Below are 56,332 nucleotides of genomic sequence, written 5' to 3'. Positions count from 1 at the left end.
GTCGTAGGCGAGTGCGTATGTCTCGGGAAAGTGGCGGTCGATCGTGCACTCGCCACCACCGAGCTCGACCCAGACCACTCCCGCGTCGCGCAGGATGCGCAGAAGCAGCTCACGCTGCGGCCACGCGAGCCCCTCATGCCGCTTACTGCCATAGACACAGTGGTCACACGCCCAGTTGCACCCGGCGTTCACCTCGTACGACGCTCGACCGTGGCCGTACGGGGACACCTCACGGATCAGTAAGGCGGAGCCTGCCCGTCGCCCAACGAGGTCGAGCCCCCAGCGGCGACGGGCGGCAGCGGTCAGCCACTCGGGCAGCGGGCCGTCGTCAAAGGCAGTCTGCCGCAATTCCAAGTAGTGATGTCCCTTGATCTTGATGCCGCTACCGACTCCGGGCCGAAGCACCAAGTGCTCGCCAAGGAACGGAGCCACGATCAGGTCATGGTCATGCGTGGGTGCGGGCGCCTCGCTCCCCTTGCCGGGAAGCGTGGGTGCCTCGCTCCCTCCAGGCGATCCGCGCGGGGTGGTCTCCAACTCAACGGAGCTGATCGAACGCATACCTGGGTTCCTTCCTCTCCGTGGGGTGTTGCGTTCCGGGCCCCGAGCTGGGGCCCGAGACGGGAGTTCAGGCGGGGTGGCCGGTGATGTAGGCGGTGCGGTGTCCGTCGAGGGAGGCGCGGACGGCGGTGCGGACGCGGAGGAGTTGGTACGGCGGGAGGAAGTCGCCGAGGTCCTCGTAGGGGACGTACCGGTAGTCGCTCAGCTCGTCGCCCGGGAGGTGGAGAGGAGTCGCGGGGTGGAGGAAGCCTCCGTCGAAGACGAAGTTGATGCCCTCGCGGGAGGGTGGGTTGGCGGGCATGTGGTGAACGGTGAGCAGGTCGCCGGGTTCGACGCGGCGTCCGGTCTCTTCGAGGACTTCGCGGCGGAAGGCGTCGTGCAGGTCCTCGTCGGCTTGGGCACAGCCGCCGGGCAGACCCCAGGGGAGGAGGTCACCCTGGTCCTTCCGGTAGCGCTTCTCGACCAGGAGGATGTCGCCGTCGGGGTTGGTGATCAGGGCGAGGGCGCCGACGCGGCGGCCGGGCGGGTTGGTGAAGTCGTCGTCGCTGTGCATGACCTGTGCTCTTCCCTTGTGAACTGATCTGACGATGCGGGGTGTTGGCGCCGGATGTGGTGTCGGCTGACGGCTGCGTGGGTCCGGTTCCGGGGCGCGGTGCGGGGTCGCGTGCCGTTCAGCCGCCCGTGGCGGCCATGTGGCTGGTCGTGCCGGGAACCGTCGGGGTAGGGGGACTTGGGCTGCTGGGGCAGTGCGTGGGTATCCGGCCGCCGGGTGGTGGGGTGGGTGCCTGGCAGGCGGCCAGGATCAGGGCGAGGGTGAGAAGGGCGGTGACGGAGGTTAGCGCCACCACGAGAATGGGTCGGTCCAGCTCCGGCGGACACCGGTACCCGTCCTGCGGGTCGTCCGGCTGGTTGTCCGCATCTCCGGCGAGGCCCCAAGGGGCGTAGCCGGTAGTGGAGTTGGTCTTCATCACCCCGTCGTTCGTGGACGGGGGTAGAGGTTCGGGCCTGGTCTGTTCCGTGGCCCAGCTCTGTGCTCGGGGCATGGCCCACGCACCGTTCGTGTGGGGGTGGTTGAGGCCGTCGTCCGCATACGACCCGCGTCGGGACCGGGGGGCGGGGTTCAACGGGGGGCGGGGTTCAGAGATAGAGCTGTCGGCCGCAGGTGCCGCAGTGCGTCTTGCCCTCGCGGACGACGGTGGTGGGGTGGTCGCAGCGCGTCGTCCGGTGCTGATCACAGGGCCCTGCCACGACACCTCCCCGGACACCACGACGGAGCCAGCGACCGTTGCCCAACCCGCACCTCACCGGGAGGCAACCCGGCCTGGTGGTGGGACAGTTCACGTGCTGTCGCGCTCTGGTTTCGTGGGCCTGTCGGCGTCGTCGACGGCCGGAGTGACGACGGTGGTTTGGGACCGGCGCCGATCGGGGTGCGGAAGGGGGCGGTGAGTTCACGGGTACGTGCCCGCTCCAGGTCCATCAACCTCCGTAGGCAGGGCACACAGCCGAACAGGGGCATCCGACCCCACGGCATCGTCACCACCCGGAACGGCGTCACACGCACGTCATCACGACCGCAGTACAAGCCGCAGCGACCCGTGGACCACACACCGGCCCCCTCCGGGACGAACCCATCCGCCGATCCCTGCTCCGGTGCCCCGGACCTCGCGCCGGACGTAAAGGAAGTCCACACACACCACAGCCAGATGGCTACCAGCGCGCCGACCGCGACCACGTAACCGACCAGCTCCGCCCAGCCGTTCACCGCCGCCCCCACATCAGCAGCCACCCCGTCGCCCACACCCGGGCCAGCACCCGGTACACACTCACCGCTCCCGCCCCTGGTCCGCGCACTTCCGCAACACGGCGGTCAACTCCCGCGCCACCACCAGATTGCACCGCCCCAGGTCCACCACCGGACGCGGGTTCCAACCCCTGACCGAGATCGGCTCCAACCTCAGCGTCGGAAGCTTCACCCCCACCTCAGCCAACGCCTCCCGTAACTCCTCCCGCACTTCCTCCGCTTCCACGACCGGACGGACCGCTACTTGCCCGTACCTCTGCGCGCGTGTCATCTCTGTCCCTTCTCTCGTAGTCGTGTGGGAGCCCCAGGCGCCGTAAGAGCTGATTGATGCAAGCTCCTCACGTAGGAGCTGGGAGTTGGGCTGATAGCCCGCACCCCCGCCGGGACGTAGGTGGGAGAACCTTCAACAGGACGTCCCTGGCAGGGGGCGGAGCTTCAGCGGTGGCGCCCAGCTCGATGCCCCCGGGAGTTGGGTCTATAGCGGGGCTCGTCCAGCCCGAGGGAACGCAGGTTGATGTTCTGTGACGCGTGCGTGCGCCACCTCGTCGTGAGCCCGCGTGGAGCCCCTCGGCTACCCCTTCAACGAATTGCTCACCTGCGTACACGGGCACTCCTCCGCTACGCGTTTCATCGTTCGGACGCTCACCAACCCTTCCGCGTGGCAGAGTTAGCCGCAATAGAACCTGCTGGGAATCCTGCCTATGCAGGAAAATGGCACATGCCAAGGCGTGCACATGGTCTTCTGCTACGTGCACGTCGCCTGTCAGGCTGAACGCAACGGAGATGACGGCGCGCGTGAGCGTCAGAGAAGAGGGCACATGGCGGCAAGACCACAGCCGACCGCCAGGCGCATCGGACTTGGCCACGAACTGCGTCAGCTCCGTAAGAACGCGGACCTCACCATCGAGCAGGCCGTCGTAGACATGCCGTTCGACGAATCCACGCTCCAACGGGTGGAGGCTGGCTGGAAGTCCTTTCGTCAGGCTGGACATCTCCGGGACCTGTTGGGCCGCTACGGCATAGATGACGAGGACGAGATCGACCGTCTGCTGGAGATGCAGCGTGACTCGGCCAGCCGAGAGTGGTGGACAGGAGTTGGCACCACCAACCTCATGTCCGGGATGCAGCGCTTCCTCGGAGTGGAGTCAGCAGCTCGGGAGATCCGCCTCTACCACCCAACGATCGTGCCGGGCCTGCTGCAGACGGAACGCTATGCACAGGCCGTCCATGACTTGTCGAAGCCCATCGATGAGACCACGACGGAGTTCGTCAACAAGAGCGTGAACCTGCGCATGAAACGGCGGGAAGCCATCACACGCGATGGGGACCCTCAGAAGGTCTGGGCAGTGCTGTACGAGCCCGCGCTCCGCTACCGTGTCGGTGACGCAGAGGTGATGCGGGAGCAGTACCACGAACTGGCGAAGCTTGCCGTGAGGGAGAACGTGACGTTCCAAGTGCTTCCCCAGGCCGGGAACGGCTACGTTGCCTTCCATGACGTGAACATCATGATCTTGGGCGAGGGCTTGCCGACCACCGTCGAGACGGATACTGCCTGGTTCACCGTCGCGGTCTCGGACAAGCCTCGTGACGTCGGACGGTTCTCCAGGATGTTTGACGCAATGGTGGCGGAAGCCCGACCGCCCAGTGATACACCCAAGTTCCTCAACCAACTAGCGAGAGAGATCGCAGAATGAACAACCACCCTGCCACGGTCATGGCTCCCGACCTGGGGGGCGCTGACTGGGTCAAGTCCTCCTACAGCAACGGCGGCGGCAATTGCGTTGAGGCGGCTGCTCCCACCTGGGCCACGCACGGCGCTGTTGCGATTCGCGATTCCAAGCAGCCCAACGGGGCCGCGCTCCTGGTCGGCGTGCACAGCTTCGCCGCGTTCACCCACGCCCTCAAGGCGAAGTCAGCTGACCACTGATCGGTCCCCGCAGACGTAAATCGCCCCCTGTACGGCCAACAGGCCGTACAGGGGGCGTTGTTCATTGGGCGAGTTGCCAGGCGGACAGGGTGAGCGCGGCGAGGGCGACCAGCGCGGCGACGCTGGCGAGCGGCCATTGGCGGCGCTCGATGGCGTCGAGGCGGTTGCCGTGGTCGGTGAGCGTCCGGTCGGTCTGGTCATCTCTTTGGGTCAGCAGGTCGAGGCGAGCGAACCCGGAGTCGACGGCGCCACGCAACTGTTCCAGCTTGCACACCTCGTCTACGTGTCAGAGCTACCCAACGTGGCAATTCGCGTGGTGCCGTTCACCGCTGGTATGCACTCGGGTGTCACCACGGGACCGTTCGTGATCCTGCGCTTCCCAGTGAACGGGGACGGGGTTGACACGGAACCGCCTACGGTCTACGCGGACGGCTACACGGGGGGTTTGTACCTGGATAAGCCACGTGAGGTTGAGCAGTATGACGCGGCCTTCCAGGATATTTGGGAAACAGCACTCGATGAGCAGGCGTCCCGACGCCTGCTGGCGGAGGTCTCAGGGAGTTATGAGCAGGGTTGATCTGTCAGGCGCCACCTGGTTCAAGTCCAGCTACAGCAACGGCAATGGTGAGTGCGTCGAGGTGGTTCACCTCGACGACGCAGTCGCTATGCGAGACACCAAGCAGCGTGGAGCGGGGCCTGTTCTGACCAGCACTGTCGAAGGGTGGCGGACCTTCATCGCAGGTGTCGTTGACGAGACCGACAGGCGATAGGTATCGGTCGTCCCGCGTATCGAAAAGCGCCCCCTGTACGGCCAACAGGCCGTACGGGGGGCGTTGTTCAGTGGCCGGTGAGTTGCCAGGTGGACGGGCGGACAGGGTGAGCGCGGCGAGGGCGACCAGCGCGGCGACGCTGGCGAGCGGCCACTGGCGGCGCTCGACGGCGTCGAGGCGAGCGCCGTGGTCGGTGAGCGTCCGGTCGGTCTGGTCGTCCCGCTGCGTGAGTAGGTCAAGGCGGTCTGACGAGGTCGGGCCGCGATGCCGGGCGGGGATGGCGCCCGGCTGACGCGGCTCAGCCGAGAGTGTCCTTCTCGTGGTGGTGGAGGACCTTCGCCAGGGCCTTCTTCTCGCTGGCGTCACGGACGACACCGTGCGGCGACGTGGAGAAGCGCAGGCCGATTCCGGCGCTGGCGAAGGAGCCGCCGTTCCGCTCCGCACGGTCGGCCACCTTCCGCAGCTCCGCTCCGGTGATGGTGCAGCCGCCCTCGGCCTCGGCCTCCGGGCGGAGTTCGCGGAACCGCACCTCGCAGGAGCCCAGTACCGGGAGCGCGTCCCGTGGCGTGCCCAGTTCTCCGCCTCGAACGGTGACCCGCACCCTCGGACGCAGTCGAGCGTCCGGCAGGTTGTTTCGTACGGTGACCGGCACGGTCAGGGAGTGGCATCGGGGTCCGCAGACGGCCTCACCGTGCGAGGTGCGGGCCAGGTCGTTCGACAGCGGGACGTTCACCGAGATCGTCTTCCCCAGCCCGTCGACGATGGAACGCAGCTCGCGGTAGGCGCGCTTGGCCGCCGCCTTGCCCTCGGCGCGTACGGTCATCCGGGGCGGCTCGGGGCCGCCCCGGAGGGAGCCGAACGGGCCCTTCATCTCCGCGTCCCTGCCGGTGTAGCCCAGGAGTCGCCGCGGACGGTCCGGCTCCACCCAGTAGACGCCCTCATAGCCGTGGCCCGACCTGGGCTTGGCGTGGAAGCCCAGCGCGTCGCGCGGGACGCCGGAGGGCCGGGGCAGGTTCTTCGGCACCGTGCCGGACGGCGTCCACTCGGTGCTCCGCCGGGTGCTGGACTCGGTGCTCCACTCGGTACTCGTCCCACCGGGGGCGGACGAGCGGGCGGGCCGGTACTCGCGGAGTTTCTCGGCCAGTTCGCGCGGCGGGAACCACGTCAGGTCGAGACCCGCGATCTGGCCCTCGCCCTCTCCCAACCTGTCCGACGGGCCGGACCGCTCCCGGACCTCCCTCCAACGCCCCTTGTCCGCCTTCGTGTTGCCTTCCGCGCCCTTCCCGTCCCCACCCGTGGTGCGGTCGGTCCTGACCAGGGTGATGTTGTCCGGCACGTGCGCCACGGTGGTGGTGCGCCCCTTCGAGGTGACGGTGCCGACCACATCCCCCGCTGGCAGGGCCCGTACGTCGACGGAGATCCTGGTCTTCGGTTCGCCCGGTTCTCCGGCGCGCCAGGAGCCCTTCCACCGCAGCATGGACGCCCGTTGGAGCTTCTTGGCCGTCGCCGCCACGGTCACGTCTCCCTCGTCGGACTCCGAGGAACCCTTCGGCCCCGAGTCCTGCCCACCACACCCGCTCACCACGACCGCGCAGACCACCGCGCCCGCGACGAGCGCTCTTCGCGAACCCCCACCGGCCGTACCCGTGGACCGCATACGTCTCCCCCTCCGCGCGCTCACGTCACCGATACCCGGCCTACCCCTACACACCACCCAAAACGCGAGGTTCCGCTTCTCCCCGCCCAACTCGACCCGGCTACCTCGGACTTCGGGTGTTACTCCCTCTCCACACGCTCGCCCCCACCAACCGGTTCCCGAAGCGTGTATCAACGACGGGCTTCCTCACTGCGGCCAGCACCAACGGCGATGGCCCCTCCGGCGCCGGACAACTCGGGGCCGCGACGTTCGGCACCGGACGCGCCGGGGCTTCGGCTCGGACGGCCGCGCACCCGGGACGGCACCGCGGGCCGGCGAGAGTACGGCCCGCGTCCGTTCGACCGGGCGGTCGGCGGTCCGAACCACCGGGCCCACGACGGCTGTTGGGGAACGTCACAGAGACGGTGAACCGACCGGCGCCGTCACCGCAGCCCGAGCGGTCAGCGGGTGAGGGCGTCGGAGTGGCCGGACTCGACGCGTGCCCACTGGGGGATGGGGCGTCCGCCGCTCCGCAGCCGGAGTGCGTCGTCGTCCGTCCGCTGCACGTGGGGCCAGCCGGACGGCGAGTCCTCCCACAGTTCCTGCCGTCCGTACACGGTGAGGTCCATCAGCGCGTAGCTGTAGTCCATGGCCTCCACGCCACGCCGGGTCGTCCAGTAGGTCTCGAAGACCCGGTCGCCGTCCCGCAGGTAGCACACCAGGTGCATCATGCCGACGTGCCGCCCGGTCAGCAGCGTCTCCTGGGAGGGCAGCGCCGAGTACCACGGCACGTTCTCCCAGCCCATGAAGTCGCGGTAGCGACGGCTCTCCTCGTACGGGCCCTGGCAGAAGACCGCGTAGGTGATGTCCCGCGAGTGGAGGTAGGACAACTCCCGCACCTGCGAGGTGACCCAGGTGCAGCCCTCGCACTGCTCGGCCGCCGGGTGTCCGGGGTGCCACATGAAGTAGTAGGCGATGAGCTGCCGACGCCCCTCGAAGGCGTCGAGCAGGGTCACCGGCCCGTCGGGACCGGTGAGTTCGAGGTCGGCGGGCATCTCGACCACGGGCAGGCGCCGTCGGGCCGCCGCGATCGCGTCGTCCTCCCGGGTGTGCGCTTTCTCCCGCTCGTGCAGCGCCTCCAACTCCTCGTGGAACGCCGCGCGTTCAACCACGGGAGGCAGCGCCGGAGCGCGGTCCCCCGTCATCTCGTTCTCCCGCTCGGTCACAACTCCGTCCTTTCGTCTCGTCCTGCCCCGCCCGCGCCGCTCGTCACGGGTTCGGGCTGGCCTGGTCACGGTTCTCGTCATGCCGTGTCGTGGTCGGCTCGTCATGCCGTGTCGTGGCCGCCCTCCGAGGAGGGCCGTTCCGCCAGTCGTTTGAGCCGGTGGAGCCTGGTCTCCCAGGAACGGCCTATCCGGTCCAGCTCCCGGGCCAGCGCGCCGAGTCGGGCTCCCACGGCGAGGTACACCACCTCGCGCCCGCGCTGTTCGGACTCGACCAGCCCCACCTCGCGCAGGACCTCCAGGTGTTTGCCGATCGCCTGCCGACTCACCGGCAGCACCTTCGCCAGCGCGGACGCCGACATCGGACCCTCCCCGAGCCGGCTGAGGATGTCCCACCGGGTACCGTCACCCAACGCCGAGCACATGACGGGTAGTTGGGCTGACCTCGCCCCGGGGCCCCGCCCGGGCGTCCCCTCGGCCCCCCGCCCGGTCACGCGTCCGGCCGCCCGGTCCGCCCCGCGTCCGGTCCCGGGGCTGGTTCCGGCCCGGGACTCGCGACCGGTTCCGCCCCTGGTTCCGGACCCGATGAGGTCGCGCGTCCCTCAACGAACGCCTTCGCCGTCCCCAACTCGGTTCTCCAGCCCGCCACGTTGCCCTCGCGTCGCCGCAGCCACTCCGCCGGGTCGTCGGAGAGCTGGGAGAATCCGCTCTCCAGGACGCGGAGCGTGACCCCTCCCTCGTCCCGCTCCTCGATCCAGAACTCGACCAGCGTCGAGGGGGTCGACTCACCTCGGTACGGGGTCTCGAACCAGCGGAACGCGGCGTAGCGCGGCTCATCCAACTCCACGGCCTTCAGATGGAACTCGCCCCACGAGGGATGGTGGAGCACGGCCACCCCACCGTCGTCGCGCAGGTCCGGTTCCGGGTCGACGGTGCCGTCGTTGATGAACCAGCCGGGCCGCCGGACGAGTTCCCACACCCGCTCGACGGTGGCGTCGATGTCGATCTGCCGTGCTATGTGGTCGAGTTCGTCCAGTTCCCCGGCGGTGTACCTGGCGTCCGGCACGCGCTGCTCCCTCCGTAGATGTGCAACCAGAGAGTTGCACACCGGGCCACCTCTCGCAACCACCGGGTTGCGGGTGTGTCGCCGCCCACCGGGCCGCTGGGAGTCGCCACGAGAGGTCCCCGACGACCGAATCCGGTAGCGACCGGTTCCGGTGCCGACCGAATCCGGCGCCGGAACCACTCGACCCCCGGCAACCGGACTGCCGAACCAGGGAGTTACCCCCCGCTACCGCCCCCCCGGGGACGGTGCTAGGTTGCCGGGAGCGTCGCGTGCCGGTGGCAGACCGTGCCAGGCATGGAGGCGTGGGATTCGAAGGAGGACGACGATGACACCGTCGACCCCTTCGCCCTCACATGGCTGAGGGCGAGAAGAGCAGGCTGATCGCCTGGAGTAACGAACTGCGCGCCGTGCACGACCGGTTGCGCCACGCGCTGGTGATCGCGGAGGAAGCGGTCGCCTCCGGTGAGTCCGCCGAAGCCGCGACGCGTGACCTGCTGCTGTTCTGCCACGGGTTCTGCACCGCGTTGACCGAGCATCACGAGGGCGAGGACCGGGAGTTGTTCCCCGCCATCGCGGAGGCGCACCCGGAACTGCGGGACACGCTGCGGCATCTGGAACAGGACCACTCGATGATCGCGCACCTGATCGCCGGGATGCGTTCGGCGCTCTCCTCCTCGGCCCCGCCGGGAGATCTGGCGCGGCACCTGGAGGGCATCGGCGCGATCATGGAGAGCCACTTCCGTTACGAGGAACGCGCGTTGCTGACGGTCCTGGAGACGCTCGCGCTCGACGCCGACCCGAAACGCGTACTGGGACCCCTGTGACCACCCCCTCCGCGAGGCTCCGCGACCAGCGGGCTCCTACGCGCTCGCCGCCCGTGCCGGCCCGCCCGCGCTCGCCGACCCGTACTCGCCAGCGCACTCGTCGACGTACTCCCCGCCCGTAGACGTCGGCGGGCCGCGCGGGTACGTCGAACTCGGCGCTGTTCGGCGCTCGTTCGGCGGACCCCGCGCGGCCCGGGAATCGTGGTGGCGGGGGTGGTGGGAAGAGGTGGCGGCGGTGGCTGGTGCCGGTCGGCTTCACCGTCCCGCCGTGCTGGTGGCGATGCGGGTACCCGTTGCCGGACCGGGTTGTTCGGGCGCACGCTGCCTGAGGCGGCGGCTGGTCAGGGCGGGGGGAGGAGGCCGCCGAGGAGGGCGTTGAAGGTCTCGGGCTTTTCCAGGTAGGGGGAGTGCCCGGCGTCGGGGATCTCGTGGATGCCGAGGTCGGCGACATGGCTGAACGCTTCTCGCAGGGCTGCCGGTGGGAAGATCGGGTCGCGTTCTCCGACGATGAGCCCTACCGGCAGGTGCGCCAGATGGTCGGTGGGTATCGGGGTGGCGCTCAGGTCGGCGACCGCGCTGGTGTAGGTCGCGGGGAGGGCTCGGGACCAGAGGTGCAGCGCGGCCGCCCCGGCGGGTTCCTGTTCGATCCAGGTGGGGTCGAAGGCCAGTGAGCTGTAGAACGCGCCGGTGGCCGCGCTCGCCGCGCTGTCGTTGCGGAACCGCTCCAGGCGGGCGGCGATGTCGTCGGTGACGACACCGGCGCTGGTGTCGCACAGGATGACTCCGGCGAACCGGTCCGGGCGGTCCCGCACCGCCAGGGAGGTTCCCCAGCCAGCCATCGACTGGGCGACCATCCACGCCCGGTCGACGCCGCACGCGTCCAGCACCGCGAGCAGGTCCTGCCCGGCCTGGTGGGGGGACGCGGCCTGGCGGGGGTCGCGGGAGTTGCCGAAGCCGCGTTGGTCCCAGACGATGACGCGGTGGTCCCGGGCGAAGTGGGCGACCTGGTGGTGCCAGTTGATGTGGCAGCCCCCGGCGCCGTGGGAGAGGACGACCGCGGTGGTGGCCCCGGTCCGCTCCTCGGGCGCGAGGTCGAGGACGTACAGGTGCGCTCCCGCCGCCGCGGGCACGTGTCGTTCCTGAGCCGTGATGGTCACGGGGATGCCTCCTCACGGGCCGAGGTGCCTATCGGGCCGGGCTTGGGGGTGGTGACGGGCACCTGCTCGTTCAGCTTCGCTTCCAGTTCGTCCATGTCCAGGCCCTTGGTCTCGACGGCGAAGAGCAGGTAGCTCAGGGCCCCGAGGGCGGCGACGACGGCGAAGAGGAGGAAGGCGGGCAGGATGGACGCGTTGCTCGCCTCCGGTTCGACGGCCGTGCCAGCACCGGAGATGAGCACCAGGACCGCGGGGCCGATGATCTTGCCCAGGCCGCCGACGCCGTAGGCGACGCCGGTGCCGGCGGAGCGCATCCGGGTGGGGAAGTGCTCGGCCCAGTACGGCAGTGCCACGGAGAAGGACCCGTCGAGGAAGAACCAGGCGGCGATGAGGAAGACGTAGAAGCCGGAGGTGCCCAGCAGTTCCAGGTCGCGGCCGAGCGCGGTCACGACGAGGAAGACGGTCGCCAGTCCCATGAACGCCGCCCCGGTCATGCGGCGTCCGGTGGTCTCGGACAGCCGGGCGGCCAGGATGCGTCCGAGGAGTCCGGCGACGTTGACCGCGATCATCAGCTTGGCGGCCCCGGCCGGGGTGACGTCCATCTTCATGCCGACCAGTGAGGGGCCCCACAGGACGATCCCGTAGAAGGGCAGCTGCAACGCGAAGCTGCTGAGGATGCCGAAGATCAGGCTGCGGCGGTAGGCGAACAGCTCGCGAAAGCCGGTCTTCTCCGGCGCCTGGTAGTCGGGCACCTGCACCTTGTCCGGGTCGATGCCCAGCACCCATCCGACGGACTCGCGGGCCTCCTTCACCCGGCCCTGCTCCAGCAGCCAGGTGGGCGACTCCTTGACCTGGAAGCGCACGTAGAGGCTGATCACGGCTGGCAGCAGCCCGAGCAGGACCAGCCCGCGCCACCCGAAGGTCGGAGCGAGGTAGGCCGCCGAGAGGGACCCGAGGATCGAGCCCATCGGGATGAACAGCACGACCGCGCCGCCGAGGACGCCGCGCTTGGCGGCGGGCACGAACTCCTGGACCAGGGGAACGTCGACGACGACCAGGCCGCCGACGCCGAGACCGACGACGAACCGCAGGAGGCCCAGGGTGACCCAGTCCCCTTCGGGGACCATGGCCATCGCGCCGGTCGCGACGGAGAAGATCAGCACGGTGGCCATGAAGACCTTCCGCCGGCCGATCCGGTCGGCCAGCCACCCGAAGAACAGGGACCCGATGATCGAGGAGGCCCCGGCGGAGATCAGCAGCAGCCCGGTCTGCCCGGTGGTCAGCCCCCAGGGTTCCGCGATGATGCTGACGACGTAGGCGATGAGGAAGAAGTCGAAGAACTCCAGCATCGTTCCCAGCATCGCCGCCAGGAGCAGACCTCTCTGCTTCCTGTTCAGCGGCGATGCGTCGATCTGCGGGAACGACGCGGCCGCAGCCGCTGCCATCAGTCCGTGGCCGCGCTGGCCAGGCCCTTGCGGCGGTCCACCTGGGGGGTGAAGTCCCCTTCGGTGTTGGCGCGCTCCAGGTAGTCCTCCTCGAAGAAGGCGCGGGGCTGGTCACCGGCGACGGCGACCAGCAGCAGGCTGGGGCTGTCGTCACCGTCGTTGCTGGCCAGGTTGGTGAAGCGGCGCTCCACCCCGGCGGGGACGGAGATCGTGTCCAGCGGACCCAGGTCGACCGAGACATCGTCGTCGTCGTTGCAGGTGAAGCGCCACTGACCGCTGATGACCGTGAAGGTCTCGTTGGTGTCGTGGTCGTGGGACATCACACCGTTACCGGGGGTGCACTCGACGAAGCCGATGTTCAGGCCCTCCGAGACCGGGATCGCCGAGGACTCGGCGGCCTTGGGGCCGACGGGGGAGCTCATGATGCGCCCCTCCTCGTCCTTCGGCGGCTCGTAGCCCAGGACGTTCATCAGGGTGCGCCGGCAGCCCTCGATCTCGCTGTCGGGGAAGCCGCCCTCGTTGCGGGTCAGGTCCTTGAACTTCGCCACGCGGGAGCGCAGCTGCTCGGACGTGAGGTTCTTGGTGCCCATGGTGGGTTACTCCTTCGCTTCGTTGGGAAGTGGCGACAACGCTAGAGCGCCCGCAAGGGGGCCTCAACGGACGAATTCCACGAGGTTCCCCGTTTCTGTTGTTGACTTCTCCAAAAGTGGCTAGCGTCGCGGGTATGGCGCTCGTGGATCTGGCTGCGGCCTGTGACCGGCTGGCGGAGGCGACGTCCTGCCCGGCGGTCCTGGAGGACCCGGAGTACCGGGTGCTGGCGTACTCGGCCGTCCCGGGTCAGGCGGAGGATCCGGCCCGCAGCGCGGCGATCCTGCGCCGCCGCACCCCGGACGCCTGGCTGCGGTGGATCTCGGACCAGACCGGGGCCGCGTCGATCGACGACGGCGCCATCCACGTGGTGGCCGACCCCTGGCCGGGGCTGCGGCGGCGGGCGATCAAGGCTCTCCGGACGGGTGGGGAGCTGGTGGGGTACCTGTGGCTGCTGGAGGGCGAGCGCGGGTTCCCGCCGGACTCCTCCCCGGCGGTGGAGCGGTTCGAGGCGCACGTACTGCCGGTGGTCGCGGCGGACACGACCTCGGAGGTGACCCGGCTGGACTCGCGGATGATCCGCCGGATCGTCGAGGGGGCGCTGTCGGAGAAGGAGAGCGCCGAATTCCTCGGGGTCAGCCCCGGCGGATCGGTGGTGGTGTCCTGCTTCCTGCTCCCCGGTGACGGGTTCACGCCGGTGGCCGACGTCGCGGCCGTCCTGGACGCGGTCCGCACCCGGGACGGGAGCGAGAAGGTGGCGCTGGTCGGCTCGCGCATCGCCCGGTTCGAGCGGCTCGGCGACCGTACGTCGGCCAGCGTCCAGGACGGCGTGGCGGCTGCCGCGCGGAGACTGCAACGGGTCACGCGCGGCCCGGTGTTCGCGGTCAGCAGTCGCCCGGTGACCGTGCCAGCGCTGGCGGGCGGGTGGCGCGAGGTCACCCAGGGGGCTTCCACCCTGCGCAAGCTCTCCCGGGCGGGCCGGTACGCCCCCTTCGACCAGCTGCGGGTCGCGATCGCCCTGGACGTCGTGCAGCAGGCCGTCGCCGCCCACCGGGATCTGTTCGACGCCCTCCTGGAGCCCCTGGCGGCCGCGGACCGGTCCGGCGAGCTGCTGGGAACCCTCGCGACGACGTTGCGGGAGGACGGGTCGGTGTCACGCGCCGCGGCGCAGCTGCGACTGCACCAGAACTCGGTGCGCTACCGCACCGGCAAGATCCGGGAGACCCTCGGCCTGGACCTGGACGAGCCGGGGACACGGCTGGCGCTGCGGCTGGCGACCTCCGGCATGGAGGAGGTCCCCGTCCCGGGCCGGGAGCTGTGAGCCGCGGCTCCTGGTCGCGGGTCGGGCAGCGGGCCAGCCGCGGGTCGTGCTGGTCGCCGGTCTCGCTAGTCGCCGGTCGTGCCGTCGAGGAGTTCGCGGAGGATGTCCAGATGGCCGTTGTGGCGGGCGGTCTCCTCGGTGAGGTGGAGGAGGATCCAGCGCAGGTCGACGTGGAGGCCGTCGCGCACCGTCCGCCGGGCCCGCTCGTCCAGGCTGTGCTCCGCGACCAACTCCCGGTAGCGGGCGGACTGTTCGGCGTACTCATCGAGCAGGCGAGGAAGCGGGACGTCGACGGCGATCCGCATCTCCCGGTCGGGGTCCTCCTCGGTCCAGGGACCCTGGTCGTCCTCGCCGAGGAAGGTCACCTGGAACCAGTGGTACTCGACCCAGCGGAGGTGGCTGACCACCCCACTGAGGGTCATCAGGGGTGAGCCCGGCAGGAGGGCGGTGCGCGCGTGCTCCGCGGAGACGCCCTCGCACTTGGCGCGGACGGTGTCCCGCGCGTAGTCGAGGAAGGTGGTCAGCTGGGTGCGCTCGTCCCAGGCAGGCGGGGTGTCCTCGGTTCTGTTCATCGCCCGCAGCGTCCACGACCCCACGACCGGTGTCCACGCGTTTACCGTCGGGCCCCGGAGGGTGCGGGCCCCAACCCCTGCCCGGCGGCGGTGTGTTCGGCGATGTTCCGGGCGGCCGATGAGTTCCCGTCCCGCGCGGGGTCGTCTCCCGCGTCGGCGAACTCCGGCCGCACGGCGGCGGTGTCCTCGTCCGCTACCCGATGGCGCACGGTCTGATCGACGTGTTGCGGCTGATGACCGTCCCGGTGTTCTCGACGAACTCGCCGCCGCCTACCGGCCGCGGTCCGCACCGCCGTCGTCCTCGTCCGGGCACCGCGTTGGCAGAGGGGGCAGAACCTAGCCGTCGTCCTCGCGGTCGTCCTCGTCGTCCTCGTCCGACATGGCCTGTTCGTGGCTACGGACGACCTTGCCGTCACGGATCTCACCCCGCCAGCCCTCCGGCGGCTCCTCCGCCCCCAGGGACACGTAGCGCTGGAAGTGCTTGAGGTCCAGCCGCAGCCGACGCCCCTGGGCGCGCCAGATGTTGGCCGTCTTCTCGACGAAACCGTCCGGGGTGTACTCCACGACGACCACGATCCGGGTCAGGCCCGGCGCCACGTCGTGGAACGAGACGACGCCCTGGGTGCTCCCCTTCTCACCCTCGGACGACCACACGATGCGCTCGTCGGGGACCTGCTCCCGCACGGTCGCCTGCCAACTCCGGTTGGACGGACCGATCTTGAGCTTCCAGTCGGAGGTCAGCTCGTCGTCCTCCGAGCGCTCGGCCTCGACCACACCCTTCATGAAGCCGCTGAACTCCTCGAACTGTGTCCAGTGGTCGTAGCAGGTCCGCAACGGGACTCCGATGTCGATCACCTCGACGATATTGGTGACCTTCTTGTCCCCCGCTTTGCCCGCACCACCGTCCTCGTCCCCCGAGCCGCCCATTCCCACCACTTCCTTCGCCTTGTGGGTGACGGCCCCCTTCGCCTTCTCCTTGACCTCCTCCTTGAGTTGACCGCCCTGCTTGCCGCTCTCCTCGGAGATGGCCCTCACCGGTGACTCCCCGCTCAGCACCCGGGCACCGGTGCGTGAGACGGCCCCTCCACCGGCCGTCTCGGTGAGCTTGGCGGTCATGTCGGAGATCTTCTCCTCGGCTGAGTCGACCAGGCGACCAGCGCGTGCCTTCGCGTGCCCCATGACCGCGTCGCGGAGCTTGCCGAGGCTCGAACCTCCCCCTCCGCCGTCGTCCCTGCTACCCATCGCCGTCACCTCTCCCGTCCGGAACGCCTGGTTCTGGTGCCGCCGGACAACTCGCTCCCGGTGCCTCCGTCTCCGTCCTCCCGCGACGCGGACGAACGGGACGCGCCCGCACGGGACCCTCCGGAGCGGGACCCCGACGTACGGGACGCGGAACGCCCGGTACTCCGCTGTCCACCCTCCGACGCCCGTCCGCTCCCCGACCGCCCTGCCGACGACCCCACGGACCGCTCGTGTCCCGGGCGTTCCTCCTCGCGTCGGGCGCCGGACGTCCCCCCGCCCGCACGGGCGGGACGCGCGGGTTTGGCTGGACGCGCCGGTCCTGACCGCTCCCGGTCCCGCCGCCGGTCGGCCCGCTCCTCGGACCGCTGCCGACTCCCGGAGCGTGCCGATTCCCCTCGTTCGGCCTCCCCGCTGGATTCACGCCCGGACTTCCGTGGTGCGCGTCCCCGGGATTCCGGCTCGGATTCCGGCTCGGATTCCTGTACGGATCTCCGCTCCGTGCCTTCCGCGCGGTCCGCGTGGTCCTCCCGGTCCCCGTGATCCCCGCCGCTCTCGCGGTCCCCGCCGCCCCCGCCGTCCTCGGAATCCTCAGACCGCTGCGAGCCCAACTCCTCGGAGTCATCCGGCTCCTCGGAATCCGCGGAGCCCCCGGAACCCCCTGAACCCTCGTCCTGGGAACCTTCAGAACCGCTTCGCCGCTTCCCCGCCAGCTCCTTGGTGCGCTCCTGGATGGCCTCCGCCAGCGAGTCCATCCGTCGGGACGCGGACGCCACGAGAGCGGAGCGTCCGGCCGTCAGCAGCTCGCCCCTCAGCTGACCGCCGATCCGGCTGAGCGGTGAACCACCGTCCCGTTCGCCGGAGTCGCCGGAATCCGAACCCCGTTGGGGAACGGCCTTCCCCGACGTCCCGGAGTCGCCATCGTGGGACTTTCCGTGCAGATTCTTGCCCGCGAGGTACATGGCCACCCCCACCGCGACCTTCCCCTTGCGGCTGCGGCCCAGTAGGTAGCCGCCGACCAGACTGGCCGCCAGAGCGGCCGACTTGCTGTCCGTCATGGGTGCGTCCCTGTCTCTCGGGTAGCTCCAGCGCCGGTGGAGCGGGGGCACCGCTCGGACGGCCACTGCGCGGTGGCAGCCGGACCGGCACGGCGGGGTGACGGAGCGCCACCGGAGCGTTGGACTTCGGCGAACGCCGACGGCACGACGGCGCGGGCCGACGCGGTCGGTGCTGCTGGAAGACCACGGTTCTGAGTCTGTGCCCCCGCGGCCGACCCCGCTCGCGGTGTTGGCCCGGACGGGCGTCGGCGCCCACTCACCGTCCCGCCGTCGGGAGGTGCGGCGGAGCGCGCGGTGCGGCGGGTGCGTGGTCGAGGCGAGTGGCTGCGGGGGACGCCGGTCCCGGCCCGGCACCCCGGGTGGCGGACCGGACCGGCGCCGAAGCGACGCCGGAGGGTCGCCACGCGAGCGCCCGGCGAGCGCCCGGCGAACCTCCAGCGATCCCCCTTTCCCCCTCCTCGGTGATTCCCCGACTGATCCCACTCCGGTTGATCCCGGTGATCCCGGTGATCCCGGTGATCCCCAGCGTTTCGCGACTGTTCACGGCGGTCCGCCGTCGGGTACGCCGAGCGCGCTCGGGTGGGGGGCGGCGGTGCTCGAACTGCGGGGTTTCTCCCCGAGTGGAAGAATTGCCACTATCGGGCGTGGGCGATCCACAGCACACCGAACCTCCCGGTTGATGGGCTCCTCCACAACGGGAGGAGCCGAGGGCTCCGCGCTCGTGAAGACGCGTCGAGAACGCTGAGGCACTGAGCACCGTGCCGTGACGAGCCACCGAGGACGGCACCATGGCTGAGAACGAGAACGACTCCCCCGACGACCGGTCCGAGGGCCGAGCCGACGACCGGACCGACGACCGAGGCGGCGGCCGGACGGACGAGCCGCCGCCCATCGGGTCGAGGTCCGAGGAACCCGACGTCCTGCTCGACGTTCCCGATCTCAGGGTCGACGAGATCAATCTCGATCTCGAGGATCTCCGGGCCCGGGTGTCTCTCCAGGCCGAAGTACTCGACCTGTTGAAGCTCAATGTCGGCGCCGATGTCGCGCTGGGCCAGGTCCAGCTGGAGATCAAGGGGGTGGAGGCGCAAGCGCTGCTCAAGGTGCGGCTCGACAACGTGGCGGCGATCATCGACCGGGTCCTGCGGACCGTCGACCGCAATCCCCAGATCCTGGAAGAGGTGACCAGGGGCCTGGGCTCGGCCGCGCAGGAGGTCGGGCGGGGCGCGGGCGGCGCCGCGCAGGAGGTCGGGCGGGGCGCGGGCGGCGCCGTGCGGGAGGTCGGGCAGGGCGCCCGCGGCGCCGTGGAGGACGTCGGGCAGGGCGCGGGCAACGCGGTCAAGGAGGTCGGCGGGGGCGCGAACAGGGCGGTGGAGAACGTGGGCGGGGGCGCTGGCGGAGCGGCACAGAACGTCGGCAAGAGCACGGGCAGGGCGGTGGAGGGCGCCAGTCAGGTCGTCGAGGGCGCCAGCCAGGCGGTCGAGGGCGCGGGCTCCGGGCGGGGAGGCGGGGGCGGCTCGTCCGACGGTGAGGCACCGGAGGAGGCCGAGGCGCCGGAAGAGGGCGAGCGCGAGCGGTCGTCCCGGTCGAACCGCCGGTCCCGCAAGCAGCAGGAGCCGCCCTGAACTCTCGCGGAGTGGTTCGATCCCGACTCCGCGGACATCTCCTTCTCCTCGGTGGTGAAGGCCGACACACTGCGTTTCGGCAGCGAGCCGGAGACCGAGGTGCGGTTCGACGGCAGCCGTGACAGGCGGTCCGTCTCCGGGAGCATCCGGACGAACCTTCCCGAGTCCGTTGAGCCCGGTGTCGAGTACGGCGACGTTCGGGTCGACTACACCCTCACGACCCGTCTCGCCGACGACGCCGGTGACCGGGCCGCGCCCCCTCGCGAAGGGAACGGATCCGAGGAGAACGGGCAGCCCGAGGAGGGCGGATCCGAGAAGAACGGGGCCGAGGAGGGCGGGGTCGAAAGAGGCGGGGACGAAGGGGGCGGGCGGGCGGGTGAGTCCGGCGAGGGTGCGGGCGCGAGTCCGGGAGCGCGCGGCGAGCGGGACACCTGAGCGCCGAGCGCCGGGGCGGGGGCGGCGCGTCCACCGCCGAGCCGGGAGGTGCGGGCCCCAACCCCTGCCCGGCGGCGGTGTGTTCGGCGATGTTCCGGGCGGCCGATGAGTTCTGGTTCCGCGCCGGGTCGTCTCTCACGTCGGCGAACTCCGGCCGCACGGCGGCGGCGTCCTCATCCGCTACCCGATGGCGCACGGCCTGGCCCGAAGGTTCCGTTCGGCAGGGCCCGACGGTTCCGCGCGGCGGGCCGGGTGGGGCCGGGGCGCAGCCGGAGGGCGGAGGGGCGCCGTGGTGTGCTCGGCCGGGAGCATCGCCCTGGACGACGGTCGGCCGGGGCCACGGGGCGGAGCCCCGCGAGGAGGAGAGATGGGCAGGGTCGCGTGGGGTTTCACGTGCTCGATCGACGGTTTCATCGCCGGGCCGGGGCACGACATGAGTTGGATGTCCGTGGCGGAGCCACTGGCGGAGGGCACCACGGAGCGGATGGCGGGCGACGTGGCCGTGATCATCTCCGGCCGGGCCGGGTACGACGCGGCCAAGGCCCAGCGGGACGTGCGCGACGAGCTGACCTCGGAGGCGTACGGCGGCGCGTGGTCGGGAACCGAGTTCGTACTGACCCATCGCCCCGAGGAGTTGGCGGACGATCCCGCGGTCACCCCGCTGAACTGCGATGTGGTGGAGGCGGTTCGGCGGGCCCAGGAGATCGCCGGTGAACGGGACGTGCAGATCATCAGCGCCGACATCGCCCGGCAGGCGCTCGAACACGATCTCGTCGACGAGTTGCAGGTCTTCGTCGCCCCGGTGTTCCTCGGCGACGGTGTCCGGATCTTCGACGTTCCCGGTGGGCGCCGCGTCGACTGGGAGCTGGTCGAGATCTACGAGGACAGCCCACGCAGCTTCGGCCGCGTCTACCGCCCCAAGCAGCACGGACGCTGACGCACGGGCCGGACCGTACGTTCGCCCGGCCACGGGCCCCCGGGCACACGGCCGTCCGGCCATACGCCCTGCCGGTCCGGGCCCGGGGCCGGGGCGCCTTGGGGCCCGCGCGTGAGGCTTCAGCCCCGCCAGCCTCCGGTCAGCACCACCTACGCGCGGGCGCCCGGGGCGCCAGGAGAGTCAGAACCGCCCGGTGTGCCCGGGGCGTCGGTGGCGGCGTGGGCGCGCCACTCGTCCTCCAGGACGCTGAACATCTCGGAGTCCCGCCAGCCGTCCCGGAGCAGCGCGGTGTGGCGCTGCCGCCCCTCCCGGGTCATGCCGAGTCTGCCGAGTATCCGGGACGAGCCGAGGTTGCGCGGGTCGCAGGTGGCGTGGACGCGGTGGAGGCCGAGATCGCCGAAGGCCCGCGCGAGCAGCCGCCGTCCGATCGCCGTGCCGACGCCCCGTCCCCAGACCCGGGGGTGGACCGCGTAGGCGATCTCGCCCTGCCGGTGCTCGTGGCTGCGGACGTGGAGTACGCCCATGCCGACCGCGTCCCCGTCGACGCGCGCCACGTAGGTGAACCTCCGCCGGGGGGTGTGCACCCAGGCGTCGACGGCGGCCGCCACGAACTCCCGTGTCTCCTCCTCGGTGTTCGGCCCCCAGGTCTGGAAGCGGCAGACCTCGGCGAGGGAAGCCCAGGAGTGGACGGCGCGCCAGTCCGTCATCTCGATCCTGCTGAGGGAAACCGACGTTCGCTCCACGGGCCGATGGTGCCAGACGCACCACACGGCGACCGGGGCTCGACCGAGGAGCGTGGCTCGCGGGGCGTCCGGGGAACGAGATCCGTGCGTGCGCCGGGGTGTTCGGGAAGCGGGGCTCGTCGCCGTGCACCCGTTTCCCACACCGTGTCTCCCGGTCACCAGCGGGAGCGGTGGGCGGTCGCCCGCGAGCCCGTCGGGGTCCGCACGCGTGGCCCTAACCTTCCGGTATGTCTTCGCATCTCAGCCGTGGCGCTTCGGGAGCGCTGCGTCGCTTCGCCGGATGGATCGCCCGGGGTTCGGTGGGACACCCGCTGCTGGAGGGGATCGACTACTGGGCGGACCTGCGCGACTCGCCGTCCCAGTTGGAGATCTGTGTCGCGATCTTCGCCAACGTCCTCGAACTGGACGAGGACGGGGAGCCGTTGAACGAGAAGTACGCGGAGCGCCGGGCGGCGGTCTGGCTGTACCGGTACCACACGGGTGAACTCCCGGCTGGGGAGCCGGACTTCGAACCCTGGGAGAGCGCGCTGTACTGAGGACGACGAGCCGGGTGCCGCCGTCGTCGTCGGTGCGTGGGGTGGGCCCCTGATCGCCGGTGCTCGGCGTCGGACCGTGGTCGGGCCCCCTGCCCGGCCGCGGTGCCAGGCTGCCGGGACAGGGGAGTCTCGCCTCGGGAGCGCTTCGCCGCCGGGCGGTGGCCGGGGGACAGGGCCGTGACCACCGGGCACGTACCGCCGGGTCACCGACGTGCGGCGGCTCTCAGGCGGACACGGGGTTCTCCGCCTGCTCGGGGAGTTCGCGGCGATGGCGGAGAGGCGAGAGGAAGACGGGCAGGAAGGCGAGGGCGATGACGGCGGCGCCCGTCCACGCGGTGAGGCGTACCGAGGTGAGCGCGCCGAGTACGCCCGCGATCGCCGCGCCGACGGCGAGGGCGCCGGTGAGCAGGAACCGGAAGGTCGCGTTCATCCGGCCCAGGAGCGGGTCCGGGGTCATGCGCTGGCGGAGGCTGACCCCGAGGACGTTATCCATCCCGATCTTGAACATGGCCAGTAGCCAGCCGGTGCCCGCGAGCCACAGCCACCCGCCGTGGCCGACGAGCGGCACCAGCAGCGCCGCCGGACCCAGACAGAGTCCGGCGATCGCGAGGGTGCGGCCGTGGCCGAGGCGGGTGGCGACCGGACCCGCGCAGCGGGCACCGAGCAGCAAACCGGTACCGCCCGCCGCCCAGAACAGCCCCAACGTGGCGGCGGAGTAGTCGAGTTCGCTGAGGAAGATGAGCGGCAGGACGGTGTTGACGATCTGCGAGCCGACGTTGGCGAGCGCGGCGGTCAGCGCGAGGGCGCGGAGTTCGGCGTTTCCGAGGACGTGTCGGACGCCCTCCCGGATCTGGGCGCGCAGCGGGCTGCCGACCGCGGGAGCGGGTCGGACCGGTGCGCGCCGCAGCCCGGTGAGGCGCAGCGCGGAGGCCAGGTAGCCGAGCGCCGTGCAGGCCATGGCGATGGGGGCGGTGAGCAGCTGGATGAGTCCGCCCCCGGCTCCCCGCCCCGCCACGTTGCCGACGGAGATCAGGCTGACGATCGCGGCGTTCGCGGGGATCAGGCGCTCGCGGCCGACCAGTTGGGGCAGCGCGCTCTGCGCTCCCACGTCGGCGAAGACGGTGGCGAAGCCGGCGAGGAGGACGACGGCGTACAGGTGCGGGAGGGACAGCACGTCGAGCCACCAGGCGAACGGCACGGTGGCGAACGTGCCCGCGCGCACGAGGTCGGCGGCGATCAGTACCCGACGGTGCCGGATCCGGTCCACCCACGCGCCCGCGGGCAGCCCGACCAGGAGGAAGGCGGCGGTGCTGAGCGCGGCCAGGGCGCCGACCTGGCCCGGACCCGCGTCGAGGGCGGCCACGGCGAGGACGGGGACGCCGACGTAGGCGGTGTTGGTGGCGAGTTGGCCGAGCGCGGTGGCGGTGATCAGGACGCGGAAGTCCGGGACCCGCCAGGGGGAGTCGGTACTCATCGCGGCGTCCCCGACCGGCGGCGGCTGGAGGCTGGTTGGTGGTCGGCGTCGGCTCTGCCGCTGGGTGTCCCACGGTGCACGGTGTGGTCCTCTCCTCGGTACCGCGTACTGAGCCTCACCCACCCGACCTGACAGGACAAGCGAATAGTTCTGTAGCTGGCGTTAAGCTCTCCTACATGCTCGATGTGCGACGTATGCAGGTGCTGCGCTCGGTGATCAGTAGCGGTTCGGTCACCGCCGCCGCGGCCAACCTCGGTTACACGCCCTCGGCGGTCAGTCAGCAGATCGCGGCGCTGGAGAAACAGGCGGGTACCGCGCTGCTCGAACGCACCGGCCGTGGGGTGCGGGCGACCGCCGCCGGGCGGCTGCTCAGTGAGCACGCCGAGGTGCTCAGCCGGAACGTGGCCGCGGCCGAGACGGCCCTCGCCGACCTGCGCGAGGGGCGCACCGGGCACCTCTCGATCCGCTACTTCACCTCGGCGGGGGCCGCCCTCGTCGCCCCCGCGCTCGCGCGGCTGCGCGGAGCGCACCCGGGGGTGCGGATCGACCTGGAGCTGGTCGACGACCCCGCCCTGTCACTGTCCGAGGTCGAGCGGGGGCGGGCCGATCTCGCCCTGATCGTCGGTGCCCCGGGTCGGCCCCGGGAGGGCGTCCTGACGCAGCGGCTGGGGGACGACGCGTACGCGGCGGTGCTGCCCGCCGGTCATCCGCTGGCCGACCGGCGGGAGATCGCGCTGGCCGATCTCGCCGCGGAGTCGTGGATCGCCAGCGAACGGCCCGGGCCCTGTCTCGATCCGCTGCTGGACGCCTGTGCGGCGGCGGGCTTCGCCCCCGATTTCGGGGTGCGCAGCGAGGACCACGTGACGGCTCAGGGCTTCGTGGCGGCGGGGCTGGGCGTCGGCGTCATGCCGCACCTGGGGCTGGTCAACCGGCATCCGGACGTCGTGGTGCGGGACATCGGGAGGCCGCGGCCCTTCCGTGCCGTGCACGCGGTCGCGCGGCAGACGTCCCTTGCCCAGCCCGCGCTCGCCGAACTACTCGACGCGCTCAGCGAGTTCGCCTAGATCCAGCACCACGGCGGCCCCCGCGCACGAACTCGCGCTCCCCCGGCACCGATTCGACGCCGCCGGACCGCCGTCGAGCCCTCGCCCCCACGTCCGGTCCCCGGTCAAGCGCCCCGGGTCCCGGGGCCCCGTCCGGTTCGTGGCGGGCGGGGGTCGTAGGATCGGCGGCATGTCTGGTGCTTCTTCCGCCGCGGCCGCTGCCGCCGCCGTGACGAGGCCGCTCCGCTAGCGGCGGAGCGTTCGTCATCACTCACTGATCGCACCGCCGCTTCGTGCAGGTACCGAGCGGCCGTTTCGGCCTGCTCGGACTCCCTTCTGAGCAACGGAGCGCACTGGTGTTTCCCGAATCCTCCGCTCCGCGCCGGGACCCCTCGTCCCGGGCGCGGGCGTGGCTCGTGCTGTGCTGCATGGCCACCCTTCAGTTCCTCGTCGCGGTCGACGTGACCGTGGTCAACATCGCCCTGCCGTCGGTCGGCGCCGACTTCGGCGCGGACGGCCGCCAGCTGACCTGGGTGGTCGTGGGATACACGATCACCGGGGGCGGGCTGCTGATGCTCGGCGGCCGTCTCGGTGACGTACTGGGCAGGCGCCGCGTCCTGCTGCTGGGGACGGGGGTGTTCGGCGCGGCCTCCCTGCTGGCCGGGCTGGCCCCGACGTTCCCGCTGCTCGTGCTGGCGCGCCTGCTCCAGGGGGCGGGCGAGGCCGTCGCGCTGCCCGCGGCGATGGCGGTGATCGTGCTGATGTTCCCCGAAGGGCCGCGCCGTTCCCGGGCGTTGAGCGTGTGGGCGGCGGTGGCCAGCTGCGGGCTGGTCCTCGGCTTCGTGCTGTCCGGGGTGATCACGGAGATGTTCGGCTGGCGGTGGATCTTCCTGATCTCGGTGCCGTTCGTCCTGCTGGTGCTCGTCGCGGTGACGGTCCTCGTCCCGGCCGATCCGCCCGTCGAGCGCGCCCCGCTGGACCTGCCCGGGTCGCTGCTCCTGACCGCCGCTCCCCTGCTGTTCGCGCTCGGGGTCGTCGAGGCGGGCGAGGGACGCGACGGGCTAGTGTGGCTGGCGGCGCTGGCGCTGGCCGGTGCGGTGGCCGCCGCGGTCCTGTTCGCCGCGGCCGAGCGGCGGTCGGCGGCCCCGCTGCTGCCGCTCGCGTTCTTCCGCGCCCGGTCCCGGGTGCTGGCGAACCTGGCGACGGCGCTGCTGAGCGCGGCGCTGTCCACCTCGTTTCTGCTGTTCACCCTGTATCTCCAGGACCGGCTGGGGCTGAGTCCGCTGCGGGCGGGGCTGACGATGCTGCCGCTGGCCGTGGCGCTGATCGCGGCCTCCACGCTGGTGCCGCGGGTGCTGGAGCGCTGGGGCGCCCGGGCCTGTGTCCTGGCCGGGCTCGGCTGCACGGCGCTCGCCATGGCGGCGATCGCGCTGGTGGCCCGGCTGGGGGGCGGCGCCCTCACGGTGGTGCCCGCGATGCTGCTGATCGCGGCGGGCATGGGGCTGGGGATCGTCGGCCTCCAGTACCTCGCGGTGAGCGGGGTGACGGAGGACGACGCGGGCATCGCCTCCGGCGTCCAGCGGGCGGCCGACCAGCTCGGCGGCTCGATGGGCGTCACGCTCTACGTGGGTGTCGGGTTCGCTCCCGCGCTGTCCGGTGCGAACCCGTACCAGCTGAGCGGTCTGCTGGCGGTGCTGGGGCTGGCGGCCGCCGCGGCGGTCGCGCTGCGGATCCCGGCGTCCACCGGATCTCCGGTACCCGGGGAGAGCCCGGGGACGGTGACGGGCGAGACGGCCAGCGAGGCCACGGGAGGAACGGCCGGGTGACGGTCTGACGGGCGGGCCGCGCCCGGCCGTTCGGCCACGGCCGCGGGCCGGGCGCGGGTGCCGCTCCGTCGAACTCCCCCGTGTTCGTGATCGGTTGGCTTCCGCGCGGACCGCCGACCCCTCGACGGGACTGTCGCCCGACGGGACTCGCTGGCCCCCTCAACTCGGCGGGGCCGTCGGCCCGTTCGACCCGACGGGGCCGTCGGCCCCTTCGTCGCCGTGGCCCGGCACCAGCCGGGGTGGGGGGTCAGGTGCCGGGGGCCGGCGGGGGCCCGACGGGGACGGGGAGGCTGAAGACACCGAGGAACCGCCGGGCGGACGCGGTGTCGCCGGTGACCTCGACCTCCCCGGCACCGACCGCCTCGTCCAGCGCGTATCCGTCGTACACGACGCGGGCGAGCTGGGCGGGCGGGCCGGTGAGGACGGCGTCCGGCCGTTCCGGCGCGCCGCGTTCGACGAGCAGGGTGCCGTCCGCCAGCACGGCGCGGCCGATCTCCTCGCCCACGCGCAGCTCGTAGCTGCCCCGGGCGTCTCCGGCGAGGCCGGGGTCGAAGTTGGTGCGCAGGGAGACCAGGAAGGAGGTGGCGCTGAGGTGGGCGCCGCCGTCGTGCCCGGGTGAACGGATGGCCCAGCGGCCCAGATCACGCAGGACCGGCTCCAACTCCAGGCCCCAGTCGGTGAGTTCGTAGACCGCGACGCTGGTGGGCGGCGGGAGGCGGCGCTTGCGCAGGACGCCGCACCCCTCCAGCTCCGCGAGGCGCTGGGCGAGCACGTTGGTGCCGATGCCGGGCAGGTCAGCGCGCAGCCGCCCGTACCTCTTGGGGCCCAGGAGGAGTTCGCGCACCACCAGCAACGCCCAGCGCTCGCCGATGAGATCGAGTCCGTGGGCCACTCCGCAGGCGTCCTGGTAGCTCCGTTTCTTCGCCATGTCCCGCAGTCTACCTCTCAACTTTCTTTTTGAAAGTGGTCACTTGTTTTCACGAAGTAGCACCCCTACGGTGAGGGCCTCGGCGCCGAGCACCGGCCTGGCGACAACCGGGCCGTCGGCCCCGGTGCCCCCGGGCCGCCGACTCCGGCACGGCCGGGGCGCCGTCGCGACAGACAACTCAGGAGACCGTGAGATGCGCACACTGATCAGCACCGCTTTCGTTTCGCTCGATGGTGTCGTGGAGGCCCCGGGCGGTGAGCCGGGCTACCGGAACTCCGGCTGGACCTTCCAGGAGATCGAGTTCGAGGAGGCGGCGTACGCGATCAAGGGCGAGGAACAGGAGGAGGCGACCGCCCTCCTCCTGGGCCGCACCAGCTACGAGGCGTTCAGCCCCGTGTGGCCGGACATGGCGGAGTTCACCGGGTACAAGGGCATGCCCAAGTACGTCGTCTCCACCACGCTCCGCGAGGACGACCTGGTGGGCGGCTGGGGCGAGACCACCGTCCTGCGCTCGCTGGACGAGGTGGCCGCGCTGAAGGAGACCGAGGGCGGCCCGATCATCGTGCACGGCAGCGCCACCCTCAACCAGCACCTCTCCGACGCCGGGCTGATCGACCGGTACCACCTGCTGGTCTTCCCGCTGCTCCTCGGCGCGGGCAAGCGGCTCTTCAGCGACACGGACAAGGACGCCCAGAAGCTGCGGCTCGTCGCGCACGAGGCGTACGCCAACGGCATCCAGAAGAACGTGTTCGAGGTGGTGCGCTGACCCCGGCCCCGGCCGGGCGGCCGCCCCTCAGGGGCCTGATCCACCGCGGAGGTGGATCAGGCCCCTTCGCGTGTTCCGGGGTCGGGTCCCGGAGGGCGGGAGCGGAACGGGAGCCAAACGGTACCGGGCCGCGCGACAGTTCTTTCTGTCGCACCGGGGAAACGCGGAACAAGCGGGGACGCGCGGGCCGCGAGAACCCGGAGAGACAGCTGGACCCGAACTCCGAAAAACGTGGAAGGGAGGCCGACATGACCTTCAAGAGCATCATTCGCATGGGCGTTGGCTGACCGGTTCCCTGTCGCACCACTTTTTCCGGAAAGGAGGCGAACATGACCGTCAAGACCATCATCCGCCTGGGCAACGGCTGAGCCGCGTTCTCCTGACAGACCGGCACACACCACCCCGGGAGAGGAGGCGAACATGACGTTCAAGAACATCATTCGCATGGGCGTTGGCTGACCGGTTCATCACCGCACTATTTCCGGAGAGGAGGCCAGCATGACTTTCAAGAACATCATCCGCATGGGCGTTGGCTGACCGTCGATCTGGCAACACATATTCCCGGGGCGGTACGGCGTTTCGCCCACCGCCCCGGGCATGTCCCGGGAACGTAGCGACAAGCGTCGAGGAGGTTTCATGAGAATCGCAGTGGCCGGAATCGGCGCCATCGGGTCGCGGCACGTGGAGAACATCCGCGAGGTCGGGCATCAGGCCGTGACGGTGGATTGCGCCCGGCCGGCCGACTACGCCCACGTGGGACAGGTCGCGTCACCCGGAGACCTGGACGCCTGGGTGGTGGCGACCCCGACCGAGACGCACCTCAGCGTCGTCGAGCAGATCCTCCGGCGGGACGGTGGGGCGCGCGTCCTGGTCGAGAAGCCGGTGTGCTCCCCACGGGACCTCGCGTCGCTCACCCGGGTCGTCGCGAACCACCCGCACGCCCGGATCACCGTCAACGACATCTACGCGCACAGCGCGGCGGTGCGGAAGTTCGCGGAGGTGGTGCGGGAGATCCGGGAGAAGCCCGACCCGATCCGGAAGGTCTCCGTCGAGTTCACGAAGAACCGCTGCCGGGACGTGTCCCTCGGACGGTTCGTCGACACCCAGTACGGGGAGGCGGGCTACGAGTGGTTCCACATTCTGAGCGTGCTCCGCGCGGTGCTGCCGAGCGCGGACTACGACGTCCTCGTCCGGTCCGCGCCGGGTTTCGTCACGCCGGACGTGAGCGTGGACGTGATGCTGCCGGGACTTCCGGACATCGAACTCCACGCCTCCACCGTGGGCCGTATCCGGTTCGGGAAACTCGGTGAGCCCGCGTTGCGGTCCCCGCTCGCCCTGGAGCACACCGCCGAGGGATTCATCCCGTTCGGCTCGGAGTTCCGGTACCGCTTCGCGCGGGTGGAGTTCGCCTCGGGACGCGAGGCGTTACTCGCCTTCGAGCCGTACTTCGGCGAGGCGAAGGACTACCGGAACACCCACCTCATCAACGTGCGGGACCCACTGGGCCCTCCGGAGTGGCGTTCGTACACCATCACCTCGAACCAGCTCCGGGAGGGGCTGCTGGTCCAGCTGCACAACCTGGTGCGCGGCTACGACGGCCCCCAGGGAATCCGGCTCCCCGAACACCGGTACCTCACGGCGCTGGCGGAGCGCGTACGGGACAGTCACCAGCACACGCGGAGGGCGATCCATGCCTGAGACGTACTTCGCGCCCGAGGCGGCGCGCACCCGCATGACGGCCGAGGAGTTCCTGGCCGCCTACCCCGACGTGGCGTTCGACCGCGAGCGGGACGCCGCCGACCGGGCCGAGGCCGGGTCGATCCGCGCGCGGCTCGCGGAGTTCGCCGCGTTCCTGGAGAACGGCCCGCCCGAACCGTTCCGCTGGACCGAGCGGGAGGCGAAACGCGTCTCCGCGCACCCGGTGTACCAGGGCGAGGCGTTCGAGGACGCCGCCTTCGACGCGCTGCCCACGCTCAGCCGCTCGGTGCTGCGCGGGCTGCGGGAGCCCTTCGACTACGCGGCCGCGGGCGCCGACACGGTGTACGCGGACCAGACCTCCGGCACCTCCGGCGCCCCGCTGACGGTGGTCTACAGCCCCCGGTTCATGGCGGAGTACCTGCACCTGAACAACGTCAAGGTCGCGATGGTCTCCGGCGTCCCGGAGGTCGGACGGCGGCCGGTGTTCGCGGTGCGGGTCACCGACAGCCCGGACTACCGGGGCGGGATCCTCGTCCCGAACCCGCTCGACGAGGTGGGGCTGAGCCTCATCCTGTACCTCGACACCGGCGACCCGGAGTCCTTCGCCGAACTGGACCGGACGCTGACCGACCTGGCGCCCGAGGTGCTGGTCTCGAAGCCGAGCCTGCACCGGATCATGCTTCAGCACTGGGCGTCCGAGGGCCGCGAGGAGCCACCCTGCCGCCCGCTGCTGACGGTCTCCGGCGGCGCGATGCTGCCGCCCGAACTCCGCGCGGACCTCACGGAGTTCTACCGCTGCCCGGTGAGCAGCAACTACGCCAGCAGCGAGGGCGGCCACCTCGGTTCCGAGTGCGCGCTGGGACGGATGCACCTGGACGAGTCGGTGCACGAGCACTTCGAACTGGTCGACCCCCTGGGCGGCGCCGCCGACGAGCCGGGGATCGGGGAGCTGACGGTCACCTCGCTCAGCAACGACTGCATGCCGCTGGTCCGTTACCGCACCGGCGACCTGGCCCGCATCTCCCGCGAGCGGTGCGCCTGCGGCCAGTTCGGCACCGTGCTGGAGGAGCTGCGTGGCCGCACCAGCGTCGTCTTCGACCTGGGGGAGGGCGCGCTGCTGTCCCCCACCCGCTACATGAACCTGTTCAAGGAGCTTCCGGAACTCCGGGAGTACCAGCTCACCCAGCGGGAGCCGCGCGGCTTCCGGCTGCGGATGGAGCTGCGCCCCGAGGTGCGGCCCGAGGAGCACGAGGCGGCGTACCTGCGGGTGCGGGACGCCATCGCGGCGGGGATGCCCGTACCGGTCGCGCTGGAGTGGGAAGGGTGCGTCTTCGAGACCGAGGGCGCCAAGTTCGCCCGGTTCCGTTGTGAGGTGACGGCATGATCGACCTGTTCTCGCTGGACCCGGCGTCACTGCTGCGGCTGACGCCCGACATGCTCGCGGCCCTGCTGGAGGGAGGCCGCGAGCGGGCCCGGACGAACGACGACGTACACCGGCACGTCGTGGAGACCGTCCAGGCGGACGGCGCCGCCCGCGCCGACCTGCTGCGGGCCTGCCACTTCGAGGCGCCCTTCGGGGAGAGCTGGCTGCACCAGCCGGGGCGCAAGACCCCCTACCTGTCGCTGGAGTTGCTGGCGGAGGCGCTGGGTGAGGGGGAGCTGCGCGCCGCGCTCACCGGCATCGTGCTCTCCCCCTCCGCCTCGATCCCCTTCGACTACCGGGCGCTGGCCGCCGAGGGGCTGGTCCTGGCCGGTGCGCGGGAGCACCTCGCGGAGCTGACGCGGGCCGCCGAGGCCGCCGAGCCGCTGCCGTGGCGCTCCACCGCCACCAAGATCGGCGTGCGCTCGGACGGGGTGGACCACCTCTTCCCCATCCCGCGGAACGTCGAGGAGCGGCTGGAGCTGCTGCGCGCCGCGAGCGCCGCCAAGACGCGGGAGACCACGGCGCTGCTGGCGCGGCGGGTGGTGCGGGCCTGCGCCCGGGAGACCGGGCCGGAGCACGGCGTCGGCGGGGCCGACACGGTCGTGCCGCCCTCGGCGAAGGCGCTGCGCTCGGCCCCCGCCGAGCGGCTGATCGCGGAGGACCTGGGCACCTGGCTGGCCACGCCCGCCGACTACCTCGTCCCCTGGGACCAGGAGCTGGCCGAACCGGCGCCCGGCGAGGCCCCGTTGACGCTGGCGGAGCTGTTGCGCGTCACGCTGCTCTGCCCCGAGTTCAAGCTTCCGGACGTGACGGTCCGGCCGGTGCTGCTGGACTTCTACCGGTCGGTCCTGCGGATCAGCGGCCGGGCGATCATCGGCCTGGGTGCCGGGGTCTTCCACGTGGAGCACGGGGTGGACGCCGACCCCTCGTACCTCTACCTGGGCCGGGACACCGTGCTGGGGAAGGGCACCACGCTCGACTGCGTGGGCGGGGTGGTGCTCCAGCGGGGCGCGTTCCTCGGCGGCGGCTTCATGCCGATCCTCATCCACACCCACAAGCACATCCGCAAGCGGGGCGAGCCCGGCTCCGCCGAGCGCAAGCGCGTCCTGCCAGCCATCTTCGCGGCCGAGGCGGGCGCGCGACTGCCGATGCACGCCATCGGGCTGTTCGAGACCGCGGACTACCTGGGCGCCGACTCCGGGCCCCACGAGGGCATCCGCGCCCTGGCACTGGACGACTGAACGAGCGGGCAGCAGAGCGAGAGAGGACGGATCGACCATGATCAGCGCAGCCGCCACCAGCGCCCCGGCGGGCTTCACCCCCGACGCCTGGGCCGACTTCGAACGGGACGGCCTGCTGGTCGTCGAGGACGCGCTGTCCGGGGACGAGGTCGAGGCGCTGGCGGCGGCCGTCCGCGAGCAGCCGAAGCCGACCGCCATGAACGTCGTGGAGTCCGAGCCCCGGCTGACCGGGATGATCGACGCCCCGTCCCACATCGGCTACGTGTACGACGTGTACGGGGAGATGCTCAAGCTGCTGCGCAGCGAGTACTTCCAGCGGCCGCCGGGGCAGGAGATCCGCAACCGCTGGCACTTCGACGGCCCCCGGGCGCTGCCCTTCGAGGCCTTCCGCCCGCAGGCGCCGCTGCGCGTCAAGGTCGGGTACTGGCTCACCCCGCTCCCCCGGGAGGACATGGGCAACCTCGTCTACATACCCGGCAGTCACCGGTGGCCGCACCACCCCGCGTACCACACGCACCACCCGCACCCCGGGGAGCGGCAGCTGATCGTCCGCCCCGGTGCCATGACGCTGATGTGGGGCGGCCTCTGGCACCGGGTCGCGGAGAACCGGGGCGACACCACGCGGCTCAACCTCTTCCTGGAGTACGGGCCGAGCTGGGTGGTCACCAGCGACCGGCAGCGGTCCGACGCCGGGTGGCTGGCCGGGCTCTCCCGCACCCGCCGCATCATCATGCGGGACTACGAGGACCCCAACGACTGCGTCAAACTCCCCCCGGAGGACGTGCCGTTGTACCTGCCACGGGACGGCGAGGACGATCTGGAGGCGGGCCGCTACAGCGCGGACGTCCCCCTGGAGCTGCGCAAGCGCAGCACCTGGCTGGAGAGGGAGGGCGTGGTGTGACGACGCTTCTGGAGTTCTCCGACCTCTGGTACCGCTACCCGCGCGGCCGGGCGGGCACCGAACCGGTGCTGCGCGGCGCGGCGGCGGGGATCGAGGAGGGCGAGTCGGTCGGCATCGTGGGGCGGAACGGCTCCGGCAAGAGCACCTTCCTGAAGGTGGTCGCCAACCTGCTCCGCCCCACCTCGGGCCGGATCGCCTTCCGCGGGCGGACCGTGCGGGCGAACGACCGGCGGTACCGCTCCGTCGTCAACTACTGCGCGGGGGCGCCGCAGGGTTTCTACCCGCGGCTGACCGCCACCGAGAACCTACGGTTCTTCTCCGGTATGAAGGGCCGGATGCGCACCGCCGCGCAGGCGGGCGAACTGCTGGAGCGCGTGGGGCTGGCGGAGAGCGCGGACGTGGCCTACTCGAAGTTCTCGCTCGGCATGCGGCAGCGGCTGCACCTCGCCGGTCTGCTGCTGGAGCCGTCCGAGGTCTGGATCCTGGACGAGCCGACGACCGGGCTGGACACCGACGGCGTGAAGACGCTGGAGGCGATCCTGGCCGAGGCCACCGGCAAGACGCGGCTGGTGGTCAGCCACGACGCCGACTTCCTGGCGCGGGTGACGGGCAGGCGCGGGGTGCTCGACGAGGGGGTGCTGACGTGGCCCGGTTCCTCCTCTTCCTGATCCGCGTCCAGTGGATCGACCGGATCGCGACCTCCTCGTTCCTGATCGGCATCACCGTGCAGACGGGGCTGCTGACCACCGCCCTCCACCAGCGGGCGGGCGACGCGGGCGAGGCGGTGCTGCTGGCGACCCGCGCCTCGATGCTGACCTGCACGACCATCGTGCTGCTCTCCGCGATGTCGAACGTGCAGAACGAGTTCCGGTACGGCACCGTGGAGCGGATCCTGCTCGGCCGGGTGCCGTTCGCGCGGGTGCTGGGCATCCGCTCCGGCGCCTCCGCGATCGTCGCCTCCCCCGCGATCGTCGTGCCGTACGCCGGGGCGGCGCTGCGCTTCCCCGAACTCCTCGCACCCCACACGGTGTTGCTCGTCGCGATGGTGTACGTGTGCCTGGGCACGCTCTGCTACCAGGCGACGCTGGTCCTGTGCCAGCTGCGGAACGCCGCGCTGGCGGTGCCCTGGCTGCGGATGTTCCTGCTCTTCGTCGGCCTGTCGGTGATCCCCTTCGAGGGGTCGGAGCGGCTGTCGCTGCTGCTGCCCACCGGCTGGCTCGTGCGTTTCGCCGCCGACGGCGGCTCGGACACCTCCGCGTACCTCACCTTCCTCGCGTTCGTCGCGGTGTGCGCCGCCTGGACGGTGGGCGTGTGGCTGCTGCTGCGGCAGCGCGCGCTGCGCGTCGTCGAACGGAACCTCACGGACGGACCGGACCGGCCATGAACCTCCTCACTCCCGCGACGCTGGTGCTGCGCAACCGCGTCCGCCACGAGGGGCGCGGGCAGTTCCTCGGACGGATCGCCGTCCTGTCGCTGCTCAACGTCCTGCTGCTGGGCGCCCTGTTCACCACCGCGTCCGGCGCCTCCTTCGAACTGGGCATGCTCGCCGAGCAGTACGGCTACTTCGTCCCGCTGCTGACGCTGATGGCGGCGGTGGGCACCTGGGAGATCGAGCTGTGGGCGGGCGTGGGCGAGAGCTACCTGCGCAACCCGACGTGGGTGTGGCCCACCCGGCTGCTGCTGACCCTGGTGGAGGTCGCGGTGCCGTTCGTCTTCTTCGTCGTGACGCTGCTCGCGGTGGGCGGGCCGGACGTGCTGGCGCACCTCGTCACGGCCACCGGGATGCTGCTCGCGTTCTCGCTGCTGGGGGCCGCGCTGGGCTTCTGCGTCGGGTTCCGGCACGAGAAGTCGGTGAACAACTTCCTGAGCCTGGCGCCGTGGCTGCTCGGCTTCGGGCCCGGCCCGTTCTTCGGCAACGACGCCTCCGGTCTGGGGCTGCTGTTCCCCGGCGGCTTCTCCGCCCGGGGGGACTTCGTCCTGGAGTGGCTGCGGCTGGCGGCCGTCGCCGTCCTCGCGTACGCGCTCTACCGCTGGGGAAGCCGGGCGCGCCGCCACCGGTTCTTCACCCGCTGACGCCCGGACCAGCACCGCCCCGCACCACCCGGCGCCAACGAGCGCCACCCCCGCACCAACCCGCACCAGCCCGCGGTGAGGCAGCACCGGGCCGGGTGAACGGGCCCACGAGAACGACCGGTTCGACCGGGCATAGCTCAGACATGCCCCAACGGACCGTGGCACCAAGGAGTTTGGAGGACGAGGTGAACACAGACGCGCCGCGGGTGCTGCTGGTGATGCCGGAGCCCCGCGTGCTGAGGGCGGCCGTCGCGGCGGGCCTGGAGCCGTGGTCGGTCGGCGACCCCGCCTGGTCCGCGGCGGTGGACGCGCGCCCCGGAACGCTGGAGGCACGTCACCCCACGGTCCGCGTACGGGACGGCGAGACGCTGCACTCCGTGCTGACCCGGACCGCCCGCGCGCACGCGATCGGCCACATCCTCTACGCCGGGGACGAGGAGGCGGTCCACCTCTCCGTCGAACGCGCCGCCGCGGAGCTGTCCCCCGCCCGCGCCGGGCCGGTGCGCACCCTCCGCGACCCGCGGGCCATGCGGCGCGTCCTCAACCAGGGCGGCGTGTCCGTCGTCCGCGCCGAACCGGCGCCGACCGTGGCGGCCGTACGGTCCCTCGCCGCGCGCCACTCCGGCCCGCTGGTCGTCAAGAGCCCGGGCGCGCCGGGCGCCACGCTGCTGCGCGACGGGGACGACCTCGACCGGTGGGCGGCGGCCGCACCGGCCGGACCGCACCTCGTCGAGGAGTACCTGCCGGGGCCGCGGATCAGCGTGGACACCCTCAGCCGCGAGGGCATGCACACCGTCACCGCCATGACCGCGCACCACCGGCGCGGGGCCGAACTCCTCTATCCGGCGCCGCTGTCGGAGGAGGAGCGGGCCGGGGTGCGGAGCGTGGTGCGGGCCCTGCTGGACCTCGCCGGGTTCGAGACCGGACCGGCGCACACCCGCGTGGTCGTCACCCCGGACGGCCCCCGCATCGCCGCCGCCACGCCCCGGCTCGCTCCCCCGCCGGTCCGCTGCCTGGTGCGCGCCGCCACCGGCCGCCCGCCGGACGAGGACGTGCTGGCCACCCTCGCCGGGGCGGCCCCGCCCCACCACCCCACGCCCGACGGCTCGTTGGCGCTGGGCCGCCTCCCCCTGCCCGGCGCCGCCCCGGAGGTCACCGCCATCCTGGACGACCTCGGCCACAGCCCCCACGTCCGGGACGTCCGCGGCGTCCCCGCCACCGGCCGCCGCCCGGAGCACGTGCGGCTGATCGTGCGCGGGCGGACGGCCCGCGAGGCGGCCGAACGGCTCGCCCGGCTGCGGCGGCGGTGGGAACTCCGCCTGCGGGACGCGGAATCGCGCAGCTCAGGAGGTGGGATCGAGACGGGAACGGGACGGTAGGGGCCGCACGGAGGATCGGTTCCGTCACGTCGGGCACCACCGGTCCTCAGGGAGAGACATGAGCGACGTAACCGGGCTCCACGGCATCCTCTCGACGACGGCTCCGCACCGCGCCCACCTCCTGCCCACCGACGACCAGCAGCCCACCTGAACCGTGCCCCCACGACGGACGGGCGGCCCACCGCGCTCACCCCATGGAAGCCCGCAACTCCTCCTCCGCCGCCCGGTGTTCACGCGCCCGGCCGGTCTCACCCAGCGCCTCCGCCGCGTCGGCGGCGCCGAGCAGCGCCCGCGCCTCCTCCGCCCGGTACCGGATGGCGCTGGCCAGCTCGTGGGCGTGGGTGTGCAGCGCCAGCGCCCGTTCCGCCTCACCCCGGCGCCGGTACAACCCGCCGACCAGGTTCTCCACCTTCGCCTGCCGCGTCGGGCTCCGGCTCGCCCCGGCCAGCTCCAGGGCGTTCGCCGCGAACTCGGACGCCTCCTCGCCCGCCCCCAGCCGCTCGGCGACCTCGGCGGAGAGCGCCAGCGTCAGCGCCACGTCCCCCGCCGGACTCGACACGTCACACAGCGCCCGCGCCTGCCGCAGCGCCGTCTCCGCCTCCTCGTACCGCTCCAGCCCGGCCAGCGCGAAGGCCAGGTCGGTCAGCGCCATCACGTGGTTGTCCCGGTCCCGGAGGCCCCGGTGGAGCGTCAGTGCCCGCCGCGCCGCGTCGGCCGCCTCCTCGTACCGGCCCCACTGCGCGTACAGGGTGCTGAGGTTGGTCAGCGTCTGCGCCTCCGACCACGGGATGTCCAGCGCCCGCTCCAGCTCCAGCGCCCGCTCCAGGTGCGGCAGCGCGTCCGCGTACCGGCCCACCACCGTCAGCAGCAGCCCGATCGTCGACTCCCCGTGCGCCTCGGTGTGCTGGTCGCCCAGCCGCACCGCGACGTCCCGCCCCTCCCGGGCCACCGCCAGGCCCTCGTCGAAGTCGCCCAGCTTCCAGCACGCCACGCCCAGGTTCGACAGGCTGACGCTGAGCAGCGCCACGTCCTCCAGCCGCCGCGCAGCCGCCACCGCGATACGGCCGACGTCCCGGAACTCCTCGAACTGGCCCCGGGAGTTGAGCCAGAAGACCACGTTGCGGGTCAGCCACACCGCGTGCCGGTCCAGGCCGCACCGGTACGCGAGGGAGACCGCGGCGATCAGGCCGCCGTGCTCCCGCTCCAGCCACCGCCCCGCCTCCGCCTCCTCCGCCAGCGCGGGCCGCTCGCCCTCGTAGACGGCGATCCCGGTCAGGCGGCGCTTCCGGCCGGGGAAGAGCAGTTCGCACGCGGTCTCGGAGACCGTCACGCAGTAGTCCAGCAACCGCCGTACCGCGACGGCGTCCTCCTCCTCGGTGGCGGCGCTCCCCTGACTCTGCGCGAAGGTGCGCACCAGGTCGTGGAAGCGGTAGTAGCCGATGTCAGGCTGCTGCAACAGGTGGACGTCCAGGAGCCGTTCGAGCACGTCCTCGGCCTCGCGCGCGGCGACGCCCAGCAGCGCCCCCGCCACGTACACGTCGAGGTCGGCGCCCGGGTGCAGGCCCAGCACGCGGAAGGCGGCGCGGTGCCGCTCGTCCATCGCCTGGTATGAGAGGTGCAGCGTCGCCGCCACGCTCCGGTCACCCGCGCTCAGCTCCTCCAGCCGCCGGGTCTCGTCCCGCAGCCGGTCGACCAGGTACTCCACGGTCCACCGCGGCCGGTTGCGCAGCCGCGCCGCCACGATGCGCAGCGCGAGCGGTAACCGGCCGCACAGGTGCACCAGTTCGCAGGTGGCCTCCGGCTCGGCGGACACCCGGGCCGCGCCCAGGATCTCCCGGATCAGCAGAGTGCTGTCCACGTGCGACATCGGGCCGATGGACAGCCAGTCGGCGCCGTCCAGGTCGACCAGCCGCGCCCGGCTCGTCACCAGGACCAGACAGCTGGGCGCGGCGGGCAGCAGCGGCAGCACCTGGCCGACGTCGGTGGCGTTGTCGAAGAGCAGGAGCAGGCGGCGCGCGGCCAGCGCGGAGCGCCACAGCGCGGCCCGGCCCTCCACGTCGTCGGGGATCCGCTCGTCCGGGGTGCCGAGCGCGCGAAGCAGGGCGTCCAGCGCTGTCGCCGGGGAGACCGGGGACTCGCCCGGCGTGAACCCCCGCAGGTCGAGGTAGAGCTGGCCGTCCGGGAAGTCACCCGCCACCTGGTGCGCGGCGCGCACCGCCAGCGAGGTCTTGCCGCTGCCGCCCATCCCGTCGATCGCGACCAGCCCGCCGTGCCGCCCGCCTCGCTCCGCGCCACCCTTGACGCAGGTCAGCAGCTCGTCCAACTCCCGCTGACGTCCCGAGAAGTCGGACAGGTCGTACGGCAGGGTGCACGGCGTCCGCGACCAGTCCCCCCGCGGCGCGGGCTCGCCCGGCGCCGGGCGAGGCGGTGGCACGGGGGCGGACGGCGCCTCGAACCCGGGCGCGGCCAGCTCCGGCGCCTCCCGCAGGATCGCCTCGTACAGCCCGCTCAGCCGGGGGCCCGGGTCGATCCCCAACTCCTCCAGCAGCAGGTCCCGGACCCGCTGGTACTCCTCCAGCGCCGCCGCCTGCTGACCCGTGCGGTACAGCGCCAGCATCAGATGGCCGCGCAGCGACTCCCGCAACGGCTGCTGCGCGATGAGATTACGCAGGTCGACGACGAGATCGCCCGCCTCACCGAGGCCGAGACGCAGCTCGAAGTACCGCTCGGCCGCCGCCAGTCGGCGCTCCTCCAGCGCCGTGCCCGCCGCCTCGATCAGCGCCCCGCCGACCCCGCCCAGCACCGATCCCCGCCACAGCGCCAGCGCCCGTCGCAACGCGTCGACCGCGGCGGGGAGTTGGTCCTCGGCGGCGGCGCGGCCCGCCTCGCGGAGGTGGGTGTCGAACTCGGTGAGGTCCAACTCGCCCTCGTCCAGCACCGCCCGGTAGCCCGGGCCGTCGGTGAGGATCACGCCGCCGCCGTCCGGCAGCCGCCGCCGCAGGTCGGCCACGGCCTTGCGGATCTGGTGCGGGGCGGTCGCGGGGGGATCGTCGTCCCACGCGGCCTGGACGAGCCGGGAGACCGGCACCACCCGGCCGGGCTCCAGCAGCAGGGTCGTCAGCACACGTTCCTGGATCGCGCCGCCCAGCCGCAGCCGCGTCCCGCCGAGCCAACCCTCCAGCGGCCCGAGGATGTTGAACCGCAGCGCCCCGTCCTCCCGCCCGGACATGGCTCCACCGCCCCCGTTTGTCGGCAGGCCCCCGGAGGGACCTCGCGCCATGGACGGGACCGAGGGGCGGCGCCGCGTGTCGCTGGCGCGCGGGACGACCACACCGGTTCCGGATGGCGCACTTGCTCGTGACACCGGCCCGTCACCGCGTGGCCAAACCGGCGGCAACCGGACGTACGCACTGTGGATACCCCGTCGAGCGGGTGCGGAACTCCGAACTTCGAACGCCCGTCCATGCTTGCACAGTTACGCAAGAACCAGCAAGAGCTGGACCCCCAGCCACCCCACCGCCCCACTCCCCCCGCCCCTCACCTCTACCGCCGAACCGGAAGCGCCCCCGCACGCCCACCCGATGACCCGCCCGGCTGGACCACACACCCGGGAGCGGACGCCCGAGAAGATCCCCGGCGCCCGGACCGGGCCGGACCAGACGGAACCCGACGGGACGCCGGCTCCCCTCCGGGAACCCGAACAGGCGTGTAGACGTTGCCGGTTGGGGAAGCGGAACGAGCAGCGCTCCGCACCCGGCCACCCCTGGCGGCCACCGGGAATCCGCACTCGCGCACGTTCCGGGCACACGCGTGGGTACGGGAACAGCCTCCGCCAGTACCCTACTTGCATGAAGACGCAAGAACAGGACTGGGACGCGGAGGCCGCCGAACGGGCGGTGGCCGTACTGAAGGCGGTCTCCGACCCGTCGCGGTACCGGCTGCTGTGGGAACTCAGCCACGGCGAGATGCCGGTGGGCGCCCTGGCCGAGACCCTGGGCGCCCACCTGGCCGCGACCTCACAGCACCTCGCGAAACTGCGGGCGGCCGGACTGGTCAGCTCCCGGCGCGAGGGCACCCGCGTCTTCTACCGCACCGCGGGCACGCACATACGCGGCCTGCTGGAGGAAGTGGCCCTGGTAGCCGACCACCCCGGCGACCCCCCACCCCCCACACCCCCAACCCCCTGAACCCCGCGCCGTCCCCCTCCCCTCCGCCAACCCCTCCCCAACACTCCCCACCACCGGCTCCCCAGCCCCGCGCGGCCACGCGACGCCTCGCGACGCGGGACGACCCCGGCCCGCACTGTCCCTCGACACCATCGCCGAACGTCCGGCGGCCACAGCATGGTTAGGCTGACCGCGAGAGGTGATCGCCGCGCGCCGCGCGGAGGACCCAGGGACACGAAGACCGGAGGTAGGGGTGGAGTCGGGAGGCGCCTCGGCCATACGTGTACCGGTCGGCCCGAACTCCAGTCGCTGGACCAGTCGTTCGGCGTCCAGGCGGGTGCTCCTCGTCGTCCACAACGTCACCTCGGCGGGACGGCTGCTGGACGTGCTGCCGCTCTTCCACGACGACTTCCGGGTGCAGCTCCTGGCCACCTCGACGGGGTCGTCCGCCTTCCAGGCCGGGATCCACGAGCTGCTCAGCGAGGTCGGTCTTCCCGTCCTCCCCTGGCGGCAGGCCCTGCACACCGAGGTGGACCTCGCGGTCTCCGCCAGTTTCGGCGGCGAACTCCAGGAAATAAAGGGCAAGTTGGCGGTTCTCTCGCACGGAGTTGGATACACTAAGAAGCTGCGCCGGGAGCCGGGAGCCGGGAGCCGGGAGCCGGGAGCCGGGAGCCGGGAGCCGGGAGCCGGGAGCCGGGAGCCGGGAGCCGGGAGCCGGGAGCCGGGAGCCGGGAGCCGGGAGCCGGGAGCCGGGAGCGGGAGCCGGGAGCGGGAGCCGGGAGCCGGGAGCCGGGAGCCGGGAGCGGGAGCCGGGAGCCGGGAGCCGGGAGCCGGGAGCCGGGAGCCGGGAGCCGGGAGCCGGGAGCCGGGAGCCGGGAGCCGACGTTCGGTCTGTCCCGCGAGTGGTTGCTGGAGGACGGCCTCCCCTACGTCGACGGCCTGGTGCTCTCCCACCCCGAGCAGCTGGTGCGGCTGCGCCGGGAGTGCCCCGAGGCGGGGGACACGGCTCGGCTGGCCGGGGACCCCTGCTTCGACCGGATGCTCGCGGCACGTCCCCGCCGGGAGTGGTTCCGGCGCGCGCTGGGCGTACGCGACGGCCAGCGGCTCGTCGTCCTCAACTCCACCTGGAATCCCGAGGGTTTCTTCGGTGACGGCGGGGGCACGGACGTACTGCCCACGTTGCTCCCCCGGCTCGCCGAGGAACTGCCGGTCGACGAGTTCCGTCTCGCGGCTGTGCTGCATCCGAACATCTGGTACGGGCACGGCCCGGGGCAGGTGCGCGCGTGGCTGGACCGGGCGCGGCGGCACGGCCTGACCCTGATCGACCCGGTACACGGCTGGCGGCAGGCGCTCCTCGCCGCTGACCTCGTGCTTGGGGACTTCGGCGCGGTCACGTACTACGCCGCCGCCCTGGGCACCCCGGTACTGCTGGCCGCGTCCGCATCGGACCGGCTGGACCCGGACACGCCGCTGGCGGCCTTCGTGCGCGAGGCTCCCCGGCTGGATCCGTGGGGATCGTTGCGGGAGCAGCTGAGCGGCCCGCGGTCCCGGCTCCGCCGGCCGAACGACCCGGCGGAGTACGTCTCCTCAGCGCCGGGCGGTTCGGCGGCGCTGCTGCGCACCCTGTTCTACGGGCTGCTGGAGCTGCCCGAGCCCGAGGGGGACGCCTCGCTGGAGCCCCTGCCGCTGCCCCCGTACACCCCGCCCCGGCACACCTGCCCGCTGGTGGTGCGCACCCACGTCGACGGCCGGGACGTGGTGGTCGAGCGGTCCGCCGCGCCCCCGTACGGCACGGAACTGGAGACACACCTGGCGGTGCACGAGGACGCCCGGAACCCGCACGACCTGGCGCGGGCGGACGTCCTCGTCCGTGAGGGTCCGCCGGACGACCCCCGGTTCGGTGGCGCGGACCGCTGGGCCGCCGAGACGCTGCGGCACCACCCGCAGTGCGCGCTGGCCGCCTACGTCAGCGGGCGGGAAACGTGCACGGTGCGGGTCCGGGACGTGGGCGCGTTCGAGCTGACCACCGGAGCCGACGCCGACCTCGATCCGGCCGCCGCCGCTTCGGCCCTGCACGCCTGGCTCGTCCGGGGCGGTGTGGTTCCCGAGGGCGGCACGCGACTCCGGGTCCACGTGGCCGACGGCGTCCACTCGGTGGAGGTCCGGCCCGCTACCTGGCCGGGACGCACCGGTCCCGGAGACCGCTGAGGTAGTCGAGGTGCGGGGTCGCCGCCGGGTCGAGGAGCCGCTCGGCCTCGTCGATCCGCTCCAGCGCCGCCGCGTACTGGCCCGCGTCGCAGTGCGCCTCCGCCAGGTCCGTCAGCGCCCGGGCCCGGTTGTAGTCCTCGCCGTGTTCCGCGAAGAAGTCCACCACCTCCGCCAGGAGCTGACGGGACTCCGCGAGACGGTCCATACCGCGCAGGGCGCGTGCCCGGTGCCGCTTGACGAGCGTCAGCGCGCGCGGCAGATCGGCGGCCCCCTCCTCGCCCGCGGTGATCTCCCGGTACACCCGCTCCGCCTCGACGAACAGCTCGTGGGCCGACTCCCAGCGCAGCTGGTACAGCAGTGTCAGCCCCAGCAGTTCGACCGCCGAGGCCACCCCGCGGAGGTGTTGCGCGGCCCGCTCACTGTCGATGGCGGCGCGGACCTGCTGGTCCGCCTCCTCCCGCTGGCCCAGCGCGTCCAGGCAGTGGCCGAGCTGGAAGTGGAGGGCGCCCGCCATCCGGGAGTCCGCCCGGTGGGCGTCGGCGAGCTGGACGGCGGTCCGCAGCGCGGGCAGCACCTCGTCCCAGTAGCCCGCCTTGAGCTGGAGGGGCCACAGCGCACGGGCCAACAGCAGGGCGATGTCGTGGTGTTGGTACTCCTCCGCCACGGTGACCGCGCGGGTCAGGTTGCCGACCTCGGCCCGCAGCAGCGCCAGCCCCGCGGCCTCGGTGGCCGGCGGTGTTCCGTCGGCCGGGGCCAGATCGGTACGCCAGCTCTGCGGCAGGGCCGCGCGCGCCGCGTGCAGCGCCCCGTCCCGCAGCGCGTGCAGCGTCCGGCTGACCGCCGCGAAGCACTCGGGGACGCCGTGTTCCGGACCGGCCAGGTGGGCCAGGTACCGGCTCACTCCTGGCCGCATCAGGTACCGGTCGTCCGGCAGCGCCTCCACCAGCCCCACGTCCGCCGCCTCGGCGAGCATCCGGGCGGCCTCGTCGGCCGGGACGTCCGCGGCGGCCGCCGCCAGCCGGGCGTCGACGCTCGGCCAGCCGCCCAGCGCGGTCAGCCGACAGAGGCGGGAGGTCTCCCGACTCACCCGCCGGCAGGCGGCGCGGGCCGCGTCCCAGACCGGGTCGGTGCCGGACGGCGTGTCCACCGTGTCGCTCACCTCCGGCCGCCCACTCAGCAGCCGCTCCGCCGCGGCACGCAGCGCGAAGGCGTTGCCCGCGCACTCCGCCAGCACCTCGGAGACGGGTGGCCGGGCCCGCGCCACGTTCTCCCTGCCCGCCACCGCCCGCAGCATCCGCCGGGAGTCGCTCCGGCTCAGCGGTGGCACCGGGACGCGCTCGGCCTCCAGCATGAAGGGCGGGCCGGACGCCACCACCAGCAGGAACACCCCGGAACTGGCGGGGACGAGCTGGCGGACCTGGGCGAGGGAGGAGACGTGGTCGACCACGACGAGCAACTGCCGCCCGGCGGTCAACTCCCGGTAGCGGTCGACGCGTCCGGCCTCGGTCGGCGGGACGCGGTCCGACGCGACACCCATCCGGTGCAGCAGTCGCAGCAGCACGGTGGCCGGGTCCGGGGTACTGGTGCCACCCGGCTCGCGGAGGTCGACGTAGTACTGACCGTCCCGGTAACGCCCGGCCCGCGTGGCACCCCAGTGCAGGGCGACGGCGGTCGTGCCGATACCGGGTGGGCCGTGCAGCAGGACGGCTCGCGGACGGCCGTCGTACGCGCGTGACGCCTCACGGTCCAGACTCCGCAGGACGGGCTGCCGGTCGGTGAAGTGCCGGGTGGCGGGGGGCAGTCCGGGGCCGCCGGTCAGCCGTGCGGGCGCCCCCGGGTGGCTGCTGACCAGCCGGGACCACTCGTCCGACCGCTCGGGGTTCTCCCGCAGACGCGACTCCAACTCCCGTGCCAGGAGGTCGATCCCGGTCCGATCCTCCGGAATCCGGACCTCCCTCCCCAGGGTTCTGCGCGCCAAAGCACCTGTGGAAAGGAGGAGTTGCTTTCCCATCTCTCCGGCGGCGCCGTTCCCCACCCCGGAGATGAACGTGGTGAGCACACTGGCTGTCACGACGTCGAGCACGTCGGCCCTCCCCTGGTCCCGATTCGGCTCCCGACCGTGGACTGTATCCCCCGTCGCCCGCGCGCGGAAAACGGTGGGAATCGTCCAACTCCCCACCTCAGCCCAGAAGATGCCGCCCAGCGAGCGCCGGGAGGGCAGCCGGCGCGGAGGTTCGACGGCACCCCCCGAGGTCCGGCCGCGACGCCGCTCGGTCGGCGCGCCCGCCTCGCCGGGGTCAGCCGCCCGTCCTCCGCCCCTGCGGTGCCGTCGGGCCTCACCCTCCGGACACACCCTTCAGCAATCAGAACCGATCAGAGTCCATGACGCTTCTGGCGGACTCGCGCGCACGACAGTCGCTCCTGAGCACGTACCGACATCGGGCCGCACTGTCCGCCGGGCCCGCCTACTCTGCTGCCCCTCATCACTAGCGGTGACCGAACTCCCCCGTGGGGGAGTCCGGTTGGACGCGCGGGCGCACGGAACGCGCCCGCCTCCCACACCCGGAAAGGCGGAGCGGGATGGAAGCGGCACAGTCGCTGTGCCTGGGCGCCCTGGTACTGCTGATCGTCGTTGTGCGGCGCTGGATGCTCTACCCCGGTGGCTGGGACCCGATGTTCAGCGCGGAGTACGAGAAGCGCCGGGGCGCCCTGCACTATCGGCGCCGGAGACTCCGGGAGGCCCACCAGGCCGGCGAGCGGCGTCGGAGGGTTGCCGCCCAGCGGGTGGCACGAGCCGAGCGGGACTACCGAAGCTCGGTGGCCTCCGCCGAGGGACAGCTGCGGAGACTGCACAGCGAGGGACCCGGCGACCGGCTCACCGGCCTGGGCCGGATCACGCTGTACGAGCGCACCGTCCGCCTCTCCGCCGCGGACGGCGAGCTGGACGCCGACACCGGGAGCCACGCACCAGCCGACGGCCCCTTCGAGGACTTCCCGCTGGAGGGGCTGGAGGTAGAACGCGGGACGTACTCCTCCACCGGGGACATGTACCTGACGCTCCGGTGGAAGACGGCGAAGACGGTCCGGGTGGGTTATCCCGGCGCCGACTACTCCGAGCGCGACGTGCACCGGCTGGAGCTGGAGCTGGAGGACGCGGCGCGCGGGGCGAGGAAGGCCCGGGAGCAACGGGCACGGAGCATCGCCGCGGCCGAGGAACGGCTCGCAGAAGCCCGCGCGGACACCGAAGCCATCGAGGAGGCCCGGGCGAACTCAGCGCGGGTGGAGGCCGAAGAGGCGGAGAACACCGACGTCTCGCGGGCCCACGAAGAGTTGGAGGCGGAACGGGACACCTGGGAGTCCGTCACCGGGCGTCGCCCGCTGCTGTAGGCACGTCCGCCTGTTGTGGGCGCGGCGGTGCGCCCGACGCGGCTGTGCGCCCGACGCGGCTGTGCGTCCGCGCACCGCCCGCCTCCGCCCACGTGCCCCACGCGAGCCCCGCGCACGGGCGGGCCGCGACAACACGGCGGACCCGCCCCGGGAGTTCCCCGGGACGGGTCCGCCGTACGTGTGTCACCCGCGCCGATCAGCCACCGGGCCGGTCAGCCACGGACGGGCCGTGGGTCAGCCGTTGCGCTTCCAGCGGGGCTTGTCGGCACGGCGGTCGAAGGAACCGCTCCGCCCGCCGCCACCGCCACCGGCGCCACCGCGCCGGTCGTCACCGCTCCGGCCGTAGGGCCGGTGGCCGCCGCCGTCCCGGCGGTGCTCGCTCCGACGGTGGTCGTCACGGCGGTGGTCGTCACGACGGTAGCTGCCGCGACCACCCTCCGGGCGGCCCTCGGAACGGCCCCGGTCGCGCTCCCGGGTGTCCCGGTCGCGGTTGCCGGGGCGCCGGTCGTCCCGGTCCCGGCGGTAGCCACCACGGTCCCGGTCGAACGGACGACGGCCCTGACCACCCTGGCCACGGCCCCCGCGCTCGCCACCGCGCTCCTGGGCGGCGCGCTCCCGCTGACGGCGCTCGCGCTCCCGCTTCTCCTGGCGCTCGGCCTCCGCCTGACGCTCGGCCTCGGCGCGCGCCTCGGCCTCCGCGATCACGGCCTCCGCCTCGGCGGCGGCGGCGACGGCCGCGTCCGGGTCGTCCCCGCGCTCACGCGCGGCGCGCACGGTCAACTGGGTTGCCTCGTCCCGCAGTTCGGAGGCGCGACGCTGGAGCTGCTCCAGCTTCCGGGTGAGTTCACGCGCCTCACGCTCGGTCTGCCGGGCCTCGCTCGCCGTCGACTCCGCCTGGAGTTCGGTGAGCGAGCGGGCGCCGGTGATCTGGGCGACCTCCTCGTCGAACACGTCGCCCCGGCCGATGACGTGCCGCGAGGCGTCCACCCCGGCGTCCTCCATCAGCCGGAAGGTCTGCCGCCGCTGGTGCGGCAGCGCCAGCGAGACGACGGTGCCGGACTCGCCCGCCCGCGCGGTACGGCCCGAACGGTGCAGGTAGTCCTTGTGGTCCCCGGCCGGGTCGACGTTGAGCACCAGGTCGATGCCGTCGACGTGGATACCGCGCGCGGCCACGTCCGTGGCGACCAGGGCCTGGACCTTGCCGCCCTTGAAGTCCTCCAGGGTCCGCGTCCGGGCGCCCTGCGTCATGCCGCCGTGCAGCGCGTCCGCGCTCACGCCGACCTCGCGCAGCTGCTCGGCCACCCGGTCCGCGCCGAGCTGCGTGCGGACGAAGATGATGGTGCGGCCCTTGCGCGCGGCGATGGCCGCCGTCACCGGGGCCTTGTCGCGCGGCTTCACCACGAGCACGTGGTGGGTCATGGTGGTGACGGCGCCCTGCGCGGCGTCCACCTCGTGGCTGACCGGGTTCACCAGGTACCGCTTGACCAGGGAGTCGATCTCCTTCTCCATGGTGGCGGAGAAGAGCATCCGCTGGCCGCCCTCGGGCACCAGGTCGAGCAGCTCGGTGACCTCGGGCAGAAAGCCCAGGTCGGCCATCTGGTCGGCCTCGTCGAGGATCGCCACCTCGGTGTCGTCCAGCGAGCAGGCGGAACGGTTGATCAGGTCCCGCAGCCGCCCGGGGGTGGCCACGAGGATGTCGACGCCGCGCTCCAGCGCCGCGATCTGGTTGCCCATCGAGGTGCCGCCGCAGACCACCTTCAGCTTGAGGCCGAGGGTGTCGCCGTACGGCTGGAGGGCGTCCGAGACCTGCATCGCCAGCTCGCGGGTGGGCGTCAGGATGACGCCGCGCGGCCGCTTGCGCTGCGTACGGGCCCCGCTGAGCCGGGTGAGCAGCGGCAGGCCGAAGGAGAGGGTCTTGCCCGAGCCGGTGCGGCCCCGGCCGAGGATGTCCTTGCCGGCCAGGGCGTCCGGGATGGTCGCGGCCTGGATCGGGAACGGGGTGGTCACACCGTTCTGGGCCAGCTTGCGGACGACCGGCTCGGCGAGCCCGAGGCTGGCGAAGGTGACCGTTTCGCCGTCGGCGCCGTCGTCCACCGAACCGGCGTCCTCGGAGCCCTCCGCGAGCTCGGCGTCCTCGGGGATTTCGGTGTTCTGGGGGTTCTCGGCGTGCTGGACGTTCGCGGTCAGCGCCGCGTCGTCCTGGGGAAGCTCGGTGGTGTCCCCGGCATCGCCGGGGTGGACGGCGCCCTCTTCGAGCAGGGCGGCGTCAGGGATGGTGACAGACATGCGTAATGCGAACCTTCCGGAGTCATGTCGGCACGCGCCCAGAACTCCGTGAATTTCGCAAAGAACCGCCTCTGTGCGGTCAACCACGGTCAGATAGGAACGCGCCACGCGGCGCGCTCTGTGGTGGCGCCGGGCAAAGAATCAAACGATCTATGAGGATACGCATCCGGAGGGGGAGGGCGCAAATGAGCTTCAGGGCGTCGACTCCGGCGCGGACGCGGTCCCGGTGGGCCCGTCGGGCGGCGGCGCACCGGTCTCCGGGGGTTCCTCGGAGGGGGGATCGGAGCTGTGTGGAGGCGGCGGAATCCCCCACGGCGGACGGGACGGACGCTCCGGCCGACCCTCCGTACCACCGGTACCGCCCGTCGCACGCCCCGGGGAGTCCGGCCGCCGGGGACGCCCCCGCTCGCCCCCGTCCCCAGCCCGGCCCCGGTCCCGGTCCCGGTCCCGGTTCCCACGCGTCCCACCGGCCGGCTCACCCGCGCCGACGGGCTCTCCGTCCCCGGCGGTCTCCCGCCCACCGCCGCGCGACCCGGCGGAGTGACCGGTCTCACCCGGCCCGTCGCCCCGCTCCGGCGCCGCTCCCCCGCGCCCCCGCGAGGCAGCCCCACCCGGGGCCCCACCTCCGGTGCTGACCCCCGCCGACCGGCCCGGCCCGGGTACGGGGTCGCCTCCCGGCTCCCCGACCCCGGAGGCGGTGACGCACCCGCCGACCGCCGAGGCGACCAGCAGTACCCCGAGGGCCGAGCGGAGGGCGGCGGATCGTGGACGCACGACGGGACCTCCAGCACGCGGTGGTGCGCGGACAGTTGAGCGGACCCGTGCTCAACTCCCGCCGCTCACCACAGGTCACGCGCGCCCCACCACCCCTCCTCCCCCACGCGCCCCTCCCCATCCCGTCCGGTCCACCCCCTCCCGAGACCCACCCCACCCGCTCTGCCCCCTGCCGCCCCTTCCATCCCCTCCCGTCCCCACCCGGACGCCTCCCCGGCCGACGTACCGGCGCCGTACGGGGAACGACCTGGCGGCCCGTGCCCCGCGTCCCGTCCCCCGCCTCCGCACCGCGAGCCCCGTCCCACGCCTCCGCACCGCGGGCCCCGTCCCACGCCTCCGCACCGCGGGCCCCGTCCCACGCCTCCGCACCGCGGGCCCCGTCCCGCACAATGGCCGGGTGCTGGAGATGACGCGTGAGGACTTCGAAGGTCTGGTCAGCGACGGCCTGGACCAGATCCCGCCCGAGCTGACCAGGCTGATGGACAACGTCGCGGTGTTCGTCGAGGACGAGCCCCCCGCCGACGATCCGGAGCTGCTGGGCATCTACGAAGGCACCCCGCTGACCGACCGGGGCGAGTGGTACGCCGGGGTGCTGCCGGACCGCATCACCATCTACATGGGCCCGACGCTGCGCTTCTGCGAGACGGCCGACGAGGTGGTGCACGAGGTCGCCGTCACCGTCATCCACGAGGTGGCTCACCACTTCGGCATCGAGGACGAGCGGCTGCACGAACTCGGCTGGGGCTGAGCCACCCCCACGCCCCACACACCCGAACCCCGGCCGCCGGACAACCCGGCCTCCCCTCCTCCCCGGGCCTCCTCTCCTCTTCGGGCTCCCGGGCTCTTCCGACTTCCGGCCTCCCGTCGCCTCGGTCCTCGCTTGCCCCGACCCGTCGCCGTCTCGCCGCCCGTCACCCACTCCCGTGCCGCCGTGGTCCCGTGCTCCCGTGCCGCCGTGGTCCCGTGCCGCCGAGTCATCCGGCCACGGCGCCAACTCGGCCACCTCGCCCGGTCGTTCACCCCGCCGACCGCTCCGGCTCGCTCGTTCTCGCCAGGCCGCACTTGCCCCTCGCGTCCGCACCCCGGTCGGCCCTCAGCCCGACGTCCCGTCCCGGTCGCCTCGCCCCTTCCCGTCCCGACCCGTCCCGGATTCGGCGGGTGAGCGCCGTGCGCCGCGCCCGGTGAGCGCGTCCTCCGTCGCGCCGGGTACGCCGGTGCCGCGCCGGTGCCGGACCTCGGGGGGCGCGAGCGACGCGCGACCGGGGCGGCTCCGGGGCCCTCGGATGGTCGCGTGCGGGTCACGCGGCGGGTGCCGCCCCGCGACCCGCACGGCCCCCACGGGGTCTGACCAGTCCCGGTGACCCACGGGCCCGCTCCCAGACCACCGGTTCCTCGCGTTCCGCCCGCGTCAACTCCCGCTTCCAGGGCTCTGACAGCCAGCGCTTGCCAGCTCTCTCCAGCGGTGAGCCCTCTGCCCGCCCGCACCACCGACCACCGGGGGCGCACCCCCACCCACCTCCGCAAACTGCATAGAGCCAGACATGAGAGGGCATACGGGGCAACGTGACCAGCTCCGTCGTACGCAGGCTCCGTGCCGTGGTGGAGTGGGCCAGGAAACCGGCCGCCGCGCCGCGCCGCCACGACCGGGCACGCCCCACCAGTCTCCGTTCCGCACTCCGCCACGACCTCCGCCCACTGGTCCACGCGCTGGGCCTGATCGGCGTCACCCTGTTCGGCGCCTGGCTCGGCCTGCTGGCCGTGGGCACCGTCAAGACGCCGGTGGGCCCCATGGACACCACGATGGCCCTGCGGCCCTCGACCATCGGCGGCACCCAGATCAACGTCTCCCCGCTCGGCTCCCTGGACCTGGACAGCCACCGGGCCCCCCTCCGGCTGGACGTGGACGTGGACCGGCTGGACGCGGACCGGGCCGGGGCCCTGGTCGACCAGCCAGCGCGACTGGAGGGCCTCCAGTCCAAGATCGCCGACGACGTGCGCTCCGGCGCGGTCAACCTGGCGATCCGGTCGGGGGTCGCGGTGCTGGCCGGCGCGACCGCGCTCGGCCTGGCCGTCTACCGCCGTCCGCGCCGCGCACTGGCCGCCGGGGGGCTCGCGCTGGCGCTGCTGGCGGCCTCCGGCGCGAGCGCCCTGGTGACCTGGAACCCGAAGTCCGTCCTGGAACCACGGTTCTCCGGGCTGCTCGCGGGCGCGCCCTCCCTGGTGGGGGACGCGCGCAGCATCGTCAGCGACTTCGACGTGTACCAGCGGGAGTTGGCGCGGCTGATGACCAACGTCACCAAGCTCTACGACGCCGCCTCCACGCTCCCCGCCTACCAGCCGAAGCCGGACACCACCCGGGTACTGCACGTCTCGGACATCCACCTGAACCCGGCCGCGTGGACGATCATCACCTCCCTGGTCAAGCAGTACGAGATCGACGTGATCATCGACTCCGGGGACACCATGGACCACGGCACCGCGATCGAGAACGGCTTCCTCGACGCGATCCCGGAACTCGGCGCCCCGTACGTCTGGGTGCGCGGCAACCACGATTCGGCCACCACCCAGAAGGCCATGGAGCGGCTGGCCAGACGGACGGCGAAGGAGGCGTCCCCCCGGCGCGACACGGCCTCCGGAACCCCCCGCGGCCAGCCCGGCGGACGGGCCGACCCCCCGGCGGACACCCCGGGCAGCCCGACGGACCACCCCACCCACGGCCACCGGGGCGAAGGGGACGAACGCGAGGGCGACGGCGAGCGGAAGAAGCGCAGCCCGGTCTACGTACTCGACGAGGGCGTGCCGATGAACGTGGCCGGGCTGCGGCTCGCCGGATGGGGCGACCCGCAGTTCACCCCGGACCGTTCGGTCGTCCCGGCCGGGGACCCGGCCGAACGCGAGGCGGGCCAGAACCTGGCGGACGCGCTCCGCGCCCAGAAGACGGCCGGGACGCCCGTCGACATCGCGGTGGCCCACAACCCCGTACTCGCCCGGGAGACCGACGGGCAGGTCCCGCTCGTCCTGGCCGGACACGTCCACCGCCCCAAGACGGAGGTCCTGGAACAGGGCACCCGGCTGAAGATCGAGGGGTCCACGGGCGGTGGCGGACTCCGCGCCGTCGAGGGCGCGGAGCCGGAGAAGGTGCTCGCCTCGGTCCTCTACCTGGACCGCCGCAAGCAGCTCCAGGCGTGGGACCAGATCACCCTGGGCGGCCTCGGCCGTTCGACCGCCGAGGTCTCCCGGCACCTCGCCCACCCACCCGACTCCGGCCCCGCCGCCTCCCCCGTCTCCCCCACCCCCGACTCCTGACCCGGCCCCTGTTCCCGCCCCTGTTCCCGCCCCCGGGACGGACGGACGCGGGATGGGCGGACGGGCGTCACCGCAGGCCGTGGGGCCGGTAATCCGTTTTGGCGAACCGTCTGCCGATCCCCTATGCTGCATCCGTCCCAGGAGCGTCGTTCGCACGCTCGACGGACCAGCCGCCCTCATCGTCTAGTGGCCCAGGACGCCGCCCTTTCAAGGCGGTAGCACGGGTTCGAATCCCGTTGGGGGCACCTCTCTTACAACCCCTCTGACCTGCGGAAACGCTCGTCAGGGGGGATTTTTTGACCCTCCTGATGGGCACGGAATGGGCACAGGACCCTCATCTACGGTTCTGAGCATGGCGTACATCGAGGTCAAGCAAAGACGCGACGGACAGTTCAGCTACGTCGTTCGCTGGCGCGCGGGAGGTACCCGCGGCGGCGGCAGAGCATCCGAGGTCTTCGACAACGAGCCGTCTGCCGAGCGGTTCAAGAACCTCGTCGACGGCCACGGCCAGCAGTGGCCCCCCGGCTGGGTGCGCGGCCGGGGCTTCGTGGAGAACGTGCGTACGCCCGGACGAGATGTTCGAGCCCTTCGCGCTCCGCTACATCGATCAGCTCACCGGAGTCCAGGGCGACACCAAGGCGGAGTACCGCAAGCTGGTCCGCCAGAAGCTCTCACCGTGGTTCCGCAGCTACTCGATGCACGACGGGGAGGGCGGGCTCACCTCGGACCTTATACGCACCTGGTCAATGATCTGGAGGCCGGACGGCCAGCCCCATATGACCTGAAAGGCACCAGGCGCCGCAAGCTCAGCCCCAAGACCATCCGCAACGTGCACGGGCTGCTCTCCGGCATCTGCCACAGCGCGGTAGAACGGACGCTGCGGACGAAGAACCCCTGCGCAAGCACTCGGCTTCCCCGTAAGGACGACGGGGTCGAAGACGAGATGGTCTTCCTCGAACGCGACGAGTGGGCGCTGCTGCGCTCCCACCTGGTCGACCAGGACGCTCGCGAACTGGCCGACGCCCTCGCCGAGACGGGCGCCCGCTGGGGCGAGATCACCGCGCTCCAGCCCCGCGACCTCGTACGCCGCAGCGGCCGACCCGCCATCCGCATCCAGCGCGCCTGGAAGCGGGACGAGAACGGCGCGCCCTACCTCGGTCCCCCCAAGACCAAGAAGGCGCGCCGGACCATAGTGATCACCAGCAGTCTGGATCAGATGTTCCGAAGACGAGCCAGGAGCATCACTTCCAAGGATCTTCTCTTCACGGGGCCCAAGGGGGGGCGCTGGGACACCTGGACCTTCCGCAGTCTGCGCTGGCACCCGGCGATCGAAGGTGCCCGCGCCGAAGGGCTCACCAAGGCGCCCCGCGTGCACGACCTTCGGCACTCGCATGCTTCCTGGCTCATCGCGACGAAGGTTCCGCTCCCCGCCATTCAGGGCCGCCTCGGGCACGAGTCCATCACCACGACCGTCGACCGGTATGGCCACCTCCTCGACGCCCTGGACGACGAAGTGGTTGCCGCGGTCGAGTGGGCCATGGACCCGAACGCACCACTACCCACGACGTGCCTGACCGCGTGACAGCCGTGGGTCGCTCCCCGCACCCCTTCCGACGGGTACGGGGAGCGACCAAGTAGCGAGCACGCTGCTCCACGCGGACGAGCAGGGCGAGCAGCACGGACCGACGAAGCGGGCACTCGCGAGCGGACGGCTCGCAAAACCAGTCGTGGACTGGCACCAGGCATCAACCATCCGAAGGATGTTCCGTACTCGGCGTAGCACCGCATCGACGGCAGTGTGTCGGGGCCATCACGTTCCTCTGAGCCGTACGCGTGCCTCGAAATCATCCACAGTCGCCCAATGGCGCCCGTGCGTCGGAACAGCTGGACGGTCTTCCATCTCCGTTTATCACAGGTGTGATAGTTTCGAGCCAGGTCGCCCGCGCCGGGGGCTTGGCGTGAGGAAGGAGTGAGGGGATGCCCGCACGGATCGAGCCCGAGTTGAGGCGGCGGCACGTGGTGGAGGCTGCGTTCCGGCTGGTCGTGGCCGAGGGCGTCGAGGGATGCTCGCTGCGCAAGGTCGCCGAGGAGTCAGGTCTGAACATCGGCTCGCTGCGGCATTACTTCGACGGTCACGAGGATCTTCTGGCCGCCGCTGCGGAGGAAGCCAGCGACCGGATGGGGGCCAGGCTTGCCGCGCATCCCGTCGAACGATTGTGTGGACTGAGCAGCGACCAGGCTCTCGATGCGCTCCAGGCGCTCGTGGAAGAGGTTCTGCCTGTCGATGCGGAGCGGCGAGACGAGGCGATCGTGGTCGTCGAGCTCATCATGGCCTCGCGCACCCGCCCGGTGTTCCGGGCGATGTCGCAGCGCATGGGCGCCGACCTGACCGAGGTGGTGCGCGACGCGCTCGACGCACTCGGCGTGCCCGGCCCCGAGACGGGTGCCGCACAGCTGACGGCAGTGATCGCCGGGCTGACCATCGACGCAGTGACCCCGCACGGCTCGCTCGATGTCGAGCGGCTGCGGGTGATCCTGCGCGCACAACTGCGGATGCTGCTCGCGTCCGCCGAGAGGGAGTGAATCGGATACACGCATGGCTGTTCGCACTGCTCGCTGCCGCGTTCGTCCTATACACCGACGACTACGTGATCGCGGGCATCCTGCCCGAGCTTGCCAACGACCTCGGCGTCACCGAGGGAGAGGCTGGACAGCTGGTCACGGTGTTCTCGGTGACGGTCGCCCTGGCCGCACCCGTCGCGGCGGTTGCCCTGGCGCGTGCTCCACGCCGCCACCTGTTCGCGGTCGCGCTGCTGGTCTTCGTCGCCGCGAACGCCGCCGCCGCGTCCACGCCATCATTCGCGGTGCTGATGGTGCTGCGGATCGTCGCCGCGTTCGCGGCGGCCAGCACGACCCCGGCGATCTTCGCTTTCGCCGCCCGGCATGCCCCTGCCGAGAAGGTCGGCCGCTACATTGCGGTCGTCGCCCTCGGAGTGACCGGATCGATCGCAGCCGGAGTGCCGGTGGGCACCTGGGTCGGCAGCGCGTTCGGCTGGCGGGCCACGTTCACCGCGATGGCGGTCGCCGGAGCGCTCGTGCTGCTCGCCGTATTCGTCACGCTGCCCCGACAGAACGGCCCCGACGAGACTCCCGTCCTGCGCGAGCAGCTGCGCATTCTCGGACGACGCCCGATCCTGCTGGGCCTGCTCGCGAACTGCGTGCTGATGACCGGGTCGATGATGATGCTCACCTACCTCGCCCCGTACCTAGCCGCAGCCACCACTGCCGGAGTCGAGGAACGCGCCCTCACGTTCAGCCTCTCTGGAATCGCAGGCATCGTCGGCATCTGGCTCGGCGGGATCGCCACCGACAAGTGGGGAGCCGACCGCACGCTGCTGTTCGGCATCGGTGCCATCGTCGCCACCATGATCGCGCTCTGGGCGCTCTGGGCAGCACGCCCGGCACCCCTGCCGGTAGTGCTCGCTGTGGCGACGGTCTGGGGCGGGATGGCATTCTGGAACTCTCCGGCGATCCAGGCCCGCCTGCACTTGCTCGCCGGCCCCGTCTCCGGGCAGGCGCTCGCACTCAACACCTCCGGCACCTACCTCGGCGTCTCCATCGGGGCCGCGCTCGGCGGGCTCGCTCTTTCGGGGCACGGAGTCGGCGCGCTGCCTCTCACTGCCGCAGGTTTCGCCCTCGGAGCACTCGTCCTGCTCGCTTTCGCACGCCAAGCCGACACGGCAACGCACCAGATGCGCTGAAGCAGCACTCCACACCGACGCAGGCATCTTTGAAACCCCACAGGGTGCCCCTCACCAGCCAACGAACTACCGGGCAGAGTCCGTGGCCGAGGTGTCCGAGGCAGTGGATAGTCCTCCGGCGTTGTCCGTGAGGGCGGCTGCTTGGGCACGTGCGAACGCGGGCACGAACGGGGAGGTTCGGTAGGCGTGGTTGACGCGCCGCAGCCAGGCCATCTCGGTGTCCCGGCTCTGGTTCGC

General features: G+C 72.2%; 52 protein-coding genes and 1 tRNA gene (2 of these 53 running past the window's edge). 31 read left to right on the top strand and 22 right to left on the bottom strand.

All coding sequences use genetic code 11. The annotated features are described in order from the left end of the window. The 4 genes from E0L36_RS23390 to E0L36_RS23375 all read right to left on the bottom strand — a co-directional run. Positions 1–558 carry the 5' portion of a radical SAM protein gene (locus tag E0L36_RS23390; RefSeq protein WP_180931260.1) on the bottom strand. The gene continues 657 nt to the left of window position 1, outside the view, so 558 of the gene's 1,215 nt are visible here — the first part of the coding sequence; the start codon lies at positions 556–558; its stop codon lies off the left edge, out of view. Positions 559–625: 67 nt separating this feature from the next. After that, the gene (locus E0L36_RS23385; RefSeq protein WP_180931259.1) at positions 626–1,111 is read right to left on the bottom strand and encodes an NUDIX hydrolase; all 486 of its coding nucleotides are present in this window, start codon (positions 1,109–1,111) and stop codon (positions 626–628) included. Between the two features lie 118 nt (positions 1,112–1,229). Then, a complete protein-coding gene (locus E0L36_RS23380; protein WP_180931258.1) occupies positions 1,230–1,601 on the bottom strand; it encodes a hypothetical protein in 372 nt (123 codons plus the stop codon). Between the two features lie 780 nt (positions 1,602–2,381). Then, positions 2,382–2,630: a hypothetical protein gene (locus tag E0L36_RS23375; RefSeq protein ID WP_180931257.1), complete on the bottom strand. Its 249-nt coding sequence runs from the start codon at positions 2,628–2,630 to the stop codon at positions 2,382–2,384. 463 nt (positions 2,631–3,093) lie between these two features. Here E0L36_RS23375 and E0L36_RS23370 point away from each other — a divergent pair, with 463 nt between their 5' ends. Next, the gene (locus E0L36_RS23370; protein WP_308416893.1) at positions 3,094–4,053 is read left to right on the top strand and encodes a helix-turn-helix transcriptional regulator; all 960 of its coding nucleotides are present in this window, start codon (positions 3,094–3,096) and stop codon (positions 4,051–4,053) included. Continuing rightward, on the top strand, positions 4,050–4,286 hold the full coding sequence (locus E0L36_RS23365; protein ID WP_180931256.1) for a DUF397 domain-containing protein: 237 nt from the start codon (positions 4,050–4,052) through the stop codon (positions 4,284–4,286). Before E0L36_RS23370 ends, E0L36_RS23365 begins: the two co-directional genes overlap by 4 nt. A 61-nt stretch (positions 4,287–4,347) precedes the next feature. Here E0L36_RS23365 and E0L36_RS23360 read toward each other — a convergent pair whose 3' ends face one another. Continuing rightward, entirely contained in the window at positions 4,348–4,560 is a 213-nt protein-coding gene (locus E0L36_RS23360) for a hypothetical protein (RefSeq protein WP_180931255.1), read from the bottom strand. A 9-nt stretch (positions 4,561–4,569) separates the two neighbouring features. On the opposite strand from E0L36_RS23360, the gene E0L36_RS23355 reads away from it, so the two are divergent. Both E0L36_RS23355 and E0L36_RS23350 read left to right on the top strand, forming a co-directional pair. Beyond that, entirely contained in the window at positions 4,570–4,863 is a 294-nt protein-coding gene (locus E0L36_RS23355; protein WP_308416892.1) for a Scr1 family TA system antitoxin-like transcriptional regulator, read from the top strand. Continuing rightward, entirely contained in the window at positions 4,766–5,056 is a 291-nt protein-coding gene (locus E0L36_RS23350) for a DUF397 domain-containing protein (protein WP_308416891.1), read from the top strand. Before E0L36_RS23355 ends, E0L36_RS23350 begins: the two co-directional genes overlap by 98 nt. A gap of 298 nt (positions 5,057–5,354) precedes the next feature. Here E0L36_RS23350 and E0L36_RS23345 read toward each other — a convergent pair whose 3' ends face one another. The 4 genes from E0L36_RS23345 to E0L36_RS23330 all read right to left on the bottom strand — a co-directional run bounded on the left by E0L36_RS23345 (position 5,355) and on the right by E0L36_RS23330 (position 8,981). Beyond that, entirely contained in the window at positions 5,355–6,713 is a 1,359-nt protein-coding gene (locus E0L36_RS23345; RefSeq protein ID WP_180931253.1) for a hypothetical protein, read from the bottom strand. A 440-nt stretch (positions 6,714–7,153) separates the two neighbouring features. Beyond that, positions 7,154–7,897: a DUF899 family protein gene (locus E0L36_RS23340; protein ID WP_180931664.1), complete on the bottom strand. Its 744-nt coding sequence runs from the start codon at positions 7,895–7,897 to the stop codon at positions 7,154–7,156. Positions 7,898–8,019: 122 nt separating this feature from the next. Beyond that, positions 8,020–8,340 carry a metalloregulator ArsR/SmtB family transcription factor gene (locus tag E0L36_RS23335; protein ID WP_180931252.1) on the bottom strand — a complete coding sequence of 107 codons (321 nt, stop codon included), beginning with the start codon at positions 8,338–8,340 and terminating at the stop codon, positions 8,020–8,022. A 65-nt stretch (positions 8,341–8,405) separates the two neighbouring features. After that, positions 8,406–8,981 carry an ATPase gene (locus E0L36_RS23330; protein ID WP_308416890.1) on the bottom strand — a complete coding sequence of 192 codons (576 nt, stop codon included), beginning with the start codon at positions 8,979–8,981 and terminating at the stop codon, positions 8,406–8,408. A gap of 353 nt (positions 8,982–9,334) precedes the next feature. Here E0L36_RS23330 and E0L36_RS23325 point away from each other — a divergent pair, with 353 nt between their 5' ends. Beyond that, complete coding sequence (locus E0L36_RS23325; RefSeq protein ID WP_180931251.1) at positions 9,335–9,805, top strand: hemerythrin domain-containing protein; 471 nt, start codon at positions 9,335–9,337, stop codon at positions 9,803–9,805. 341 nt (positions 9,806–10,146) lie between these two features. On the opposite strand, the gene E0L36_RS23320 is transcribed toward E0L36_RS23325, so the two are convergent. Genes E0L36_RS23320 through E0L36_RS23310 form a run of 3 tightly spaced genes read right to left on the bottom strand, consistent with a single transcriptional unit; the run spans position 10,147 to position 12,994 of the window. Continuing rightward, positions 10,147–10,962, bottom strand: coding sequence for an alpha/beta fold hydrolase (locus E0L36_RS23320; protein WP_180931250.1), 816 nt, complete (start codon positions 10,960–10,962; stop codon positions 10,147–10,149). Further along, entirely contained in the window at positions 10,959–12,404 is a 1,446-nt protein-coding gene (locus E0L36_RS23315; RefSeq protein WP_180931249.1) for an MFS transporter, read from the bottom strand. The genes E0L36_RS23320 and E0L36_RS23315 overlap by 4 nt, the downstream gene beginning before the upstream one ends. Next, positions 12,404–12,994, bottom strand: a complete 591-nt coding sequence (locus E0L36_RS23310) for a cupin domain-containing protein (RefSeq protein ID WP_180931248.1) — start codon at positions 12,992–12,994, stop codon at positions 12,404–12,406. Before E0L36_RS23310 ends, E0L36_RS23315 begins: the two co-directional genes overlap by 1 nt. A 134-nt stretch (positions 12,995–13,128) precedes the next feature. Here E0L36_RS23310 and E0L36_RS23305 point away from each other — a divergent pair, with 134 nt between their 5' ends. After that, entirely contained in the window at positions 13,129–14,313 is a 1,185-nt protein-coding gene (locus tag E0L36_RS23305) for a CdaR family transcriptional regulator (protein WP_180931247.1), read from the top strand. A 65-nt stretch (positions 14,314–14,378) separates the two neighbouring features. On the opposite strand, the gene E0L36_RS23300 is transcribed toward E0L36_RS23305, so the two are convergent. From E0L36_RS23300 to E0L36_RS23290, 3 genes are all read right to left on the bottom strand, one after another. Further along, positions 14,379–14,885 (bottom strand): DinB family protein, encoded by a 507-nt coding sequence (locus E0L36_RS23300; RefSeq protein ID WP_180931246.1) that lies wholly within the window; start codon positions 14,883–14,885, stop codon positions 14,379–14,381. Between the two features lie 41 nt (positions 14,886–14,926). Continuing rightward, entirely contained in the window at positions 14,927–15,094 is a 168-nt protein-coding gene (locus tag E0L36_RS23295; protein ID WP_180931245.1) for a hypothetical protein, read from the bottom strand. A 127-nt stretch (positions 15,095–15,221) separates the two neighbouring features. Further along, positions 15,222–16,127 carry an SRPBCC family protein gene (locus E0L36_RS23290; protein ID WP_180931244.1) on the bottom strand — a complete coding sequence of 302 codons (906 nt, stop codon included), beginning with the start codon at positions 16,125–16,127 and terminating at the stop codon, positions 15,222–15,224. A 1,843-nt stretch (positions 16,128–17,970) separates the two neighbouring features. Between E0L36_RS23290 and E0L36_RS28005 the strand changes: the two genes are divergently transcribed. The 3 genes from E0L36_RS28005 to E0L36_RS23275 all read left to right on the top strand — a co-directional run bounded on the left by E0L36_RS28005 (position 17,971) and on the right by E0L36_RS23275 (position 20,176). Next, positions 17,971–18,804: a hypothetical protein gene (locus E0L36_RS28005; RefSeq protein WP_258016524.1), complete on the top strand. Its 834-nt coding sequence runs from the start codon at positions 17,971–17,973 to the stop codon at positions 18,802–18,804. A 54-nt stretch (positions 18,805–18,858) separates the two neighbouring features. Then, the gene (locus tag E0L36_RS23280) at positions 18,859–19,239 is read left to right on the top strand and encodes a hypothetical protein (RefSeq protein ID WP_180931243.1); all 381 of its coding nucleotides are present in this window, start codon (positions 18,859–18,861) and stop codon (positions 19,237–19,239) included. Positions 19,240–19,606: 367 nt separating this feature from the next. Beyond that, the gene (locus E0L36_RS23275) at positions 19,607–20,176 is read left to right on the top strand and encodes a dihydrofolate reductase family protein (RefSeq protein WP_180931242.1); all 570 of its coding nucleotides are present in this window, start codon (positions 19,607–19,609) and stop codon (positions 20,174–20,176) included. A 149-nt stretch (positions 20,177–20,325) separates the two neighbouring features. Here the strand turns inward: E0L36_RS23275 and E0L36_RS23270 are convergent, their stop codons facing one another. Beyond that, positions 20,326–20,919, bottom strand: a complete 594-nt coding sequence (locus tag E0L36_RS23270; protein ID WP_308416889.1) for a GNAT family protein — start codon at positions 20,917–20,919, stop codon at positions 20,326–20,328. A gap of 227 nt (positions 20,920–21,146) precedes the next feature. Here E0L36_RS23270 and E0L36_RS23265 point away from each other — a divergent pair, with 227 nt between their 5' ends. Continuing rightward, positions 21,147–21,455 (top strand): hypothetical protein, encoded by a 309-nt coding sequence (locus E0L36_RS23265; RefSeq protein ID WP_180931241.1) that lies wholly within the window; start codon positions 21,147–21,149, stop codon positions 21,453–21,455. A gap of 223 nt (positions 21,456–21,678) precedes the next feature. On the opposite strand, the gene E0L36_RS23260 is transcribed toward E0L36_RS23265, so the two are convergent. Beyond that, complete coding sequence (locus E0L36_RS23260) at positions 21,679–22,929, bottom strand: MFS transporter (RefSeq protein WP_180931240.1); 1,251 nt, start codon at positions 22,927–22,929, stop codon at positions 21,679–21,681. A gap of 176 nt (positions 22,930–23,105) precedes the next feature. Between E0L36_RS23260 and E0L36_RS23255 the strand changes: the two genes are divergently transcribed. Together E0L36_RS23255 and E0L36_RS23250 are read left to right on the top strand one after the other, a co-directional pair. Continuing rightward, on the top strand, positions 23,106–23,993 hold the full coding sequence (locus E0L36_RS23255) for a LysR family transcriptional regulator (RefSeq protein WP_180931239.1): 888 nt from the start codon (positions 23,106–23,108) through the stop codon (positions 23,991–23,993). Between the two features lie 407 nt (positions 23,994–24,400). Continuing rightward, positions 24,401–25,798, top strand: a complete 1,398-nt coding sequence (locus E0L36_RS23250; RefSeq protein WP_180931662.1) for an MFS transporter — start codon at positions 24,401–24,403, stop codon at positions 25,796–25,798. A 247-nt stretch (positions 25,799–26,045) separates the two neighbouring features. Here the strand turns inward: E0L36_RS23250 and E0L36_RS23245 are convergent, their stop codons facing one another. Next, entirely contained in the window at positions 26,046–26,726 is a 681-nt protein-coding gene (locus E0L36_RS23245) for a winged helix-turn-helix transcriptional regulator (protein WP_180931238.1), read from the bottom strand. Between the two features lie 193 nt (positions 26,727–26,919). Between E0L36_RS23245 and E0L36_RS23240 the strand changes: the two genes are divergently transcribed. The 9 genes from E0L36_RS23240 (at position 26,920) to E0L36_RS23200 (ending at position 36,207) form a co-directional block, all read left to right on the top strand. After that, positions 26,920–27,492, top strand: a complete 573-nt coding sequence (locus tag E0L36_RS23240) for a dihydrofolate reductase family protein (RefSeq protein ID WP_180931237.1) — start codon at positions 26,920–26,922, stop codon at positions 27,490–27,492. 636 nt (positions 27,493–28,128) lie between these two features. Beyond that, on the top strand, positions 28,129–29,190 hold the full coding sequence (locus E0L36_RS23235; RefSeq protein ID WP_180931236.1) for a Gfo/Idh/MocA family oxidoreductase: 1,062 nt from the start codon (positions 28,129–28,131) through the stop codon (positions 29,188–29,190). Then, complete coding sequence (locus E0L36_RS23230; protein ID WP_180931235.1) at positions 29,183–30,574, top strand: phenylacetate--CoA ligase family protein; 1,392 nt, start codon at positions 29,183–29,185, stop codon at positions 30,572–30,574. The genes E0L36_RS23235 and E0L36_RS23230 overlap by 8 nt, the downstream gene beginning before the upstream one ends. Then, on the top strand, positions 30,571–31,854 hold the full coding sequence (locus tag E0L36_RS23225; protein WP_219636999.1) for a hypothetical protein: 1,284 nt from the start codon (positions 30,571–30,573) through the stop codon (positions 31,852–31,854). Before E0L36_RS23230 ends, E0L36_RS23225 begins: the two co-directional genes overlap by 4 nt. Positions 31,855–31,891: 37 nt before the next feature. Next, positions 31,892–32,755 (top strand): phytanoyl-CoA dioxygenase family protein, encoded by an 864-nt coding sequence (locus tag E0L36_RS23220; protein ID WP_180931234.1) that lies wholly within the window; start codon positions 31,892–31,894, stop codon positions 32,753–32,755. Next, positions 32,752–33,423, top strand: a complete 672-nt coding sequence (locus tag E0L36_RS23215) for an ABC transporter ATP-binding protein (RefSeq protein WP_180931233.1) — start codon at positions 32,752–32,754, stop codon at positions 33,421–33,423. The genes E0L36_RS23220 and E0L36_RS23215 overlap by 4 nt, the downstream gene beginning before the upstream one ends. Beyond that, positions 33,399–34,139: a hypothetical protein gene (locus E0L36_RS23210; RefSeq protein WP_180931232.1), complete on the top strand. Its 741-nt coding sequence runs from the start codon at positions 33,399–33,401 to the stop codon at positions 34,137–34,139. The genes E0L36_RS23215 and E0L36_RS23210 overlap by 25 nt, the downstream gene beginning before the upstream one ends. Next, positions 34,136–34,828 carry a hypothetical protein gene (locus E0L36_RS23205; RefSeq protein WP_180931231.1) on the top strand — a complete coding sequence of 231 codons (693 nt, stop codon included), beginning with the start codon at positions 34,136–34,138 and terminating at the stop codon, positions 34,826–34,828. The genes E0L36_RS23210 and E0L36_RS23205 overlap by 4 nt, the downstream gene beginning before the upstream one ends. 185 nt (positions 34,829–35,013) lie before the next feature. Continuing rightward, the gene (locus E0L36_RS23200) at positions 35,014–36,207 is read left to right on the top strand and encodes an acetyl-CoA carboxylase biotin carboxylase subunit family protein (protein ID WP_180931230.1); all 1,194 of its coding nucleotides are present in this window, start codon (positions 35,014–35,016) and stop codon (positions 36,205–36,207) included. 187 nt (positions 36,208–36,394) lie between these two features. Here the strand turns inward: E0L36_RS23200 and E0L36_RS23195 are convergent, their stop codons facing one another. Next, positions 36,395–39,436 (bottom strand): AfsR/SARP family transcriptional regulator, encoded by a 3,042-nt coding sequence (locus E0L36_RS23195; protein ID WP_219636998.1) that lies wholly within the window; start codon positions 39,434–39,436, stop codon positions 36,395–36,397. A 619-nt stretch (positions 39,437–40,055) separates the two neighbouring features. Between E0L36_RS23195 and E0L36_RS23190 the strand changes: the two genes are divergently transcribed. Together E0L36_RS23190 and E0L36_RS23185 are read left to right on the top strand one after the other, a co-directional pair. Further along, positions 40,056–40,394: a metalloregulator ArsR/SmtB family transcription factor gene (locus E0L36_RS23190; RefSeq protein WP_180931229.1), complete on the top strand. Its 339-nt coding sequence runs from the start codon at positions 40,056–40,058 to the stop codon at positions 40,392–40,394. 885 nt (positions 40,395–41,279) lie between these two features. Further along, the gene (locus E0L36_RS23185; protein WP_374705579.1) at positions 41,280–42,581 is read left to right on the top strand and encodes a hypothetical protein; all 1,302 of its coding nucleotides are present in this window, start codon (positions 41,280–41,282) and stop codon (positions 42,579–42,581) included. Here the strand turns inward: E0L36_RS23185 and E0L36_RS23180 are convergent. After that, on the bottom strand, positions 42,544–44,664 hold the full coding sequence (locus tag E0L36_RS23180) for a tetratricopeptide repeat protein (RefSeq protein ID WP_180931228.1): 2,121 nt from the start codon (positions 44,662–44,664) through the stop codon (positions 42,544–42,546). The genes E0L36_RS23185 and E0L36_RS23180 overlap by 38 nt on opposite strands. A 497-nt stretch (positions 44,665–45,161) precedes the next feature. On the opposite strand from E0L36_RS23180, the gene E0L36_RS23175 reads away from it, so the two are divergent. Next, positions 45,162–45,968: a hypothetical protein gene (locus E0L36_RS23175; RefSeq protein ID WP_180931227.1), complete on the top strand. Its 807-nt coding sequence runs from the start codon at positions 45,162–45,164 to the stop codon at positions 45,966–45,968. Positions 45,969–46,202: 234 nt separating this feature from the next. Here the strand turns inward: E0L36_RS23175 and E0L36_RS23170 are convergent, their stop codons facing one another. After that, on the bottom strand, positions 46,203–48,254 hold the full coding sequence (locus E0L36_RS23170) for a DEAD/DEAH box helicase (RefSeq protein WP_180931226.1): 2,052 nt from the start codon (positions 48,252–48,254) through the stop codon (positions 46,203–46,205). 1,171 nt (positions 48,255–49,425) lie between these two features. Here E0L36_RS23170 and E0L36_RS23165 point away from each other — a divergent pair. From E0L36_RS23165 to E0L36_RS23140, 7 genes are all read left to right on the top strand, one after another. After that, entirely contained in the window at positions 49,426–49,776 is a 351-nt protein-coding gene (locus tag E0L36_RS23165; protein ID WP_180931225.1) for a metallopeptidase family protein, read from the top strand. Between the two features lie 815 nt (positions 49,777–50,591). Beyond that, the gene (locus tag E0L36_RS23160) at positions 50,592–52,334 is read left to right on the top strand and encodes a metallophosphoesterase (protein ID WP_180931224.1); all 1,743 of its coding nucleotides are present in this window, start codon (positions 50,592–50,594) and stop codon (positions 52,332–52,334) included. 172 nt (positions 52,335–52,506) lie between these two features. Continuing rightward, positions 52,507–52,579: transfer RNA gene (locus E0L36_RS23155), tRNA-Glu, on the top strand. Positions 52,580–52,909: 330 nt separating this feature from the next. Further along, entirely contained in the window at positions 52,910–53,119 is a 210-nt protein-coding gene (locus E0L36_RS28000) for a hypothetical protein (RefSeq protein ID WP_258016522.1), read from the top strand. Positions 53,120–53,163: 44 nt separating this feature from the next. After that, on the top strand, positions 53,164–53,916 hold the full coding sequence (locus tag E0L36_RS27995; RefSeq protein ID WP_308416888.1) for a site-specific integrase: 753 nt from the start codon (positions 53,164–53,166) through the stop codon (positions 53,914–53,916). Between the two features lie 395 nt (positions 53,917–54,311). After that, entirely contained in the window at positions 54,312–54,917 is a 606-nt protein-coding gene (locus E0L36_RS23145) for a TetR/AcrR family transcriptional regulator (RefSeq protein ID WP_180931223.1), read from the top strand. Further along, positions 54,914–56,095: an MFS transporter gene (locus E0L36_RS23140; RefSeq protein WP_219636997.1), complete on the top strand. Its 1,182-nt coding sequence runs from the start codon at positions 54,914–54,916 to the stop codon at positions 56,093–56,095. Before E0L36_RS23145 ends, E0L36_RS23140 begins: the two co-directional genes overlap by 4 nt. A gap of 66 nt (positions 56,096–56,161) precedes the next feature. Here E0L36_RS23140 and E0L36_RS23135 read toward each other — a convergent pair whose 3' ends face one another. Further along, positions 56,162–56,332, bottom strand: the 3' end of a protein-coding gene (locus E0L36_RS23135; protein ID WP_308416887.1) for an MAB_1171c family putative transporter. The gene runs 1,032 nt beyond the window's last position; only the last 171 of its 1,203 coding nucleotides appear in the window; its start codon lies beyond the right edge, outside the window; it ends in the stop codon at positions 56,162–56,164.

This window comes from Streptomyces sp. AJS327 (assembly GCF_013450295.1).
In the GTDB taxonomy this organism is placed as follows: Bacteria; Actinomycetota; Actinomycetes; order Streptomycetales; family Streptomycetaceae; genus Streptomyces.
This window is presented reverse-complemented; position numbering and strand designations above follow the sequence as displayed.

Excerpts from the sequence above, each read along its gene's own strand:
- E0L36_RS23385 (WP_180931259.1), bottom strand. The coding sequence starts at position 1,111 with ATGCACAGCGACGACGACTTCACCAACCCGCCCGGCCGCCGCGTCGGC.
- E0L36_RS23380 (WP_180931258.1), bottom strand. The coding sequence starts at position 1,601 with ATGCCCCGAGCACAGAGCTGGGCCACGGAACAGACCAGGCCCGAACCT.
- E0L36_RS23375 (WP_180931257.1), bottom strand. The coding sequence starts at position 2,630 with ATGACACGCGCGCAGAGGTACGGGCAAGTAGCGGTCCGTCCGGTCGTG.
- E0L36_RS23370 (WP_308416893.1), top strand. The coding sequence starts at position 3,094 with ATGGTCTTCTGCTACGTGCACGTCGCCTGTCAGGCTGAACGCAACGGA.
- E0L36_RS23365 (WP_180931256.1), top strand. The coding sequence starts at position 4,050 with ATGAACAACCACCCTGCCACGGTCATGGCTCCCGACCTGGGGGGCGCT.
- E0L36_RS23350 (WP_308416891.1), top strand. The coding sequence starts at position 4,766 with ATGACGCGGCCTTCCAGGATATTTGGGAAACAGCACTCGATGAGCAGG.
- E0L36_RS23345 (WP_180931253.1), bottom strand. The coding sequence starts at position 6,713 with ATGCGGTCCACGGGTACGGCCGGTGGGGGTTCGCGAAGAGCGCTCGTC.
- E0L36_RS23340 (WP_180931664.1), bottom strand. The coding sequence starts at position 7,897 with ATGACGGGGGACCGCGCTCCGGCGCTGCCTCCCGTGGTTGAACGCGCG.
- E0L36_RS23335 (WP_180931252.1), bottom strand. The coding sequence starts at position 8,340 with ATGTGCTCGGCGTTGGGTGACGGTACCCGGTGGGACATCCTCAGCCGG.
- E0L36_RS23325 (WP_180931251.1), top strand. The coding sequence starts at position 9,335 with ATGGCTGAGGGCGAGAAGAGCAGGCTGATCGCCTGGAGTAACGAACTG.
- E0L36_RS23315 (WP_180931249.1), bottom strand. The coding sequence starts at position 12,404 with ATGGCAGCGGCTGCGGCCGCGTCGTTCCCGCAGATCGACGCATCGCCG.
- E0L36_RS23310 (WP_180931248.1), bottom strand. The coding sequence starts at position 12,994 with ATGGGCACCAAGAACCTCACGTCCGAGCAGCTGCGCTCCCGCGTGGCG.
- E0L36_RS23305 (WP_180931247.1), top strand. The coding sequence starts at position 13,129 with ATGGCGCTCGTGGATCTGGCTGCGGCCTGTGACCGGCTGGCGGAGGCG.
- E0L36_RS23300 (WP_180931246.1), bottom strand. The coding sequence starts at position 14,885 with ATGAACAGAACCGAGGACACCCCGCCTGCCTGGGACGAGCGCACCCAG.
- E0L36_RS23290 (WP_180931244.1), bottom strand. The coding sequence starts at position 16,127 with ATGGGTAGCAGGGACGACGGCGGAGGGGGAGGTTCGAGCCTCGGCAAG.
- E0L36_RS28005 (WP_258016524.1), top strand. The coding sequence starts at position 17,971 with ATGGCTGAGAACGAGAACGACTCCCCCGACGACCGGTCCGAGGGCCGA.
- E0L36_RS23275 (WP_180931242.1), top strand. The coding sequence starts at position 19,607 with ATGGGCAGGGTCGCGTGGGGTTTCACGTGCTCGATCGACGGTTTCATC.
- E0L36_RS23265 (WP_180931241.1), top strand. The coding sequence starts at position 21,147 with ATGTCTTCGCATCTCAGCCGTGGCGCTTCGGGAGCGCTGCGTCGCTTC.
- E0L36_RS23260 (WP_180931240.1), bottom strand. The coding sequence starts at position 22,929 with ATGAGTACCGACTCCCCCTGGCGGGTCCCGGACTTCCGCGTCCTGATC.
- E0L36_RS23255 (WP_180931239.1), top strand. The coding sequence starts at position 23,106 with ATGCTCGATGTGCGACGTATGCAGGTGCTGCGCTCGGTGATCAGTAGC.
- E0L36_RS23250 (WP_180931662.1), top strand. The coding sequence starts at position 24,401 with ATGGCCACCCTTCAGTTCCTCGTCGCGGTCGACGTGACCGTGGTCAAC.
- E0L36_RS23245 (WP_180931238.1), bottom strand. The coding sequence starts at position 26,726 with ATGGCGAAGAAACGGAGCTACCAGGACGCCTGCGGAGTGGCCCACGGA.
- E0L36_RS23240 (WP_180931237.1), top strand. The coding sequence starts at position 26,920 with ATGCGCACACTGATCAGCACCGCTTTCGTTTCGCTCGATGGTGTCGTG.
- E0L36_RS23235 (WP_180931236.1), top strand. The coding sequence starts at position 28,129 with ATGAGAATCGCAGTGGCCGGAATCGGCGCCATCGGGTCGCGGCACGTG.
- E0L36_RS23230 (WP_180931235.1), top strand. The coding sequence starts at position 29,183 with ATGCCTGAGACGTACTTCGCGCCCGAGGCGGCGCGCACCCGCATGACG.
- E0L36_RS23225 (WP_219636999.1), top strand. The coding sequence starts at position 30,571 with ATGATCGACCTGTTCTCGCTGGACCCGGCGTCACTGCTGCGGCTGACG.
- E0L36_RS23220 (WP_180931234.1), top strand. The coding sequence starts at position 31,892 with ATGATCAGCGCAGCCGCCACCAGCGCCCCGGCGGGCTTCACCCCCGAC.
- E0L36_RS23205 (WP_180931231.1), top strand. The coding sequence starts at position 34,136 with ATGAACCTCCTCACTCCCGCGACGCTGGTGCTGCGCAACCGCGTCCGC.
- E0L36_RS23195 (WP_219636998.1), bottom strand. The coding sequence starts at position 39,436 with ATGTCCGGGCGGGAGGACGGGGCGCTGCGGTTCAACATCCTCGGGCCG.
- E0L36_RS23190 (WP_180931229.1), top strand. The coding sequence starts at position 40,056 with ATGAAGACGCAAGAACAGGACTGGGACGCGGAGGCCGCCGAACGGGCG.
- E0L36_RS23175 (WP_180931227.1), top strand. The coding sequence starts at position 45,162 with ATGGAAGCGGCACAGTCGCTGTGCCTGGGCGCCCTGGTACTGCTGATC.
- E0L36_RS23170 (WP_180931226.1), bottom strand. The coding sequence starts at position 48,254 with ATGTCTGTCACCATCCCTGACGCCGCCCTGCTCGAAGAGGGCGCCGTC.
- E0L36_RS28000 (WP_258016522.1), top strand. The coding sequence starts at position 52,910 with ATGTTCGAGCCCTTCGCGCTCCGCTACATCGATCAGCTCACCGGAGTC.
- E0L36_RS23145 (WP_180931223.1), top strand. The coding sequence starts at position 54,312 with ATGCCCGCACGGATCGAGCCCGAGTTGAGGCGGCGGCACGTGGTGGAG.